Origin of the sequence: Mesorhizobium sp. (genome assembly GCF_017306585.1) — a bacterium.
Classification (GTDB): Bacteria; Pseudomonadota; Alphaproteobacteria; order Rhizobiales; family Rhizobiaceae; genus Mesorhizobium.
This window is the reverse complement of the sequence record NZ_JAFKIC010000116.1, coordinates 1-56,573: the sequence shown is the minus strand read 5'-3', so window position 1 is coordinate 56,573 and position 56,573 is coordinate 1. Positions and strand designations below refer to the sequence as shown.

The 56,573-nt window shown below is 65.0% G+C and carries 53 protein-coding genes (1 of these 53 running past the window's edge); 13 read left to right on the top strand and 40 right to left on the bottom strand.

The window, feature by feature from the left end:
- From J0I79_RS08355 to J0I79_RS08345, 3 genes are all read left to right on the top strand, one after another.
- Positions 1-581: the 3' portion of an ABC transporter substrate-binding protein gene (locus tag J0I79_RS08355; RefSeq protein ID WP_292856360.1), read on the top strand. It extends 268 nt beyond the left edge of the window; the window shows 581 of its 849 coding nt (coding positions 269-849); its start codon lies beyond the left edge, outside the window; the stop codon is at positions 579-581.
- Positions 578-2,584, top strand: a complete 2,007-nt coding sequence (gene fhuB / locus J0I79_RS08350; RefSeq protein ID WP_292856359.1) for a Fe(3+)-hydroxamate ABC transporter permease FhuB — start codon at positions 578-580, stop codon at positions 2,582-2,584. Before J0I79_RS08355 ends, fhuB begins: the two co-directional genes overlap by 4 nt.
- Before the next feature lie 286 nt (positions 2,585-2,870).
- Entirely contained in the window at positions 2,871-3,986 is a 1,116-nt protein-coding gene (locus J0I79_RS08345) for an anhydro-N-acetylmuramic acid kinase (protein WP_292856358.1), read from the top strand.
- Here J0I79_RS08345 and J0I79_RS08340 read toward each other — a convergent pair whose 3' ends face one another.
- The 3 genes from J0I79_RS08340 to J0I79_RS08330 all read right to left on the bottom strand — a co-directional run bounded on the left by J0I79_RS08340 (position 3,987) and on the right by J0I79_RS08330 (position 7,661).
- Positions 3,987-4,415 (bottom strand): GNAT family N-acetyltransferase, encoded by a 429-nt coding sequence (locus J0I79_RS08340; protein WP_292856357.1) that lies wholly within the window; start codon positions 4,413-4,415, stop codon positions 3,987-3,989.
- 61 nt (positions 4,416-4,476) lie between these two features.
- Positions 4,477-5,859: a sigma-54 dependent transcriptional regulator gene (locus tag J0I79_RS08335; RefSeq protein ID WP_292856356.1), complete on the bottom strand. Its 1,383-nt coding sequence runs from the start codon at positions 5,857-5,859 to the stop codon at positions 4,477-4,479.
- The gene (locus tag J0I79_RS08330; protein ID WP_292856390.1) at positions 5,856-7,661 is read right to left on the bottom strand and encodes a sensor histidine kinase; all 1,806 of its coding nucleotides are present in this window, start codon (positions 7,659-7,661) and stop codon (positions 5,856-5,858) included. Before J0I79_RS08330 ends, J0I79_RS08335 begins: the two co-directional genes overlap by 4 nt.
- A gap of 323 nt (positions 7,662-7,984) precedes the next feature.
- Here J0I79_RS08330 and J0I79_RS08325 point away from each other — a divergent pair, with 323 nt between their 5' ends.
- Entirely contained in the window at positions 7,985-9,313 is a 1,329-nt protein-coding gene (locus tag J0I79_RS08325; RefSeq protein WP_292856355.1) for a dicarboxylate/amino acid:cation symporter, read from the top strand.
- Between the two features lie 101 nt (positions 9,314-9,414).
- Here the strand turns inward: J0I79_RS08325 and J0I79_RS08320 are convergent, their stop codons facing one another.
- From J0I79_RS08320 to J0I79_RS08265, 12 genes are all read right to left on the bottom strand, one after another.
- A complete protein-coding gene (locus tag J0I79_RS08320) occupies positions 9,415-10,437 on the bottom strand; it encodes an ROK family protein (protein ID WP_292856354.1) in 1,023 nt (340 codons plus the stop codon).
- On the bottom strand, positions 10,434-11,156 hold the full coding sequence (locus tag J0I79_RS08315) for a ribulose-phosphate 3-epimerase (protein ID WP_292856353.1): 723 nt from the start codon (positions 11,154-11,156) through the stop codon (positions 10,434-10,436). Before J0I79_RS08315 ends, J0I79_RS08320 begins: the two co-directional genes overlap by 4 nt.
- Positions 11,153-11,986, bottom strand: coding sequence for an alpha/beta hydrolase (locus J0I79_RS08310; protein ID WP_292856352.1), 834 nt, complete (start codon positions 11,984-11,986; stop codon positions 11,153-11,155). Before J0I79_RS08310 ends, J0I79_RS08315 begins: the two co-directional genes overlap by 4 nt.
- Positions 11,986-12,804: a sugar phosphate isomerase/epimerase gene (locus tag J0I79_RS08305; protein WP_292856351.1), complete on the bottom strand. Its 819-nt coding sequence runs from the start codon at positions 12,802-12,804 to the stop codon at positions 11,986-11,988. The genes J0I79_RS08310 and J0I79_RS08305 overlap by 1 nt, the downstream gene beginning before the upstream one ends.
- Positions 12,804-13,880: a Gfo/Idh/MocA family oxidoreductase gene (locus J0I79_RS08300; protein WP_292856350.1), complete on the bottom strand. Its 1,077-nt coding sequence runs from the start codon at positions 13,878-13,880 to the stop codon at positions 12,804-12,806. The genes J0I79_RS08305 and J0I79_RS08300 overlap by 1 nt, the downstream gene beginning before the upstream one ends.
- Before the next feature lie 4 nt (positions 13,881-13,884).
- A complete protein-coding gene (locus J0I79_RS08295; protein ID WP_292856349.1) occupies positions 13,885-14,706 on the bottom strand; it encodes a sugar phosphate isomerase/epimerase in 822 nt (273 codons plus the stop codon).
- A gap of 50 nt (positions 14,707-14,756) precedes the next feature.
- Positions 14,757-15,599, bottom strand: a complete 843-nt coding sequence (locus J0I79_RS08290; RefSeq protein ID WP_292856348.1) for a carbohydrate ABC transporter permease — start codon at positions 15,597-15,599, stop codon at positions 14,757-14,759.
- A 6-nt stretch (positions 15,600-15,605) separates the two neighbouring features.
- On the bottom strand, positions 15,606-16,502 hold the full coding sequence (locus tag J0I79_RS08285) for a sugar ABC transporter permease (protein ID WP_292856347.1): 897 nt from the start codon (positions 16,500-16,502) through the stop codon (positions 15,606-15,608).
- 119 nt (positions 16,503-16,621) lie between these two features.
- Positions 16,622-17,869, bottom strand: a complete 1,248-nt coding sequence (locus J0I79_RS08280; protein ID WP_292856346.1) for a sugar ABC transporter substrate-binding protein — start codon at positions 17,867-17,869, stop codon at positions 16,622-16,624.
- 110 nt (positions 17,870-17,979) lie between these two features.
- Positions 17,980-19,125, bottom strand: coding sequence for an ABC transporter ATP-binding protein (locus J0I79_RS08275; RefSeq protein ID WP_292856345.1), 1,146 nt, complete (start codon positions 19,123-19,125; stop codon positions 17,980-17,982).
- A 91-nt stretch (positions 19,126-19,216) separates the two neighbouring features.
- Complete coding sequence (locus J0I79_RS08270; RefSeq protein WP_292856344.1) at positions 19,217-20,167, bottom strand: PfkB family carbohydrate kinase; 951 nt, start codon at positions 20,165-20,167, stop codon at positions 19,217-19,219.
- Between the two features lie 3 nt (positions 20,168-20,170).
- Positions 20,171-20,971 (bottom strand): class I fructose-bisphosphate aldolase, encoded by an 801-nt coding sequence (locus J0I79_RS08265; protein WP_292856343.1) that lies wholly within the window; start codon positions 20,969-20,971, stop codon positions 20,171-20,173.
- 162 nt (positions 20,972-21,133) lie between these two features.
- On the opposite strand from J0I79_RS08265, the gene J0I79_RS08260 reads away from it, so the two are divergent.
- The 3 genes from J0I79_RS08260 to J0I79_RS08250 all read left to right on the top strand — a co-directional run bounded on the left by J0I79_RS08260 (position 21,134) and on the right by J0I79_RS08250 (position 24,280).
- Entirely contained in the window at positions 21,134-21,895 is a 762-nt protein-coding gene (locus J0I79_RS08260) for a DeoR/GlpR family DNA-binding transcription regulator (RefSeq protein ID WP_292856342.1), read from the top strand.
- A 262-nt stretch (positions 21,896-22,157) separates the two neighbouring features.
- Positions 22,158-23,306 (top strand): Gfo/Idh/MocA family oxidoreductase, encoded by a 1,149-nt coding sequence (locus tag J0I79_RS08255; protein ID WP_292856341.1) that lies wholly within the window; start codon positions 22,158-22,160, stop codon positions 23,304-23,306.
- 23 nt (positions 23,307-23,329) lie between these two features.
- On the top strand, positions 23,330-24,280 hold the full coding sequence (locus J0I79_RS08250) for an alpha/beta hydrolase (RefSeq protein WP_292856340.1): 951 nt from the start codon (positions 23,330-23,332) through the stop codon (positions 24,278-24,280).
- A gap of 15 nt (positions 24,281-24,295) precedes the next feature.
- Here J0I79_RS08250 and J0I79_RS08245 read toward each other — a convergent pair whose 3' ends face one another.
- The 12 genes from J0I79_RS08245 to J0I79_RS08190 form a co-directional block, all read right to left on the bottom strand.
- Positions 24,296-25,330, bottom strand: a complete 1,035-nt coding sequence (locus J0I79_RS08245; RefSeq protein ID WP_292856339.1) for a LacI family DNA-binding transcriptional regulator — start codon at positions 25,328-25,330, stop codon at positions 24,296-24,298.
- Positions 25,331-25,640: 310 nt separating this feature from the next.
- The gene (locus tag J0I79_RS08240) at positions 25,641-27,164 is read right to left on the bottom strand and encodes a zinc-binding dehydrogenase (protein WP_292856338.1); all 1,524 of its coding nucleotides are present in this window, start codon (positions 27,162-27,164) and stop codon (positions 25,641-25,643) included.
- 9 nt (positions 27,165-27,173) lie between these two features.
- Positions 27,174-27,611, bottom strand: coding sequence for an SRPBCC family protein (locus J0I79_RS08235; protein ID WP_292856337.1), 438 nt, complete (start codon positions 27,609-27,611; stop codon positions 27,174-27,176).
- Positions 27,612-27,863: 252 nt separating this feature from the next.
- Positions 27,864-30,050: a flotillin domain-containing protein gene (locus J0I79_RS08230; RefSeq protein WP_292856336.1), complete on the bottom strand. Its 2,187-nt coding sequence runs from the start codon at positions 30,048-30,050 to the stop codon at positions 27,864-27,866.
- Between the two features lie 89 nt (positions 30,051-30,139).
- Positions 30,140-32,368 (bottom strand): ABC transporter permease, encoded by a 2,229-nt coding sequence (locus tag J0I79_RS08225; RefSeq protein WP_292856335.1) that lies wholly within the window; start codon positions 32,366-32,368, stop codon positions 30,140-30,142.
- Positions 32,361-33,146 (bottom strand): ABC transporter ATP-binding protein, encoded by a 786-nt coding sequence (locus tag J0I79_RS08220; RefSeq protein ID WP_292856334.1) that lies wholly within the window; start codon positions 33,144-33,146, stop codon positions 32,361-32,363. Before J0I79_RS08220 ends, J0I79_RS08225 begins: the two co-directional genes overlap by 8 nt.
- 23 nt (positions 33,147-33,169) lie before the next feature.
- A complete protein-coding gene (locus tag J0I79_RS08215; protein WP_292856333.1) occupies positions 33,170-34,417 on the bottom strand; it encodes an ABC transporter substrate-binding protein in 1,248 nt (415 codons plus the stop codon).
- 51 nt (positions 34,418-34,468) lie between these two features.
- Positions 34,469-35,497, bottom strand: coding sequence for a branched-chain amino acid ABC transporter permease (locus tag J0I79_RS08210; protein WP_292856332.1), 1,029 nt, complete (start codon positions 35,495-35,497; stop codon positions 34,469-34,471).
- Complete coding sequence (locus tag J0I79_RS08205) at positions 35,494-36,495, bottom strand: branched-chain amino acid ABC transporter permease (RefSeq protein ID WP_292856388.1); 1,002 nt, start codon at positions 36,493-36,495, stop codon at positions 35,494-35,496. The genes J0I79_RS08210 and J0I79_RS08205 overlap by 4 nt, the downstream gene beginning before the upstream one ends.
- Positions 36,496-36,536: 41 nt before the next feature.
- Complete coding sequence (locus tag J0I79_RS08200; protein WP_292856331.1) at positions 36,537-37,865, bottom strand: amidohydrolase family protein; 1,329 nt, start codon at positions 37,863-37,865, stop codon at positions 36,537-36,539.
- Positions 37,866-37,918: 53 nt separating this feature from the next.
- A complete protein-coding gene (locus J0I79_RS08195) occupies positions 37,919-38,698 on the bottom strand; it encodes an alpha/beta fold hydrolase (protein WP_292856330.1) in 780 nt (259 codons plus the stop codon).
- Positions 38,695-39,573 (bottom strand): fumarylacetoacetate hydrolase family protein, encoded by an 879-nt coding sequence (locus J0I79_RS08190; RefSeq protein WP_292856329.1) that lies wholly within the window; start codon positions 39,571-39,573, stop codon positions 38,695-38,697. Before J0I79_RS08190 ends, J0I79_RS08195 begins: the two co-directional genes overlap by 4 nt.
- Positions 39,574-39,797: 224 nt before the next feature.
- Between J0I79_RS08190 and J0I79_RS08185 the strand changes: the two genes are divergently transcribed.
- Positions 39,798-40,469: an FCD domain-containing protein gene (locus J0I79_RS08185; RefSeq protein ID WP_292856328.1), complete on the top strand. Its 672-nt coding sequence runs from the start codon at positions 39,798-39,800 to the stop codon at positions 40,467-40,469.
- A gap of 45 nt (positions 40,470-40,514) precedes the next feature.
- On the opposite strand, the gene J0I79_RS08180 is transcribed toward J0I79_RS08185, so the two are convergent.
- The 7 genes from J0I79_RS08180 to J0I79_RS08150 are packed head-to-tail and all read right to left on the bottom strand — an operon-like array spanning position 40,515 to position 46,801.
- Positions 40,515-41,306, bottom strand: a complete 792-nt coding sequence (locus J0I79_RS08180; protein WP_292856327.1) for an SIS domain-containing protein — start codon at positions 41,304-41,306, stop codon at positions 40,515-40,517.
- A gap of 40 nt (positions 41,307-41,346) precedes the next feature.
- Positions 41,347-42,117, bottom strand: a complete 771-nt coding sequence (locus tag J0I79_RS08175) for a GntR family transcriptional regulator (protein WP_292856326.1) — start codon at positions 42,115-42,117, stop codon at positions 41,347-41,349.
- Positions 42,114-42,989 (bottom strand): ROK family protein, encoded by an 876-nt coding sequence (locus J0I79_RS08170; protein WP_292856325.1) that lies wholly within the window; start codon positions 42,987-42,989, stop codon positions 42,114-42,116. The genes J0I79_RS08175 and J0I79_RS08170 overlap by 4 nt, the downstream gene beginning before the upstream one ends.
- The gene (locus J0I79_RS08165) at positions 42,986-43,726 is read right to left on the bottom strand and encodes a PIG-L family deacetylase (protein WP_292856324.1); all 741 of its coding nucleotides are present in this window, start codon (positions 43,724-43,726) and stop codon (positions 42,986-42,988) included. Before J0I79_RS08165 ends, J0I79_RS08170 begins: the two co-directional genes overlap by 4 nt.
- Complete coding sequence (locus tag J0I79_RS08160) at positions 43,723-44,580, bottom strand: carbohydrate ABC transporter permease (protein WP_292856323.1); 858 nt, start codon at positions 44,578-44,580, stop codon at positions 43,723-43,725. The genes J0I79_RS08165 and J0I79_RS08160 overlap by 4 nt, the downstream gene beginning before the upstream one ends.
- Positions 44,577-45,506, bottom strand: coding sequence for a sugar ABC transporter permease (locus J0I79_RS08155; protein ID WP_292856322.1), 930 nt, complete (start codon positions 45,504-45,506; stop codon positions 44,577-44,579). The genes J0I79_RS08160 and J0I79_RS08155 overlap by 4 nt, the downstream gene beginning before the upstream one ends.
- A gap of 23 nt (positions 45,507-45,529) precedes the next feature.
- Positions 45,530-46,801, bottom strand: a complete 1,272-nt coding sequence (locus J0I79_RS08150; RefSeq protein ID WP_292856321.1) for an extracellular solute-binding protein — start codon at positions 46,799-46,801, stop codon at positions 45,530-45,532.
- Between the two features lie 324 nt (positions 46,802-47,125).
- On the opposite strand from J0I79_RS08150, the gene J0I79_RS08145 reads away from it, so the two are divergent.
- Genes J0I79_RS08145 through J0I79_RS08135 form a run of 3 tightly spaced genes read left to right on the top strand, consistent with a single transcriptional unit; the run spans position 47,126 to position 50,180 of the window.
- Entirely contained in the window at positions 47,126-48,418 is a 1,293-nt protein-coding gene (locus J0I79_RS08145) for a sugar ABC transporter substrate-binding protein (RefSeq protein WP_292856320.1), read from the top strand.
- Entirely contained in the window at positions 48,418-49,308 is an 891-nt protein-coding gene (locus tag J0I79_RS08140; protein ID WP_292856319.1) for a sugar ABC transporter permease, read from the top strand. Before J0I79_RS08145 ends, J0I79_RS08140 begins: the two co-directional genes overlap by 1 nt.
- Positions 49,305-50,180, top strand: coding sequence for a carbohydrate ABC transporter permease (locus J0I79_RS08135; protein ID WP_292856318.1), 876 nt, complete (start codon positions 49,305-49,307; stop codon positions 50,178-50,180). Before J0I79_RS08140 ends, J0I79_RS08135 begins: the two co-directional genes overlap by 4 nt.
- Before the next feature lie 27 nt (positions 50,181-50,207).
- On the opposite strand, the gene pobA is transcribed toward J0I79_RS08135, so the two are convergent.
- The 6 genes from pobA to pcaD are packed head-to-tail and all read right to left on the bottom strand — an operon-like array spanning position 50,208 to position 55,020.
- Complete coding sequence (gene pobA, locus J0I79_RS08130; protein WP_292856317.1) at positions 50,208-51,380, bottom strand: 4-hydroxybenzoate 3-monooxygenase; 1,173 nt, start codon at positions 51,378-51,380, stop codon at positions 50,208-50,210.
- Positions 51,380-52,432: a 3-carboxy-cis,cis-muconate cycloisomerase gene (locus J0I79_RS08125; RefSeq protein WP_292856316.1), complete on the bottom strand. Its 1,053-nt coding sequence runs from the start codon at positions 52,430-52,432 to the stop codon at positions 51,380-51,382. The genes pobA and J0I79_RS08125 overlap by 1 nt, the downstream gene beginning before the upstream one ends.
- A gap of 19 nt (positions 52,433-52,451) precedes the next feature.
- On the bottom strand, positions 52,452-53,066 hold the full coding sequence (gene pcaG / locus J0I79_RS08120) for a protocatechuate 3,4-dioxygenase subunit alpha (RefSeq protein WP_292856315.1): 615 nt from the start codon (positions 53,064-53,066) through the stop codon (positions 52,452-52,454).
- Positions 53,066-53,821 carry a protocatechuate 3,4-dioxygenase subunit beta gene (gene pcaH / locus J0I79_RS08115; RefSeq protein ID WP_292856314.1) on the bottom strand — a complete coding sequence of 252 codons (756 nt, stop codon included), beginning with the start codon at positions 53,819-53,821 and terminating at the stop codon, positions 53,066-53,068. Before pcaH ends, pcaG begins: the two co-directional genes overlap by 1 nt.
- Positions 53,811-54,218: a 4-carboxymuconolactone decarboxylase gene (pcaC, locus tag J0I79_RS08110; protein ID WP_292856313.1), complete on the bottom strand. Its 408-nt coding sequence runs from the start codon at positions 54,216-54,218 to the stop codon at positions 53,811-53,813. The genes pcaH and pcaC overlap by 11 nt, the downstream gene beginning before the upstream one ends.
- The gene (pcaD, locus tag J0I79_RS08105) at positions 54,211-55,020 is read right to left on the bottom strand and encodes a 3-oxoadipate enol-lactonase (RefSeq protein WP_292856312.1); all 810 of its coding nucleotides are present in this window, start codon (positions 55,018-55,020) and stop codon (positions 54,211-54,213) included. The genes pcaC and pcaD overlap by 8 nt, the downstream gene beginning before the upstream one ends.
- Positions 55,021-55,114: 94 nt before the next feature.
- Between pcaD and pcaQ the strand changes: the two genes are divergently transcribed.
- A complete protein-coding gene (gene pcaQ / locus J0I79_RS08100; RefSeq protein WP_292856311.1) occupies positions 55,115-56,032 on the top strand; it encodes a pca operon transcription factor PcaQ in 918 nt (305 codons plus the stop codon).
- Between the two features lie 100 nt (positions 56,033-56,132).
- A partial coding sequence (locus tag J0I79_RS08095) for an ABC transporter substrate-binding protein (protein ID WP_292856310.1) occupies positions 56,133-56,573 on the top strand: 441 nt, incomplete at its 3' end.

Genomic DNA, 56,573 nt, shown 5'->3' with positions numbered 1-56,573 from the left:
ACGAATACCAGCGGCCGATGCTCGAACGCATCGCGCCGGTGTTCGCGCAGCCAGTCTACGAAGCCGGCGTGCCGCCCTATGCGCTCGCCGAGGCCGCGACGGTTGCTTTGGGCGAAAAACTCGGGCGGCAGGCTGAGGCAAGGCGCTATGTCGACGAAACATCCGGCGAGATCTCGCGCCTGCGCGCCAGTCTGCCGCCATCATCGGCGCGGCCGGTCTTCGTCATCAGCCTTGGCGACAGCAGGCACTTCCGCGCCTTCGGCCGCGACGCGATGTTCGGCGACGTGTTGTCGCGCCTCGGCATGGAAAATGCGTGGACCGACGAAACCAGCTACAGCGCGGCAGCACCAGTCGGGCTGGAAGCGCTGGCGCGCGTGCCCGAGGCGTCGATGCTGATCGTCTCGCCGCTGCCGGCCGATGTCGGGCGCTCGCTGCCGACGAACGCCTTGTGGAACGCGCTGCCTGCGGTGCGCGAAAGGCGCCTCGCGGTGCTGGAACCGATCAATCATTTCGGCTGCCTGCCATCGGCACGCCGCTTCGCGCGCCTGGCGGCCGCCGCCCTTGCCGGGCACGCTTCATGACGGACCGCGTTGCAACGGACCACCTCAGGGCGCAGCGTGCCCTGTCTCCCCTCGTCCTGTGGGGCGCCCTGGCAGCGGTGGCGGCTCTGCTGTTCGCGTGGCGCGTGGGCACGCAATGGCCGGCAACGCTTCACAGCAACAACAGCAATCTCGACCATGTCATCCTGTTCTACAGCACGCTGCCGCGCGCCGCCGTGGCGGTTCTGGCGGGCGCCGTGCTCGGCCTGTCCGGTCTTTTGTTGCAACATGTGCTGCGCAACCCGCTGGCAGAGCCGTCGACGCTCGGTATTTCGGCCGGCGCGCAACTGGCCATGACGATCGCGTCGCTGCACGCGCCCTTGCTGATGGAGCGGTCGCAAGGCCTGGTCGCCTTCGCCGGCGGCACGGCGGCGGTGCTGCTGGTACTGGCGCTGACCTGGCGGCGCGGGCTCGAACCGGTGTCCGTCGTCCTTGCCGGCATGATGGTGGCATTGACGGCGAGTTCGGTCAGCGCCGCGCTCATCCTCGCCAATGGCGAATACCTGTTCTCGCTGTTCATCTGGGGCGGCGGATCGCTGGTCCAGCAGGATTGGGGACCGGCCATCGCGCTTGCCGCGCGACTTGCGGCCGGCGCGATGGCGGCGCTGATGCTGCTGCGGCCGCTGACCATCCTTGGCCTCGACGACGCCTCGGCGCGCGGCCTGGGCGTTGCCCGCCACACCAGCCGCTTCCTCGTCATCGCGCTCTCGGTGTGGATGGCGACCACCGTCGCGGCTGAGGTCGGCGTCATCGGCTTCGTCGGCCTCGCCGCGCCGGCGCTCGCCACGCTTTCCGGCGCCCGCACCTTGCGGCAGAAACTGCTGGCCGCACCCCTGGTCGGCGCCATCCTGCTGTGGCTGACGGACGGGCTGGTGCAACTTGCGGCCGGCACCGGGGGCGAGCGCATTCCGACCGGCGCCGGCACCGCACTGCTCGGCGGCCCGCTGCTGTTGTGGCTCCTGCCACGGCTGCGCATGTTCGAGTGGCCGCATCTCGGTTCGGCCGGCACCTCACCGCGCAAGGCCAGCCGGCCGTGGCTTCTCATTCTGCTCCTGCTGGCGCTGATACTCATCGCCGCCGTCCTGGCGCTTTTGGTCGGACGCGGCCCCACGGGCTGGTCATTCGCGAGCGGCGGCCTGCTCGCCGACCTCGCCGCCTGGCGCGCACCGCGCATCGTCGTGGCGGCGGCCGCCGGCGCCATGCTCGCTGCGGCTGGCGTCGTCATCCAAAGGGTCACCGGCAATCCGCTGGCAAGCCCCGAAGTGCTCGGCGTCGGCACCGGCGCCGGAGCCGGCCTGACCGCCGTGCTGACGATCAGCGCCACCGCCGGCCTCGGCTGGCAACTGACCGGATCGGCGCTGGGTTCGCTCGCGGCACTGATCGCCATGCTCGCGATCGCCGCGCGGTCGAAGTTCGGCACCGACCGGCTGCTCCTTGCCGGCATCGCGATGAGCGCGCTGTGCAGCGCCGTCATCACCGCGACCGTCGCGATGGGCAACGCGCAGTCCTACATATTGCTGCGCTGGCTGAGCGGCTCGACCGGCCAGGCCACATCAGGAGATGCCTGGCTTGCAATGGCCTGTCTGCCGCCACTGGTGCTGCCGCTGTTCCTTGCCGCCCGCTGGCTCGACATCCTGCCGCTGGGCACGAACAGCGCCCGTGGCCTGGGCGTGCCGGTCGCCGGCGGGCGGCTGCTGCTGATCGTCGTGGCAGCACTTCTGACGGCGCTGTCGGCCATGGTCGTCGGGCCGCTGAGCTTCGTCGGCCTGATCGCGCCGCACCTTGCCCGCCTCGCCGGCCTTTCCCGTGCGCGCATTCATCTCGCGGGAGCCATGCTTCTCGGCGCCTTGCTGATGATCGTCTCGGACTGGCTGTCGCGCATGGCCGCCTTTCCCTACGAATTGCCCACCGGCCTGTTCGCTTCGCTGCTCGGCGGGCCGTATCTCGTCTATCTCTTAGCCAGGGGCGTGCCGCGCCAGGGCTGACCTCCACGCCACAGGCACGTGCGAACAATCGATCACGCCGAGGCGCGTGCCTTTATCGGCCGTCCGCACCTTCGCTGGGAACGCCGTTGTGAAGACTGGCCCCTCGGCGCTTTACGGCCCTGAAACCATCGGCCATACCGGCACCGGACTGTTGATCGACGTCGACAAGGGTGATTCACAGACCTTGCTCACCGACCGAATTCATCCGACATGTCGTTTCGACAGGGGAATCGTTGCGCCGCGACGAGCGATCGGCGATCCCAACAATGGGAACTAGGAAGCGACCATGGAACCAATCTGGGCCGTCGGCCTGATGACCGGCACCGTGCTCGACGGCAACATCGATGTCGCGCTGATCAAGACCGATGGCGAGCGGGTCGCGGATTTCGGCACATACCGGCTGATGCCTTATCCCTCGTCGATCCGTTCGCTGCTTGAAGAAACCCTGACGGCGGCCAGGGCCTGGAATTTCACCGGTCCCGAACCGGAGATCTTCAGCAAGGCCGAGGAAGCGCTGACGCGCGCGCAGTCGGCGGCGGTCAAGGAACTGGTCGAAGGCTACGGCATGACGATGGCCGATATCGGCGTCGTCGGTTTTCACGGGCAGACCGTGCTGCATCGCGCGCCGCAGGTCGGGCGACTGGGCCAGACCCGGCAGCTCGGCGACGGCGAGCTGATGCATAAAATCCTCGGCACCAAGGTCGCTTATGATTTCCGCTCGGCCGACATGCGCGCGGGCGGGCAAGGGGCGCCGCTCGCGGCTGTTTATCACACGGCGCTGATGCGCAACGCCGGCGCCAGTGGCGAGGTGGCGGTGCTCAATCTCGGCGGCGTCGGCAACATCACCTGGTGGGGCGGCGCCGACAATGTCGTCGCCTTCGACACCGGCCCCGCCAACGCGCCGCTTAACGACTTCATCAAGTCGAAAGGGCTCGGCGACATGGACCGCGACGGCGCGCTGGGACGCGCCGGCAAGGTGGATGAGGCGCGCCTCGCCAAGCTGTTGCAGCACCCCTATCTGACCAAGCCTTATCCGAAATCGCTCGACCGTTTCGATTTCGGTGCGGCAATGGCCGATGGGCTGGGCGCCGAGGATGGCGCGGCGCTGCTGACCGCCTTCACCGCCGGCGCCGTCGGCAAGGCGCTCGACATGCTGCCCAGCCGGCCGAAAAAGCTTGTGGTCAGCGGCGGCGGCCGCCACAATCCGACGATGATGGCGATGCTCGCCCGCCGCGCCGGCGTCGAGGTGGTGCAGGCCGAAAGCCTCGGCTGGAGCGGCGACGCCGTGGAGGCGGAGTGTTTTGCCTTCCTCGCCGTGCGCGTGCTGCGCGGCCTGCCGATCAGCTTTCCAAGCACGACCGGCGCGCCGCAGCCGATGCGCGGCGGGCGGCTCGCCGGCTGATCAGGTCGGCGACAGTTTCTTCTGCAGGAAGACGCGGCTGCGGCCCACCGGGAAATCGGCCAGCGTGCCGAAGGGCTGATAGCCCTGGCGCTGATAGACCTTGGCGGCGTTGGGGTTGAAGGTGTCGATCAACGCGCCGTGGCAGCCGCGCTCAACGGCTTCCTGCTCGGCCGCGTCCAGCATCCGGCCCGCCATGTGCTGGCCGCGCAGCCTTTCATCGACCCACAGCCATTGCACGTAGAGCCAGCCCCAGGCGGTGTAGCCCGAAGTGCCGGCGACGACCGCGCCGTCCTCGTCGCGCACGAAGACGGCGAGCGCCTTCCTTTCGGAAGCGCCGACATCGCCGTCGTTGAACGACGTCAGGCGCTCGCTGAGAAAGGCGAGGTCTTCCGGCGGAGGGTTTGCCGTTGTTTCGAGGGTCGTATTCATGGCTCTTTCCGGAATGCGGCGGGTACAAAGCGTTACGAAGGGCGAAGCGCTTGCGCAACGGCTATATGCGTCCCCGAACGACTTGCTGGTCCTGATCGCCATTGCGGAATTCGGATGCGGCAATGCCGTAGCGCTTCAGCTTGTCGTAGAACGTCTTGCGCGGCACGCCGAGAGCATCGATGGCGCCGCGCACGTCGCCGCCATGATCACGCAATGCCTCGCGGATCAGCTGCGCCTCATAATGCCCGACCCGCTCAGGCAGCGCCGCTGATGATTCCCGTGTGGGCGCCGCATTGGCCTGGTCATCAGGACCGAGGCCGAGTGCCACGCGATCGGCGAAATGCACGAGCTCGCGCACATTGCCAGGCCAGTCATGCGATTGCAGGTGGCTGCTGACGGCAGCATTCATTTCGGCCACGGGACGGTTGAAGCGCTCCGCCGCCTTGGCCAGAAAATGTCCGAACAGCATCGGTATGTCGCCGCGCCGTTCGCGCAACGGCGGGATGCGCAGCGTCACCACATTGAGCCGAAAGTAGAGGTCTTCACGGAAATCGCCGCGCTGGTCGGGGCGGCCGAGATCGACCTTGGTCGCGGCGACAACCCTGAGATCGAGACGCCTGGTCTCGTTGGAGCCGAGCGGGGTGAGGCTGCGTGTCTCCAGCACCCGCAAGAGCTTGACCTGCAGGGCCGGCGGCATGGATTCGATCTCGTCGAGGAACAGCGTGCCGCCGCTGGAGTGTTCGACGCTGCCGATGCGCCGCCGCTGCGCGCCGGTGAACGCGCCGGCCTCGTGGCCGAACAGTTCGCTTTCGATGACGGTCTCCGGAAGGGCGCCGCAGTTCAGAGCCACGAACGGCCTGGCACGCCGCCGGCCCCAACGGTGCAGGAGATCTGCCACCACCTCCTTGCCGGTCCCTGTCTCGCCCTCCACTAGCACGTCGACATCCATGTCGGCGATCTGGCGCAAGGTCTCGCGCAAGCGCCGCATGGCAGGCGCCTCGCCGATCAGGGGCATGCCGTCGGCGGCAAGCGCCGCGGCCTCGCGCAGGCGGCGGTTCTCCATCACCAGCCGCCGCTTCTCAAGGGCTCGCTTCAGAGCCTCGACGAGGCGCTCGCCCGCATAGGGTTTCGGGATGAAATCGTAGACTCCGTCCTTCAGTGCGGCCACCGCCAGATCGACATCGCCATGCCCGGTGACCAGGATCACAGGCAGGTCGGCATCGATGGCCTTGATGCGGTCGAACAGCTGCAGCCCATTCATGCCGGGCATCCTGATGTCGCTGACAACCACGCCCTCGAAACCGGCGTCGACGACGCCAAGCGCCGCCTCGGCGGCCTTGAGCGCGACCACCGAGAAGCCGGCCAGTTCGAGCAATTGCGTGGTGGCGTGAAGCAGGTCCGCGTCGTCCTCGACGAGGGCCACCAGTCCTGATCCCTCAGTCATTCGATCCGCCTCAAGTCGATGGTGAAGGATGCGCCGCCCGCGTAATCAGCGTCGAACCGCAGCGTGCCGCCCAGTTCCTGCGCGATCTCCTGCGAGATCACCAGGCCGAGGCCAAGCCCCTTCTCCTTAGTGGTCTGAAACGGCATAAACAGATTGCCGGCGGCCTCCGGCCCGAGGCCGGGTCCATTATCACGCACCGAAATCAGCACCCTGTCGTCGTGCTCGGCCAGGTCGATCTCTATGCGGGGATCGGGCCGGTCCTTCATGGCGTCCAGCGCATTCTGCAACAGGTTGACCAGGATCTGCTCCAGCCGGATGCGGCTTGCCATCACCAGTGGCGACGTGTCGCCACGCGGCTTGACGATGGTGACGCCGGAATCGCGGATACGGCCGGACAGGAGCGACAGCGCGCCGTCGATCGCCTCGCGCACCGGCAGCGGCGAAGCGGCAAGGCCGGGCCGACGAGCAAAGGTGCGCAAAGTGCCGGTGATGGCGCCGATGCGCTCGGTCATCGAGACGATCGAAGTGAGATTGCCGCTCGCCGGTTCGGTCTTGCCGCTTTCGAGAAAACGGCCGGCATTCTCGGCATAGGTGCGGATGGCGGCGACCGGCTGATTGATCTCATGCGCGACGCCGGCGGCGATCTGGCCAAGGATGGAAAGCCGGTTGGCCTGGGCGAGATCGTCGCGCAGCCGGCGCACCTTGGCTTCGGCATTTTCGCGCTCGGTGATTTCGCCTGCCAGCGCGGTGTTGGAGCGCGTCAGCTCCGCCGTTCGCGTGCTGACCCGGCTTTCCAGTTCGGCATTCATGCGCGCCAGCGCCTCCTGGCGTAGCCGGCGCGCGCGCTGCCGCCTGGTGAGCGCATAGGTCAGCAGTCCGGTCAACAGCAGGCCCAACAGCGTGGTCAGGCGTGCTGTGTTGGCCGCGGACGAAAGTGCTGTGTCGGCGGGCGTCAGCAGCCACAGGCGCCAGCCGGGAACAGCACCGGGAAGGTCCTGCACCACCTCGACGAACTGGCGCGGCTTTCGCGAGTCCTCGATCGTCGCCAGGCCATCGCCGGCGCCGCGCCTCATCGGCAGCGGTTCGAAGGCGGCGTCGGTCAGCTGGAGCCGCTCGTGTGCCACCGCGGTATCCTCGGCCGAGAGCGGCGCCAGGGCGCGGAATCGCCAGTCGGGCTGGCTGGTGGCCAGCACCACGCCGCGTTCGTCGGTGACGAAGACGAGGAAGCCGCTGGCTCTCCAACTGGCCTCCACGCCGCCGAGTTCAACTTTCAGAACGACGACGCCAAGCGGTTTGCCGCCATCGTCGACGCGACTGGCGAGGTAGAGGCCCGGCCGGCCGCTGATGGTGCCGAGGCCGTACTGGCTGGCGGCTCCATTGGCCATCGCTTCCTGGAAATAGTGCCGGAAATTGTAATCGATGCCGACAAAGCTGTCCGGCTGGCCGGCATTGCTGGCCGATATGGCGATGCCCGCCGTGTCGATGACATAGATGGCCGACGCCGAGGCATCGCTGGCTATGGCCCGGAGCTTGGCATCGAGGGCGGGCTCCTCCACCTTTCCGGCGCGACGCAGCGCTGCGCGCACCGCATCGTCGCGCGCCAGCACCAGCGGCACGAGGCGCTGCTTTTCGATCTCGCCGGTCAGGGTTCCAGCAGCCAGCGGCAAGGCGGCCATCGCTCCGTCGCGCAGGTCGCCGGCGGCCTGGTCCCGCGCGATGCTGCCGGCAACGGCGACCGCGCCGGCCAGGAGCGCCAGCACCATGGCCAGGATCAGCCAGCGGCCGTCGCGCAGGAAGGCCATCGCTTCGCGCGGCAGGTCGCGTCCGGCAAACCCGGCGGTTTCACTGTCGGTGCGTGCTTGCGGCGTCGGCTCTCTCCCTTTGCCCGGCGGCTTTGCCGGCAGTGTAATGCGAAATTCCGCCCTCGCAAACAAGGCCTGTGCGGAAATCCGCACAGGCCTTGCAGCCGGGAGAACCGAAACGGCCGCAAATCCAGGGATTCCGGCCTTTCCTTGATCTGGCACGGCGCTTGCAAACCCGTTCGCAGCGGCGGGCGACCGGAACGCCGCGATGGGAGAAGCCTTGCAGGGCGCGCTAGCCGCCCCATCCGGCCAGGGAGAGTTCGATGCATATCGCAGACCAATCCGCCGTGCCCGGCGCGCAGCGCAAACCCCTCTATGCCCAGCTCTATGTGCAGGTGCTGGTGGCGATCACCGTCGGCATCCTGCTCGGCCATTACTATCCATCGATCGGCGAGAGCATGAAGCCGCTGGGCGACGCCTTCATCAAGCTGGTCAAGATGATCATCGCGCCGGTCATCTTCCTGACGGTGGCGACCGGCATCGCCGGCATGAGCGACCTGCAGAAGGTCGGCCGCGTCGCCGGCAAGGCGATGCTCTATTTCCTCACCTTCTCGACGCTCGCCCTGATCGTCGGCCTTGTCGTCGCCAATGTCGTGCAGCCGGGCGCCGGCTTCAACATCGACCCGGCGACGCTCGACGCCTCGACCGTCAACACCTATGCGGCCAAGGCGCATGACCAGTCGGTGACCGGCTTCCTGATGAACATCATCCCCGGAACGATCGTCGGCGCCTTCGCCGATGGCGACATCCTGCAGGTGCTGTTCTTCTCGGTGCTGTTCGGCGTCGCGCTGGCGCTGGTCGGCGACAAGGGCGAACCGGTGCTCAACTTCCTGCAGGCGCTGATGGCGCCGATGTTCAAGCTGGTCGGCGTGCTGATGAAGGCCGCCCCGATCGGCGCCTTCGGCGCCATGGCCTTCACCATCGGCAAATACGGCATCGGTTCGGTGATCAACCTCGCCATGCTGGTCGGCACTTTCTACGTCACCGCCTTCCTGTTCGTGTTCGTCGTGCTGGGCGCGGTCTGCCGCTACAACGGCTTCTCCATCCTGTCGCTGATCCGCTATATCAAGGAAGAGCTGCTGCTGGTGCTGGGCACCTCCTCGTCGGAAGCCGCCCTTCCCTCGCTGATGGAAAAGATGGAAAAGGCCGGCGCCAAGCGCTCGGTGGTCGGCCTGGTCATCCCGACCGGCTATTCCTTCAACCTCGACGGCACCAACATCTACATGACGCTGGCGGCACTGTTCATCGCGCAGGCCACCAACATCCCTCTTTCGCTCGGCGACCAGATCCTGCTGCTTCTGGTGGCGATGCTGTCCTCGAAGGGTGCGGCCGGCATCACGGGGGCAGGCTTCATCACGCTCGCGGCAACGCTTTCGGTGGTTCCCTCGGTGCCTGTCGCCGGCATGGCGCTGATTCTTGGCGTCGACCGCTTCATGTCGGAATGCCGGGCTCTGACCAACTTCGTCGGCAACGCGGTGGCGACGCTGGTGGTGGCCCGCTGGGAAGGCGAACTCGACGAGGCCAAGCTGGCGAAGGCGCTGGCCGGGACAGCCGACGACAGCCTGCCGGCCAACGTCGTTCCCGCCGAGTAGCAGCCGCATGGCAATGCAAATGGCCGGGGGCATCGCTGCCTCCGGCCATTTTCATGTGGTGGGGATGTCAGGCGGATTTGCGCAAGCCGCGCGGCTTGAGTTCAGCCGTTGAAGTCCCTTCTCTTGTCCGGATAAGTGCTTGGGCCGACGGGCATGGGAGCCGCCAACGTGCCGCCTTCGTCGAACAGCACCAGGCTGGCCGCGCCAACCAGGCCGGCATGGCGGCCGAGCTGGGCCTGGACGACCGGCACGTCGCGATAGGCGCGCATGGCGCGCTCGCGGATGGTCGCCTCGATGACCGGCGCCATAAGGTCGAGGCCATTGGCGATGCCGCCGCCGACGACCAGCACATCGGGCGAATAGAGATGCAGGAGGTTGGTGAAGCCGACGCCCAGCCAGCGCGCCTCCTCCTCGAGCAGGGCGAGCGCAAGATCGTCTTCCAGCCGGGCCGCCTCGACGACATGGCGGCCAGTCACCTCGCCATTCGCGGACAGGCGGCGCAGCGTCGAGCCGTCCAGGGGCGACGTCGCGGCGTTGGCGCGGCGGCCAAGCGCGGTGCCTGAGGCAACCGCCTCGAAGCAGCCGACGACGCCGCACATGCAGCGTTCGCCCTCATTGGTGATGGTCATGTGGCCGATCTCGGCCGCCAGGCCGCGTCGCCCGTGCAGGATGCGCCCGTCGGCGACGACGCCGCCGCCGATGCCGGTCGACACCGTGACGAAGACCAGCGAGCGAGCGCCATGACCGGCGCCGAAGCGCCATTCGCCGAGTGCTGCCGCATTGGCATCGTTCTCCAGCCGCACCGTCAGGCCGAGCCGCCGCTCCAGGATATCGGCCAGCGGCACGTCCTGCCAGCCGGCAAGCGTCGGCGGTCCGACCGCGATGCCAGCCAGCGGATCGAGCGGTCCCGGCGCGCCGACGCCGACGCCGACAATGGCGAGCTCCGGGACTTGCGCATGAACGGTCGCCGCCAGCGCCTCGATCTGGCCGATCACCACTTCGGGGCCGGCCTGCGCCTGCGTCGGCACGGCCGCGAAGGCCAGTATCTTGCCGTCGCGGTCGACCAGGGCGGCACGAAGCTCGGTGCCACCAAGATCGATTGCGAGGGCGGCCTGGGTTGTCATGCCGCGACCTTCAGCCCATGCAGCCAGGCGATGCGCCCGGCGAGGTCCTTGTCGCCAAAGGCGAGCGAACCGAGCACCACCGTCTCGGCTCCGGCCGCGCGAAGCTGCGGCACGGTCTCGTGGCGGATGCCGCCGTCGGCGGCAAGAACCACGGCCGCCTCGCGGCCTGCCTTTCGCAGGATGGCGCGGGCTTCGCCCAGCCTGTCGCAGGCTTTTTCCGACAGGCCCTGGCCCTTGACGCCGATCGCGGTGCCGAGAAGCGTGACGAAGGCGACCTCGGAGACAAAGGGGGTGACCGTCTCGACCGGTGTCTCCAGCCTGAGCACGACGCCGGCTTCGACGCCGAGCTCACGCGCCAGCCGCACGGCGCGCAATCCGGCCTCGCCGTTCTCGGCATGGACGCTGATCATATCGGCGCCCGCCTCGATGAACTGGCGCGTCTGCGCCTCGACGATGGAAGCATCGACCATCAGATGGACGTGGATGGGTTTGGCCGTCAGCCTGGCGATGCGGGCGACAAGGTCGGGGAAGAACAGGAAGGACGGCGCGAAATGGCCGTCGGCGACATCGATGTGATGGAGATCGACATAAGGCTCGATGCGTTGCAGGTCGCTCTCGAAATTGGCGAGATTGGCCGACCACGAAGAGAATTCGGCGATCAGACGATCGCGCGGCAAGGCGGCGATGGCGGCCGGGCCTGACAGGGGTTTGGAAGTCATGACTGGTCCTGGTTGTTGAAATGTCTGTCGAGGAAGCCACCGATGGCGGCGCGGATTTCGGCGAAGTGGCGGTCCTTGTGGGTGGCCTTCGGCGTGACCTCGGCGAAGGTGGCGTTGGGCATGACATTCGCCAGATCGCGGGCAGTCGCCAGCGGATGAACGAGATCGGCGCCGCAGCCGATGACGAGCGCCGGGACGGCAAGCGCGCTGGCCTCAGCCCGCGTGATGCCAGGCCCGTCATTGGCGATCGCCTGCATCACCTCGGCGAAGACGGTTGCGTTCTCGCGGGCGAAGAAGCCCAGCAGGGAAGCGAGATTGTCGGGCGCTTCGCTACGGAAGCGGGATGATGTGGCGGAAGAGGCGAAGGTGTCGCGCGCCTCATCCAGCGGGAGCCGGCGGATGAGGTCCGCCGCCTCCACGTAAGGCCGCATGTTTTGTGGCGCCGCATCGAACACCCAAGCCGGTCGAACCAGCACAAGACCGGAAACGCGTTGCGGATGCCGGGCCGCCAGATGCAACGCGATCGCCGCGCCCATCGAGATGCCGCCGGCGACAAAGCGATCGACACCGGCCGTGTCGGCGGCGGCCAAGACATCGTCGGCAAACATGGCGATCGAGAACGGCCGCTTGCTTCCGGCGGCTGAACCGCCTTGTGCACGGCATTCGACTGTGAGCCGCCGGCGGGACGGATTGTCGGGGAAATTCTGCGCCACCTGAGCGGCATCGCCGCCGAGACCGTGCTGGAAGACGACGGGAAGCCCGCCCTGCCCCGTGTCGAAGATACGAAGGGCAGCGTCATCGCGAAGCATGGTCGTCGGCATGGCGGCCATCAGACGAGCCCTCGCAGGAAGTCGGCGACGCCAGGCGCCTCATCAGCCGACAGCCCATGGGTCACCAGCGCGCCGTAAAACCCCACGGCCCTTAATCGGGCGACAAAATCGGGGAAGTCGACAATGCCTTGCCCCGCCGTGGCGAAGCGGCCGTCATCATGGCGGTCCTTTGCGTGCGCCATGGCGATGTGGCCGGCGGCCTCGTCGATCGCGGCGGCGACGATGGCGCGCGCCTCGTCCGGCGTCGCATGCTCGAAGAGATTGGCAGGGTCGAGCACGATCTTGAGATGCCTCGAGCCCATATCGGCGATCAGGCGCGTCGCGTCTCCGGCCGAGGTGACGATGTTGGCCTGTTCGGGCTCGATGCCGAGGTCGACACCCGCCTTCTCGGCCAGCGCCAGCGCCTTTTCCATCTCGGCGGCCATGTCGGACCATGCGGCCGGCGAGGCGTTGTCGGGATGATGGGCCCATTGGTCCGACGCGTTGCGCGAGCCGGTGCAGAGCGTGACCAGCGGAATGCCCAGCGCGGCCGCGGCATCGATGACCACCGCCAGGCGCTTCAAGCCGTCATCGCGCACCGTCCTGTCGGGATGCGCCATATTGTAGGTGCCCGAAAGTGCGGCCAGCGAAACGCCTGACGACCGCGCAGCAGTACTGATGGTCGTAATGGTATCGGCCGGCACGAAATCGGGCATGGACGGCAGGCCGGCGCAGGCGAGATTGAACTGCGTCGTCTCGTAGCCGGCCTGTTTCACCGCAGCCAGCACGACGGCGGGGTCAGTGCCAGGAAAGGTCTTGGCGAAGATGCCGAGGCGCATCAGACGGCACCTGAGACCGAGGCGAGTTCGACGCGTTCGCCGCTCTCCACCGAACGGGCGATCGCCACCATGGCGCGGATCGAGGCTATGCCGTCCTCGACATCAGCGCCGCGCATCGGCGCGCCGGTAAGCACGGCATCGGCGAGGCCTTCGAGCTGGCGGCGGAAGAAATGGCCGTCGGCGCCGAGCGGCTTGCGCGAGGTCGCGTCCTTCTCGTGAAAGATATCGACCTCGCTGGCGCGGAAGTACCATGGGTTGAAGGTCCTGGCGATGATGGAGCCGTTCTGGCCATAGAGCTGGAAGCCCTCGTGCCAGTCCATGCGTACCGCGACGGTGAGGTCGAGATGGCCGAGCGCGCCGCTGGCGAACTCGGTCTCGACGAACCAGCAATAGGCGCCGAAGCGCTCGTTGAGACGGGCGCGCACGGCGGTGATCTCGCCGCACAGGAAACGCGCCGTGTCGACCAGATGCGAGCCGTGCGCCAGCATGAAATATTGCCTGAGATCGGCCTTTGGATTGCCGCCCGGCTTCCGCGCCAGCTTGCTGGTGACAGGCAACGGCTGCACGGCATCGGTGTTGGTGTAGCGATGGGTGGAATCGCAATACCAGGCCTTCAGCGCCAACACCTCGCCCATCTCGTCGCGGACGAAGTCGCGTGCCCCCTCGAGCGCCGGGTCGAAGCGCTTCATATGGCCGACCTGCAGCACCTTGCCGGAGCGCTTCACCGCTTCGGCAAGCGCCTCGCCTTCCTCGACCGACACGCCGATCGGCTTTTCGCACAGCACATGCTTGCCGGCGTCGAGCGCCTTGATCGACATCGGCACGTGATAGGCATCCGACGTCGCGACGATCACCGCCTCCAGTTCGGGGTCGGCGAGCATGGCGTCATAGTCGGCATACATTTTTTGCGGCTCGTAGGTGGCGCCCATGCGGGCGAGCAGGTCTGGCGCGGCGTCGCAGATGGCATAGAGATCGGCATTGGCTGCCTTCACGCAAGATTCCAGATGTGCGAACTGCGCGATCGGTCCGCAGCCGAGCACACCGACCCTGAGGCGCCTGTCCTGTTTCTTGATCATCGTCTCAGGCCCCGTAGCCGCGCATCGTCTGGCGGTTGGTCTTGACCGCGCCGGCCGGATCGGCGGCCGCTGTGTCCGACTCCTCTTCCAGCACCAGCCAGCCGTTGAAATTCGGCGCGGTACCGGCGATCTCGATGACCCGAGGCGTGTCGCAGACGCCTTTGCCGAGCATCGCCCAGGTGCCCTGGGCGTCGACGTCCTTGAGGTGGATGTAGCGGATGCGGTCTCGATAGGTGGTCAGCGTGTCGGCCATGTCCTTGTGGCCGCGCAATATGTGGCCGGTATCAGGCACCCAGCCGACAAGATCGGGATCGAGCAGGGCAAAGATCGCGTCATAATCGGCGCGGTCGAACAGCAGCGTGTTGTGGTGCGAGCTCGGATGCACCGCGACCTGCACGCCGGCCTTGCGACCAAGCTCGCCGGCCTGGTTGTAGACATCAGCCGCGATGGCGAATTTACCGTCGCGCGGCCCCTCGGAGACGACGGTCGCCGAACCCATCGACACCAGCGCGCCCGGAAAGGCGGCGACGAAATCGATCCAGCGCTTCGCCGTTTCGACATCCTTGCCGATTGCCTCCTTCAGCGTGAAGCCGCTGCTCGAGCCGAAGGCGAAGGAGACGAGCGTCAGGCCGGAAGCCTTCAGCGCGGCGGCGAATTCTGTCGGCTTGCCGGCATAGCGGCCGATCATGGTGTCGGTGATCTCGATGCCGGCATAGCCGCCATCGGCGATCGCCTTCAGCAGATCGTCCGGGCCGCCGGTGAAGCGGTCCCCCAGCATTTCCCAGGTGAAGGTCTGGCAGCCGACCTTGAGGTCTTTCACGGTCATTCTTTCATTCCTTGATACCGATCTGTTCCATCAGTTCCTCTTGGGACATCCTACTTGACCGAGCCCGCGGTCATCCCGGCGAGGAAGAACCTCTGGGCAATGAGATAGATGAGCAAGAGCGGCAGTGAGCCGAGCACACTCATCGCCATCATCTGGTTCCATTCGAACGCATGCTGCCCCATCAGCAACTGGATGCCGATCGGGACGGTGCGCATGGACGTCGACTTCGTCAGCGTCAGCGCAAACAGGAATTCATTCCAGCAGAGCAGGAATGTGTAGACCGACGTCGCCACGATACCGGGCAGCGAGATCGGGACGATCACCCGCCAAAGCGCTGTCCAGCTGGTGCCGCCGTCGACAGCCACCGCTTCGTCGAGATCGCGCGGCAAGGTGTTCAGATATCCCGTCATCAAGAGGATCGCATAAGGCAGGGTGAACACCAGATAGGTCACGATCAGGGCGATATAGGTGTCGAAGATGCGATACGAGACGACGAGCCCGAAGAACGGGATCAGAAGCGTGATGGGCGGTATGGTCTGCGTGCTGATGATGAGCGTGTTCAAGCTGCCCTTGCCGCGGAAATTGAAGCGGCTGAAGCCGTAGGCGGCCAGCAAGGCGATCAGCACCGTCAGCAGGGTCACCGCTCCCGCCACGAAGTAGCTGTTGAAGAAGAAGCGCAGCTTCACCGGGTCGCTCAGGATCGCCGTATAGGCTTCCAGCGTGAAGGCCTTCGGCAGGATGGTTGGCGGCAGCGCGAAGATCTCGGTATTCGACTTGAACGAGCTGCTCAGCATCCAGTAGATCGGGAAGGCTGCGAAGAACAGCCCTGCCGCAAGGGCAACATGCAGCGCGACGGTGATCAGTTTGTCTTTGCCGGAGTTCCGTTTTCTCATGGCGTCCTACCTAGCCCGCTGATAGCGAATATAGAACAGCGTCAAGCCGAGGGAGATCAGCAGGATGACCACGGCACTCGCCGACGCCTGAGACAGGTTGTAGCTCGAAAACGCCAGCTTGTAGGTGTAGGTGCTGAGAACCTCGGTCGCATAGATCGGCCCCCCGCCCGTCGTTATCCAGATCAGCGGGAAGACCTGCATTGTCCAGATGAAGTCGAGCAGCGAGATGCTGATGATGATCGGCATCAGCTGCGGGATGGTGATGAAGATCAGCTTCTGGTAGGCCTTCGCCCCGTCGATATCGGCGGCTTCGTAGAAGTCCTTGGGAATGCCTTGCAGACCCGCGAGCAGGCTGACCATGAACAGCGGGTAGCCCGCCCAGATATTGGCAAAGGTGACGGCATGCAGCGCCGTCTCGGGCGACGAAAACCACTCGACCTTGGAACCGATGATGCCCAGCTGCATGAGGATGCTGTTGACGACGCCGTTCGGTTCGAGCAGCAGGCGCCAGATCACCGCGATGATCACGGCGGTGAACAGCCAGGGCAGTATGTAGAGCACGCGCAGGATGTTGCGCAGCGTGGGATTGATGCGGTCGCTGTTCAGCATGAGCGCGAAGACCATGCCGATGGTCATATGGAAAATGACACTCATGCATGTGAAGTAGAGCGTGTGCCACAGCGAGGCCCAGAACACAGGGTCGGCGAAGATCGCCTGGTAGTGCTTCAGTCCGGCAAAGGATGGGTCACGACGCAGCACCGCGCTGTTCTGGAACGAGTAGGCAATCACCGTCGCCATGGGCAACAGCATCAGAAGCCCGATGATGACGAGCGAGGGCGATAAATAGAGATAGGGCGCCACAGCTCGTCTGAGCTTGTGATGGGACCGCTTCTGTCGGGTCATGGTGCCAACCTCGCGACGAGAGAAAGGGCTTCAAATAGCATTCGGATTCGTGATTTTCCGGTTGACCCGCCTGATGGCGGACCAACCGGTAGAAGCGCTGCAAGAGCGGAATAGGGCGATCAGAATTTCGCCATCCAGCCTTTCTGGGCAGCAGCCGCCGCCTGTTCCGGCGTCTGCTCGCCGGCGAGCATCTTCTGGGTCTGCACGTCGAACTGGGTCATCAGGTCTTCAGCCACCGGCAGGCCCGTGAACTCGTTGGCGAGATAACCGGTCTTGAAGATTTCGAAAGCCTTGCCGAAAGCCTTGTCCGATGTCACGAAGTCGGGCTTGGCGTTGACGTTGCCCGGGAAGGCGTTTGCAAGCGACACGAGCTTGGCGTTCACCTTCTCACTCATCAGATACTGGACGAGTTTCCAGGCCTCCTCCTGATGCTTCGAGGCCGCGGAGATGCCGATGCCCCAGGAAGCATAGGGAAGGCCGCGCTTTCCGGTATAGTTGTCCACGACCGGGACCGGGATGAGGTCGAAGTTCAGGTTGGGATTGCGCTTGCGGATGAGGTTAACATGCGCGAGCGAGTCGATCATCATGCCGACGCGGTCGTTGACGAATTCCTCGACCTTTTCCTGTTCGGTCTTGGTGGCGATGCCGGGCGAGATGGTGCCGGCGTCGTTGAGCGATTTGACGAAGGTGAGCATGTCCACCACGGGCTTGCCCTCGAGGTCGGGCTTGCCGTTCGCCATCATCGATTGGCCCGAGGCCCACACCCACGACATCAGGTCGTTCTGAACTCCGGCGGGAGACTGCAGCGACAGGGGCAGCACCCAGCCATACTGGTTCTTGTCGGCATGGGTCATCTTTTTGGCGGCGTCGAGAAACTCAGCGCGGGTCGATGGGAGCTTGGTCACGCCCGCCTTGGCGGCGATGTCCAGATTCACGAAGACCGGATAGACGAACGAAGCGACGGGAAACATCACCGCCTTGCCGTCCACCTTGATAATATCGGCGACCTGGGTTTTGTCGAACTTGCTCGCATCCATCATCGGGTTCATGTCGGCGAGCGCGTTCTGCGCGTTCAGATTGTTCACCCATGCGCCATCGAGACCGACGACGTCGCTGAGTGTTCCGGTCGCGGCGCCAACCGAGATCTGGTCTCGCGTGCTCGCATAGGGGCCGCTGACCAGCGTCACCTTGATGCCGGGGTTCGCGGCCTCGAAGTCATCCATGATCGCCCGGAGCGAGCCGGCCGGCAGCTCGGGCTCCCACCATTGGGTGAATTCCAGCGTCGTGTCGGCCATGGCGCCGGTCGCGCCAAGCAGCCATGCGGCCGCCGCCATTTTCAGCATCGCGGATTTTATACGAAACGTCATTCTCTCCTCCTTCTTTTGAGATCGACCGCACAATGCCGCCGATCGTCTGGTTATTCAGAAGTCTTCTACGCAGGCGCCTCGCCCTCGCCTGCGGGCCTTGCCGCGGTTCTTCAGATCGCCAGATGTGTCTCGGGATCGAAGAAATGGAGCTTGCTGTCGTCCAGCGCCAACCGGATTTCCGAGCCGGAGCGGGCTGTGCTGACCGGTTCGAATTTCGCCACCGCATTCGACGCCCGGCCGAAATCGTCCACCGCGTCCGGGTCGCCGGAGTCCACACGGACCGCGTCGATGCTGAGATGGACGATGTGTTCGGACCCGAGCTCCTCGATCGAGGTCACCCTCGCCGGTATCGTCTGATATTTGCGGCCGGATTCGAGGCTGCTGTCATAGAGATCCTCGGGCCGGATCCCGAACACGACCTTGCGCCCCGCATAGGACCTCAGGCCCGGCCTGCGCGCGAAGGCTGCATCCTGCAGCCGGATGGCGAAGGTACCGGCCGTCAGCTCGTCGCCCTTCAGCGTCGCCTCGAAAAGGTTCATCGAGGGAGAACCGATGAAGCCGGCGACGAAGGCGTTCACCGGCGACTCATAGAGCCGCTTCGGCGTGTCGACCTGCTGCAGCACGCCGCCCTTCAACACCGCGACCCTGTCGCCCATCGTCATCGCTTCGGTCTGGTCGTGGGTGACGTATATGGTCGTGACGCCGAGCTGCTTTTGCAGGCTTGTGATCTCAGCGCGCATCTGAACACGCAGTTTCGCGTCCAGATTGGAAAGCGGTTCGTCCATGAGAAAGGCGGCGGGCTCGCGCACCATGGCGCGGCCCATGGCAACCCTTTGACGCTGCCCGCCTGAAAGGTTCGCTGGCTTGCTGTCGAGCAGCGACGTCAGTTGAAGGGTCTTGGCGATTTCGTCCACGCGCTTCTTGCGCTCGGCCTTCGGCTTGCCCGCCAGCCGCATCGAAAAGGCGATGTTCTCGAACACAGTCATATGCGGGTAGAGCGCGTAGCTCTGGAAGACCATCGCGATGTCGCGGTCCTTCGGCGGCATATCGACGACGTCGACGCCGCCAATCCGAAGGCTGCCGCTGGTGACGTCCTCCAATCCCGCGATCATTCGCAACGCGGTGGATTTGCCGCAACCGGACGGCCCGACGAGAATCAGGAACTCGCCGTCCTTGACCGACAGGTTCAATTGGTCGATTGCACGAAAATTGTTCCCGTAGGTCTTGCAGATATTCTCAAGAACGACTTCTGCCATATTCCTCCCTCCACAAGTCTAAGCCACTGATCTTTATAATTATTCGTGGCCCGTTTTCGCTTGCGAGAATGTTTCTTCGGATCGTTTCAGCCTATGTTCCAGTGTCGGGCTGCGCGTATTTCAGGTCGACTGGCGACGGAGCGTTCGCCGATGCCAGGAGTCGCTCGACCTGGTCGCCGGTCGGAAGCGCCTCGCGACCGCCACGCCCCGTTATCGACAGGGCCGCGGCCGCCGCCGCGTATGCGACCCGGCCAGCGGTGTCGGCTCCGCGCGTCAATGCATACGCATAGGCGCCATGAAAGCAGTCACCCGCACCGGTCGAGTCGACGACTTCAACCTGGTGCGGAGGCAGGTGCCAGAGCCCTGTCTCGTCGCCTCCGCGGTAGTAGACCCCCCTGCCGCCATCCGTCAGAACCACAGCGGACCGCGACGGCGACCACAATGCGTCGAGCACCTCGGCGGGCGATCGACGACCCGTGGCGGTCCGCGCAAAGCCCAGGGGCAGAATGAGATGGTCGCAGAGCGCCATCAACGTCTCTGTGGCCGGACCGCCGCTCCATTCGATATCGCCGAGCACCCCAAGGCCGAGATCGCGGGCCCGAGCCACGACCTCGATCGACCCGATCGCGTAACTGTCGACGATCAGGACGCTCGCTTGGCTGAGGACCTCGTCTGGAAAGTCCGGCGCGGTGCCCAGCATCGCTTCGTCGTCATAGGCGATGAACCGATCGCCATCCGAGCCGACAGTGATGCGTGAGTGTACCGGGCGTGCGCGCGGGTGGCGCGGCGCGAATGCGGTTTCAACGCCGCTCGCGTTGAGGTCGCACAGCACGGCGTCGTCCTCGGCACTTGCCAGCCATCCGACGAACCCGGCGCTTCCGCCGAGCCGCGCGACGGCGGCAAGGGCCGTCGCGACATTCCCGCCGAAAGCCTGGGCGCTTTGCAGCACCTTTCCCTTGCCCGCCGACAACGGCTGATCGACATAGACGATGTCGTCTATCGCGATGGCGCCGAAGCCGAGGATTGAAGGGACAGCGGGCATCGTTCAGGCACCCGCTTTGGTCAGGGCGTCTTGCGCCGACAGGCCGTCATGGATGACGCCCCGGAAAGCGAGCGCCGCCTTCTGAGGATCGCCATGGCCCCAGAGATTGCGGCCGACTACGGCACCGCGCGCGCCGGCACGGATGGCGTCCGCCGTCTGCTGCAGGGCGCCGAGCAGCGTATCGGTCTTCGGACCACCGGCGATCACAACCGGCACCGGACAGGTCCGGACGGTCTCTCGGAACGATTCGAAATCTCCGGTGTAACCGATCTTGATCACGTCGACGCCGGACTCGTAGCCGATGCGCGCAGCATAGGCGATCTCGTCGGGGGTGAAGACGATCTTTGCTCCGTCGGTGAAATCGCGAGGGTAGATATGCGCCACGACGGGCATGCCGTAGCGGGCCGCCGCGTTCACCGAATCGGTCAGCCAGCGTATGTATTTGCCCTCGGTCGCGCCGCGCACCGGAATGGCCACGGCCAACGCATCGGCCCCCGCGCGGACAGCATCCTCGGGCGTTGCGATCAACTCACTGATGCGATCATCCGGGGTGAAGCAGCCGGCCTGGATCACCAGGGAGGCCTTGCCCGCATATTGCGGCCACAGATGCCGCGCGGTGCCGGGCTGGATGCTGACATAGTCCGGCTTGCCCGCCATCACCCGCGCAAGCGCCCCCGGCAGGTCGGCAAGACCGCCTTTGCGGACATCGCCATAGCCGACGAAGTGGTCGACCGCGCCGCCAAAGAGGTTCCCCGATGGATCCGAGAAGAGGCGCGCCAGGCGCACTTTGGTTCCTAGGCTCATGATTGCAGAATTCTCCAATGGTTTAGTTTCGAAACCCTGGAGCTAGTTTTTGCGAAAGAGATTGGAAAAGCAATCTTTCGAAAGCTTTCGAATCTGCGTATATTTGGCAAGGCAGACTGAAGCCAGACCGGTTGTCGGGCGCATGAAGGCAAGGACAGGGCAATGTTGTCAGAGCAGAGACGCCAAGCGATCCTGGGCGAGGTGCAACGTAGCGGACAGGTCCGCACGAAGGACCTGTCCGACGATTTTGGCGTGTCGGAAGTCACGGTGCGTTCCGACCTCGAGATCATGGACCGCAAGGGACTGCTGACCAAGACCCGTGGCGGCGCGGTGACCCGGACCACCGATTCGACGACGGCCGCGTTCGCCCGGCGGATGCAAACGAACCTCGATGCAAAGAAGCGCATCGCGCGGGCAGCGGTCGAGCTGTTTGAGGACAACCAATCCGTCATCTTCGACGGCGGCTCGACATTGATGCAGGTTGCCATGCAGTTACCGCCGCTCAGCAATGTCGTGGTCGCGGCCACGGCGATGAATATCGTGCAGCATCTGATGCATCGACCCGGGCTCGACGTTCACATGATCGGCGGCCGGGTTTATCCCGACACGGTGAGCACGCTGATCACCGATGCCGACACGGCTCTCGGCGGCCTGGTGGCGCATCAGGTTTTTGTTGGAGCGCATGCGATCGACTCGTCGCTGGATGTGGTCGACGTGAACGAGGATATGGCGCGAACGAAGCGAAACCTCGTCCGCATGGGGCGACGCGTTGTCCTCCTCGCCGATTCGAGCAAGTGGGGCGTCAGCGGCACCTCCAAGGCATTCCCGCTGTCGGGCGTCGATGTGGTGATCACCGACGACGGCCTGCCCGGTCCAATTCGTACCCAGCTCGAGAGAATCGAAGCGAAGGTGATCTATGCCTGAACCGGCGGCGGTCGCCGACCCGGCGGAAAGATCCGCTGCAGGCATGGCCAACGGGTTTGATAGCGGCGCCCGGCCGTTTTTCACGTCTGGCATTTCTCCTCCCAGGGCGGCAGCCTCCCGATGCCACCATCATGTTCGCATGTTCTATAAAAATTTTACGCGCGTCAATATTTAAAATGTTGTATAGCGCTTTCCGAAAGCGATCCGTTGCCGCCGCTTCGGATCGGGCAGATCGTGACCGCATTGGGAGGAACAACAGGAAATGCAGGCGAAATCACAAGCCAGGCTTGGCATCGGCGTCATCGGGTGCGGCAACATCTCGATGACCTATCTGCGCAACGCCGCCCTCTTCGGAGGGGTCGAGTTGCGCGCCTGCGCCGACATCTCGGCCGACATGGCGGCGTTGCGGGCGAAGGAGTATGGCATCCGGGCGCTCGGCGTCGATGCGCTGCTTGCCGACCCCGAGATCGATCTCGTGCTCAACCTGACCATCCCGGCGGCGCATTTCGACATTTCGGTCTCGGCGCTTTCAGCGGGAAAGCACGTCTTCACCGAAAAGCCTCTCGCGACCTCGGCCAGCGATGGTCGCCGCCTGGTGGCGGAAGCGGCCAAACGCGGCGTTTTGCTTGGCTCGGCGCCTGATACCTTCCTGGGTGCCGCCGGACGGCGGGCGCGCCGCCTGATGAATGAGGGCGCCATCGGCCGGCCGGTCGCCGGTACAGCCTTCATGATGGGCCGCGGCATGGAGCACTGGCACCCCAATCCGCAATTCTACTACCAGCCGGGCGGCGGTCCGGTGTTCGACATGGGTCCCTATTATCTCACCATGCTGGTCAACCTGCTCGGGCCGGTCGCCCGCGTCATGGCAATGGCAACGAAGGGTCAGGAGGAGCGGCTGATCACGGCCGAGGGTCCGTTCAAGAACACGACGTTCAAGGTCGGCACGCCGACCAACGTGCTGTCGCTGCTCGAATTCCGCTCCGGCGCCACCGTCACCTTCGGCGCTTCTTGGGATGTCTTCAAGCATTCCAACCACCCGATTGAGTTGCACGGCACCGAGGGCTCACTGCGCCTGCCCGATCCCGACACGTTCGGCGGCACTGTCTCGCTCTCTGAACGCGGCGCACAGTGGCGGGATTTCGAGAGTGAAGGCGAACTCTACGGCGCCCGCAACTGGCCCTACGCCGCGCCCGACCGCGCCAACTACCGCATGCTCGGCGTCGCCGATCTGGTGCGCTCGCTGCAGACAGGCGCGGCACCGCGCGCATCCGGCAATCTGGCGCTGCATGTGCTGGAGATCATGGAGGCGATCCTGCGCTCGGGCGAGACGAAAAGCTCGGTCGCCATATCCGGCGATGTCACCCAGCCGGCGCTGCTGACCGAAGACGAAGCGCGCGGGCTGCTGGCCTAGGCGTTGCCATGATGGAGACGCCCATGACGCTGGACCCGGATGCCTTGCGCGCGCTCGAAATCGGCCGCGCGGCCGGCGGCGAGCCGTTCGAGAACGGCAGCGTGGAGGCGGCGCGGGCCGCCTATAGCGCTTCGTTCCCGACACAGCAGGGCGAGCATGAACCGGTCGCCTCGACCGCGCATCGGCAGATCGACGGAGCGAACAGCCCGATCACGATCCGCATCCATCGCGGCATCGGCGCGCCGCGAACAGGCGCGCGCGCCGTGCTCTATCTGCATGGCGGCGGCTGGGTCATCGGCAATCTGTCCTCGCATGACGAGATCTGCCGCTGGCTGGCCAATCTGGCCAACGCCGTCGTCATCTGCCCTGACTATCGCCTGGCGCCGGAGCACAAATTTCCCGCCGGGCTCGAGGACTGCGCTGCGGCGCTGCGTTTCATGGCGGACAATGCCGGCGAACTCGGCATCGATCCGGCCCGCATCGCCGTTGCCGGCGACAGTGCCGGCGGCAACCTTGCCGCCGTGCTGGCGCTGCTTGCCCGCGACGGGATGGCGCCGCCACTCGCCGCCCAGATCCTGATCTATCCCAACACCGATGCCCGACAGGGCGCGGCCAGCTACCGCCGTTTCGGCGACGGCTTCGGGCTCACCGCCGCCACCATGGCCTGGTTCCGCGACCATTATGTGCGCACGCCTGACGACATCGAGGACTGGCGCGTATCGCCGCTGCTCGCTCCCGGGCTTGCCAGGGTGGCTCCCGCCTTCGTCGCTGTCGCCGGTCACGACATCCTCGCAGACGAAGGCATGGCCTATGCCGAGCGTCTGCGGGCCGAAGGGGTGCCGCTGGTGCTGCGGCATTGGCCGGGCCAGATCCATGGCTTCGTCTCCATGGGCCGGCATATTCTGGCGGCGCGGCAAGCGGTGAGCGAGGCGGCTGCCTGGCTGTACCAGCAGACGCGAACTCAAGCCGACTAACTCAGGCCGACTAACTCAGGCCGATTGGCGCATCACCAGTGTGGCGCCAAGCTTGACGTTGCGCGCCAGATCTTGCCGGGGGGACTCGTCCTCATCCAGCAAGGCCAGCAGGATTTCAACGCTGCGGCCGGCCATGGCGGCGAAATCCTGCGCCATCGTGGTCAGCGCCGGACAGGTGTAGCGGCTCAGCGGATGATCGTCATGGGCGGCGACTCGGAAGTCGCAGTCTGACCGGCGGCCGATCTTCAACCCGCGCGAGAACGCCGCCGACATGACGCCGAAGGCGAGACGGTCGTTGGCACATAACAGCGTGCGGGCCGGCAGGCCGCCCTTCTCCAGCGTCCTGTCCATCCATTCATGGCCGATGCGCTCGAAGTCCCAGCGATAGTCGCTGGCCGCGTTGATCACGACCGGTTGCAGGCCGGCGGCCCGCATCGTTTCGATGTAGCTCTGCAGGCGCTCGCCGGAATTGTGATTGACGTGCGGAATATCGACATAAATCGGCGGTTCCCCGGACCGGCAGAGGTAGTCGACGATGGTCGACGTGCTCTGCAGGTTGTCGTTGCCTACGAAAGGCGTATCGCCCTCGATATAGGTGTCGAAATAGACGATCGGAATGTCCTCGCTCATCCGCTCGAAGACGCCTGGTTCGGAAACCTTTCCAAGCGGCGCAACGATGGCGCCGGCAACTTTCAGCGACATCAGCGTTCTGACCGATTCCGCTTCCAGTTTCGGCGAACCGTGCGAGGAGATCACGATCGGCCAGAACCCTTCGTCGCGGCAGCGCAATTCGATGCGGCTGACCATTTCGGCATAGAAAGGGTCGGTGATGGCCGGCACGACGATGCCGACATTGCGGGTGCGCTTGCGGTTGAGATTGCGCGCGAAAACATTGGGCTGATAGTCGGAGGAGCGAAGCGCTGCCTCGATGCGGGCCCGCGTCGCCGGCTTCACGCTGGCGGGATCGTCGAAATATTTCGACAGGGTCGGCCGCGACACGCCGGACGCCCTGGCGAAATCGTCCATCGTGCGGTGCGTCTTCTCCGCCATCGATATCCGGAGCCCCTTTACCTTGCTCACCGACCTTCGCGGATCGGCCAGAATCAGTCTTGCGGCGGCGGCCGCAGGGTCGCAATGCTTGACCGAACTTATTCAGTCAAATTTTCGCGTTTCCAGTACAACGCAAAAGCATTGCGCGCGTCAAATTATTTATTGACGCTCTCAAATCACAAACTTGAGTTCTGGCTCGCACGAACAACGACAGTCGGCGACGTGCCGCAGGCCATCCAGCGCTTGCGAAGGCGTGAAGAAACGCGCCTGCGTAACCGACATCCACGCCAGTGCGACGGCTAAGCCTGGGTTACGGTTTCGGGACCAGCACCAGGGCACCGGTGGTACGCCGGGCCTCCAGATCGCGGTGCGCGTCGGCCGCATCGGCGAGGTCGTAGCGCGTCGGCGCCTCGACCCTGACGGCGCCCTGCCGCAGCGCCTGAAAAAACCTGACGACATGGGTGCCGAGCTTTTCCGGCGTGTCGGTATAGTGGGCGTAGTTCGGCCGCGAGACAGTGATCGATTTCGAAGCGAAGCGGCCGATATCCCAATTGCCGACCGGACCCGAGGCCTGGCCGAAACTGACGAGGTGACCGCGCACGGCAAGACAGGCGAGCGAGCCGGCGAATGTGTCGTTGCCGACCGCGTCGTAGACGACGCCAGCGCCCCTGCCGCCGGTCACCCGCATGACGACGTCGGCGAAATTCTCCCGGGAATAGACAATCACGTGATGCGCGCCGAGCCGCTCGACGATGCGCGCCTTGTCGTCGCTCGACACGGTGGCGATCACGGTGGCGCCGACATGGCGGGCCCATTGCACCAGCAATTGGCCAATGCCGCCGGCAGCCGCATGGATCAGCACGATGTCGCCCGGCTTAACGGCGTGGACATCGTGCAGCAGGAAGCTGGCCGTGACGCCCTTGAGCAAGCCGGCGGCGGCGATCTCGTCCGAGATGTCGTCGGATAGTCGGACCAGCAGATCAGGCGCCATGTTGCGCGCCTCGCTGTAAGCGCCGACCGGCGGGCAGGCATAGGCGACACGGTCGCCGGCGGCAAAACCCGACACCGCCGACCCGACCGCCTCGATGACCCCGGCCGCCTCCATGCCGGGCACGCCCGGCGGCCGCAGCAGGTCGAAGAAGCCGGTGCGGCAGTAGACGTCGATGAAATTGACGCCGATCACCGTGTGTCTAATCCGCACTTCGTTCGGAGCCGGCGGCGGCAGCGCGATGTCTCTCAGCCGCAATTCCTCCGGTCCGCCATAGCGCTCGACGACGATGGCCCGGGTCGTCGCGGCCTGGTTCGGCGCAACCGCCAAGGCGACGGGCGGCGACCCTGCCGATGGGATCGTCGCGGCAACCACCGGGGACCGCCTCGTCTCGAGCCGCGTATTTCCATTTCGCCGCAGCAGATCGCGCACGGCCGTGAAGCCGGCCTGATAAATGCCTTCGGCGACCAGCCTGACCAGTTCCTCGCGACGATGTGCCGGCGGATGGAATTCGGATCGCCATTCCCAGAAAGTGGCATTGCCGTCGGTGACCGGTTTCAGCCGCAGCGAGGCGACATAACCCATCAGCGGCAGTGGCGCTTCGAGCAGGCAATAGCTCAGCCGCAGGTCCCTGTCGGACAGCGCCAGCAACTGCTCGCGCAGTTCGCCGCCGTCGTTCAGCCTGAAATGCCTGACCGAGCCCACCGCATCGACGGGCTCGCCGCCCTCGATCTCGCTGAAGGCGATCGCCGGGTGCCAGCGGTCATGGCCGTTGAAATCGCGCAGGATCGCCCAGACCTCGTCGACCGGCGCATCGATGATGGTGCTCTGGCAAACCTTGACCATCGGACGGCGTCAGCGCCCGAACTGGTGTTTCAGCGCGGTCAGCGCGGTCTGGAACACGCCGTTGCCGATCTGCTGCATCAGGGACGCCTCGCGATCCGGCGCGCAGTCGAACTCCGCCTGCCACTCGGCAAGCGTCAGATTGCCGTCGGTGATCGGCGTCAGCGACAGGGTGGCGACATAGTTTTCCACCGCCATCGGGCTTTCGAGAATGGCGTAGCTGCAGGACAGGTCGTAGTCCGACAGCGCCAACAGCCTTTCGCGAATGCGGCCGCCATCCCTGAGCACGAAATTCCTGATGCAGCCGATCTGGTCAGGCTGCGCGTTCTGCTCGATGCGGCTTTCGGCGACGAACGGCGCCCAGCTTGGCAGACCGTTGAAATTGCGGATGAGCTTCCAGACCTCGGCAGCAGGCGCGGGGATGACCGAGGAGACGTAGACTTTGGTCATGCGTGCTGGCCGAGGACAATGCGATGGAGGTTGCGTTGAGGGATATTCCTGTCGCCGTCAGCGCCGCCCCTCATTGTCCTGCCGGACATTTCTCCCCGTATAGTGACGGGGAAAAAGCGGCTGGCCGCGACCTCGGCGCCAACCTTGCAACGCTGGTGACTTGCGAAACCATCAATGACCGCGCCCCTCTCCCCGTCCCTATACGGGGAGAGGATGCCGGCAGGCAGGTGAGGGGCGGCGCAGACGCTCACCTCAATGGTCGCGGTCGTCATCGTCGTCCTTGGCCGTCTTGCCCTTGCCCTTCTTGTCGCGGATGAGGCTGGAGATGTCCTTGGCGTCGCGCAGCACGTCGGTCATGCGGCCGAGCGAGCCGCCCTCGATGCCGATCTCCTTCATCAGATTGTCGATCATCGGCGCCTGCACGCGGTAGCGCAGCGCCGAGTCGATCACCTCGTCGGTGACGTTGCGATTTGTCCCCTGCCCGCCATTGATGCCGTCGACATGCAAGATCTTGATGCCGTCGATCTTCTCCATCGGCTTGACGCTTTCGCGGATGATGCCTTCCATATGGTCGAGCAGTTTTCCGCGCAGACGACCTGCCCGCGCAGCCTCGGAAAGGATGTTCTCGGCTTCGTTGAGCTGGCGGTGACCGGATGCGTCGACCTCGTAGCGCTGGGCGGCGGCAAGCGCATGAATCTTCTCCGCTTCGGCTGATGCCAGTGCGGCGATCTTCTGCGCTTCGGCAAGGCTTTTCGCCGCCTTCATTTCGGCCTCGGCGGCGGCGGTGACGCGCAGCGCCTCGCGTTCGGCCTCCCGGCTGGCGCCGATCAGGTCGGTCAGCTTGCGGCGCTCGGCGATCTCGCGCTCGCGCGCGGTCAGCGCCTGTTCCTCGGCCTGGATCGCCTTGGCGCGGACGGCCTCGGCTGCGGCGATTGCGGAAGAGCGTTCCTGAGTCTTTTTGGCGACGTCGATCGCCTTCTGGATCTCGGCGATCTCCACCTTCTGGTCGCGGTCCACGCCGAGCTGGCGGATTTCACGCTCCTTGATCAGGCGCGCTTCCTCGATGCCGCGTTCGGTGGTGATGCGGGCGCGCTCGACCTCTTCGCTGGCCGAAATCTCGGCCTCCTCGAAGGCCTGGCGCTTGGCGATCTGCAAGGCTTCGAGATGGCGCTCGCGTTCGATGCGCACCTCGTCGACGACGCGATCCTGCGCGATGCGCGCCGTCTCGGTCGCCTGGTTCTCGATAATTTCGGCACGCCGCTTTTCCGCCTCGGCCCGGGTCACTTCCAGCGCCTTTTCGGCCAGCGCGATCTGGCGTTCGAGTTCGGCGACCTCAAGCAGTTTCTTGCGCTCGATCTCCAGCTTGCTCTGCGCGCCCTCGCGCTCGATACGGGCTTTTTCCAGCGACAGTTCGAGGGCGATCTGTTCGCGCTCGGTCAGTTCGCGCATCTTCATCTCGGTCTCGTCGAGCGAGCGGCGGCGCGCGATCTCGCGGCGCTGCGTCTCTTCCTCGCTCTTGATGCGTTCCTGGGTGATGTTGCGCTCCTGGTTGAGCCGCGATTTCTCGACCGCTTCGCGTGAGGAAAGCTGCGCCTGTTCCGATTCCTGATCACGCAGGGCGCGCTCGATGGCGAGTTCGGACCGCTGCGCGGCGCGCCGAACCTCGACCTCGCGCTCCTGTTCGAGACGGGCATATTCGGTGTCGCGGTCGATCTCCAGCACCTTGCGCTGCGTATCGAGGTTCTGGTTGCGGATGTCGACCAGCGTGCGCTGCTCGATTTCGTTGCGCATGCGGCGACGGGTCTCGATGGACTCCGTCAATTGCGTCAGGCCCTCGGCGTCGAAGGCGTTGGACGGATCGAAATATTCAAGGCTGGTCTGGTCGAGGTCGACGATGGCAACGCTCTCCAGCTCGAGGCCATTGGCGGCGAGCGACTCCTCGGCCAGCCGGCGCACCTTGGCGGCATAGTCGCCGCGCAATTCATGCATCTCTTCCAACGTCATCTGCGCGGCAACCGTGCGCAGCGCGCCGGCGAACTTGCCTTCCAGCAGTTCGCGCAGGCTCTCGGGCTGCAGCGTGCGCCGACCGAGCGTCTGCGCGGCGGCGGCGACCAGTTCGCGGTGTGCGCCGACACGGACGAAGAATTCCGCGATCAGGTCGACACGCATGCGGTTCCTGGTGATCAGCGCCAGCGCATCCTCGCGGCGCACCTCGATGCGCAACACGTTCATGTTGACCGGGGTGATCTCATGCAGCACGGGGATGACGAAGGCCCCGCCATTGACCACCACCTTCTCACCCATGAAGCCGGTGCGCACGAACGCCGTCTCCTTGGTCGAGCGGCGATAGAGCCAGCGCAAGATGTAGACGGCGATCACCACGACGACCGCGGCAACGATCAGCCACAACAGGAATGCGCCAAAGGTCTGCGCGTCCATGATCTATCCTCCCCAAGACAATGCGGTCGGCACGAGGCGACCGGCGGCAAATTCAAACATCCACCCATGAGGTGGTGAAGTCCAATTCTTCATGCCCGCCTCTGCAACTTCGGACCAATCGCGTGAAACGCGGAGATCACGGCATCGACAAAGACCGTGTCATTGATGTTCGCCCGGACCCGCTCGACCTGGCGCAGCGGTGTGCGGCGGACGGTCCTTTCGATCGCCTCGAACAGGGCGTTGTCGGCCTCGGGGTCATGGAAAGGCTGGCCGGGCGCATCGAGCATCGACACCCCGCCCTCGGGCAGCAGGAACCGCACCGGCCCGTTCATGGCGTTGAGCCGCGCGCCGATCCATTCACCGAAGGCGCGGTTCTCGTCGCGCGTGGTGCGCATCAGCGTGACGTTGGGATTGTGGATGACGAATTTGCGGCTGCGGAATTTCTCCGGAACGCTGTCGCGCGAACCGAAATTGACCATGTCGAGCGCGCCAACCGAGCCGACATAAGGCAATCCGGTGCGGATCGCGGCGCCAAAGCGATCCTGTGTTGCCGGGAAGACGCCGCCGACGATCATGTCGGCCACTTCGGTGGTGGTGAGATCGAGAAAAGCCTGGAGCAGCCGGGAATCGCCGAGGTTCTCCATGGCGCGCCCGCCAATGCCCGTGGCATGGAAGACGAGGCAGTCATAATCGGCTTCGAGCCGTTTCGTGACCGCCTGAACCGCGGGCGTGGTGACGCCGAACATGGTGATGCCGACGGCCGGCCGCGCCAGCTTGCGTCTTGCCTCCCAGGCCTCAGCATTGGGCAATTGCGCAACCATGCCGGCCATGGCGTGGGCGGCGTTGGACAACACCTGCTCGGTGATCGAATTCAGGCCCTGCACATCGGCGACCGAATGGAACATCATGATGTCGGCGCCGCCGACATATTTGGCAACATCGCCGGCGGCTACCGTGGACACCATCAGCTTGGGGATGCCGACTGGCAGCACCCGCATGCCCGCCGTCGCCAGCGTCGTGCCGCCGGAGCCGCCGGCAGAAATCACACCACCGATGCGCGGCTCGCGTTCGATCCAGCGCGCGAAGGCTTCCGCCATGGCGCTGACCGAGCCGCCGCGATCGTTGGTGAACACGGCGGACGAGCCGCGCGCATGCATGCCGGCCACCTGCATGGCCGGCACATCGGCGCTGGTCGGTTTTCCCGAGGTCGACAGATCGACGGTGCGGACCGACAGGCCGAGCGCCTTCAGCCGGTCGGCGACGAAACGCAATTCCTTGCCCTTGGTGTCGAACGTGCCGGCGACAAGCACGGTCCTGCCGATGCGCTCGGCAAAGGGAATGGCGAAAACCTTCTTCGCTTCGTCTTGCGGCGCCACCTTGTCGACGGCGGCCTGGCGCAATTCGGTTACCGGCACGTTCCAGCGGTTGGGCAGTTCGGTGACCGGGCGATAAACGCCGTTCTGAGGCATCGGCTCAGCCGAGCCGCCGCCATTGCGATCGACGCGATAGACCTCCGCCAGTTGGTCCCTCGCCTGCGCGGCGTCCGCCGGCGTGACCGGCGCCTCCTCCGCATGACGGCCAACGCCGAGCAGCCTTTGCTGCAGCTCCCGGTCGGCGGCAAGCGCCCTGGCATCCATCAGCCGGTTGATGCGGCCATTGACCATGATGGCGACCTGGTTCGAAACCGCGGTCGCCACGCCGATATTCTGCTCGATGACCAGCACCGCCATCTCGCCCTCGGCGGCGAGATCGACCAACATCCGTTCGACCTGGTCGACGATGACCGGCGCCAGGCCCTCGGTCGGCTCATCCATGACCAGCAGCTTGGGATCGCTGAGCAGCGCACGCGAAATCGCCAGCATCTGCTGTTCGCCGCCCGACAGCTGCGAGCCGCCATTGCCGCGGCGTTCGGCAAGCCGCGGAAAGGTCTGGTAGACGCGCTCGACCGTCCAGGAGGCATCGCGCCTGTTGCCGGCGGCAAGACGCAGATGCTCGTCGACGCTCAGGCTCGGCCAGACGCGGCGTCCTTGCGGGACGTAGCCGACGCCGAGGCGATGAATTTCATGCGGCTCGAGCGCCGATATCTCGCGGCCATCGACGCGGATCGAGCCGGACTTCGCCCGCTTCAGGCCGACAATGGTGTTGCACAGCGTCGACTTGCCCATGCCATTGCGGCCGACCACCGACAGCACGCCGCTTTCCAGCGTCAGCGAAACGCCCTGCAGGGCATGGCTTTCACCATAGAAGACCTGCAGGTCATCTATGCGCAGCATCGCCTTGGCGATCTTCGATGTCTGGCGGGAGGGGCGCTCAGCCATGCTTGCCCCCGAGATAGATTTCCTGAACTTCCGGGTCGGCCTCGATCTCCTGCGGCGTACCTTCCTTGAACAGGTGGCCATTGTGCATCATCGAGACATATTCGGAGACGCGCAGCGCCACGTCGAGATCGTGCTCGATGATGATGTAGCCAATATGTTTGGGCAGCGCGTTGAGGATGGCGACGAGGTCGCGGCGCTCGGTCGGCGACAGGCCGGCCGCCGGCTCGTCGAACAGGATGAAGCGCGGCGCGCCGGCTAGCGCCAGCGCGATCTCCAGCTGGCGCTGCTGGCCGTGGCTCAGCGTGGCCACCAGCGTGTCGCGGTAGGCTTCCAGATGCACGGCGTTGAGGATCGATTCCGCCTGCACCATGTTGACATCAGACGCCGCCGGCCGCAGCAGCGAGAAACGCCGGCGCGAGACGCCACGGCAGGCGAGGAAGATTGAATCGAGGACTGACAGGCCCTTGAACAATTGCGAAATCTGATAGGTGCGGCGCAGGCCGCGCCGGATGCGCTCGTGCGGAGGCAGGTCGGTGATGTCCTCGCCGAAGAAACGGATGCGGCCGGCCGTCGGCATGAAGTCGCCGGTCACGGCATTGAACAGCGTCGTCTTGCCGGCGCCATTGGAACCGAGGACCGCGCGCCGTTCACCGGCCGCGATCCTCATATTGATGCCCGAGAGCGCCACCAGCGCCCCGAAATGCCGCGCCACGCCGTCGAGCTCCAGCGCGTAGGCGCCGGTGCTCTGGAGACGGTTTGCTGCGAGGCTTTCGGTCACTGGCGGCTGCACTTCAGTTCAGCTTACGGGCAGCTCGGATTGTCGCGGTTGACCGCGCCGAGCTTCATGAACTCGTCTTCGGGAATGCCGAGCGTCTGGTTGACCTGCGGCACGACCTTGACCAGCTTGTTCAGGAGATTGCCGTCCGACCCTTCGGTGACCTCGGTCAGGAAGATGTCGGCGATGGCGTTGCGGTTCTTGTCCAGCGACACCTTGCCCGTCGGCGTGTCGAAGGAGAGGCTGGACAGCGCCTCGCGAAGCTTCTTGCCGCCGTCGGAGACATCGCCGCCGACCTTATCGAGACCGAGCAGCGTCGCCTTCATGTCGACATAGTAGCCATGGGCGAAGAGCGAGGGCGACGGAAACGCGCCCGGCTGCTTCTTGTAGGCCTCGACGAAGGCTTTCCAGGCCGGTGCGTCATTGGTGTCGGCGGTCGGACCGGCCGACGGCGTGCCCTTCAGCACTTCCTTGAGCTTGCCCTTTGAGGTCAGCACGGTCTGGTCGACGGTGATCGAGCCGCCGATCAGCGGCGCGGTGCCGCCGCTCTGCTGATACTGGGTCAGGAAGTTGACGGCATCGGCGCCGCCGAGCGCGACATAGATGGCGTCGACGCCTTCGGGAATGGCCGCGATGACCGAGGAGAAATCCTTGTTGCCGATCGGCACCCACGACTTCGACGGCACATGGCCGCCGGCCTTGCAGAACTCGGCCATGAAGCCGAAGACCTGCGTGTAGGGGAAGGAATAATCTTCGGCGACGGTCGCCACCTTCTTGTAGCCCTTGTCCTTGAAGGCATAGGTGCCGAGACCGGCCATCCACTGCGCGCCATCGGTCGAGAAGCGGAAGAAATTCTCCGCCGGGTTGCGCAGCGTGGTGTCCTGCGCGGCCGAGGTGCCGTTGATAAAGGTCACGTTGGGCTGCGTCTTGGCGTAGTCCTTGACGGCGATGCCTTCGTCGCCCGAAAGCGGCCCGACCAGCACCTTGACGCCGTCCTGTTCGACCAGTTTTCGCGCCGCGCGCACGGCGCTGTCGGGCGACGCGTCGGACGAACCCTTGACGATCTCGATCTTCTTGCCGGCGACGGTGCCGTTCATCTCGGCGACAGCGGTCATGGCGCCGCGCTCACCGTCTTCGCCGAGCACCGTAAATGGCCCTTCGAACGTGGCGAGCAGGCCGATCTTGATGGTGTCGTCGGCGGCCAGCGCCATCGACGGGGCGGTCAGCCCGGTGAACACCGCCAGGGCCAGCAATGTACGTCTATGCATCCTCATGGTTTTTCCTCCCGTTGATTTTCGTTTGCAATGGTTCATCTGTCCCGGTCGCTACGGGCCGGGACGCAACGACTCCTGGGCAAGATGCGGTTTGATCCTCCCCCACAACCCAAGAATTCCATCCGGTGAGACGAAGACGATCACCAGGAACACGAGGCCGATCAGCGTGTTGAAACGCTCGGCGCCGACGATGTCGATGGCGAAGGTCTGCATCAGGACGACGACGAGCGCGCCGAGGAACGGTCCGATCGGGTGGCGCAGCCCGCCGATGACGGCGATGATCAGCACATCGATCGCGGCATCGACGCCGATGGTGCCGGGCGAGACACGGCCGTTGAACCAGACCAGCAGCACGCCGGCCAGCCCCGCGATGACGCCGGCGAGCAGCCAGGCAAAGACCTTGTGCGCGGTGACGTGATAGCCGAGCGCGCGCATGCGGCGCGGATTGTCCCTGATCGCCTGCAACGTCATGCCGAAGGTCGAGCGCGAGCCGTAGAGCACCCCGGCATAGGACAGAACGGACAGCCCAAGGCAGAGGTAATAGAACGGCCTGGCGTCGCGCCAGTTGACGCCCCAAAACACCGGCGCGCGGATGCCGGCATAGCCGGAATGGCCGTTGAAGATGGCGTAGTTCTGCTGCGCGAAATAGTAGGTCGCGGTGGCGATCGCCAGCGTGATCATGATGGTGTAGATGCCCTCGGTGCGCACCGAGATCCAGCCGATCAGCGCCGATGCCAATGCCGCCGCGACAACAGCGAACGGCACGGCAAGCCACCACGGCCAACCGAAGCCCAGCACGTTCGAATTGTTGTTGCCGAGGATGGCGATAGCATAGGCCGATATGCCGGCAACCGTGATCTGTGCAAGGCTGACCATGCCGCCATAGCCCGCGAGCAGCATCAGCGACAGGCCGAGCATGCCGAAGATAAGCGAATAGCCGCCGATCTGGGTCAGGAAGAAATCCGACGCCACCAGGGGGTAGAGCACCAGCGCCGTGCCGAGAATGATGTGGCCCGGGCCGAGCTTCTCCAGCCAGTTGCGCTGCGTCGCAGCGTTGTTAGTGGCGATGGCCAGGCTCATCGGGCCTTCCCCATGATGCCTTGCGGCCTGATCGCCAGCGTCACGACCATGATGACGAAGGTCAGCACGATGCCGTAGGTCGGGAAATAGACGAGGCCGATCTGCTCGGCGAGGCCAATCAGCAGCGCGCCGATGGCCGCGCCCGTGATCGAGCCCATGCCGCCGACGATGACCACGACCAGCGAGGCCAGGAGGTAGCGGACATCCTCGCCGGGCGCGACCGACAGCGCCGACCCGCCGACGACGCCGGCAAAGCCGGCGAGGCCCGCGCCGACCGCGAAGACGATCGCGAACACCGCATGCACGTTGACGCCGGAAGCCTGCAGCATGGCGCGGTCGTCGACGCCGGCGCGGATCATCATGCCGACGCGGGTCTTGTGCAGCATCAGCCAGAGGCCGACACCGATGACGATCGCCGCCGCCAGCACGACGACGCGGTAGAGCGGATAGGTGAGGAAGACCGACACGCCGTTGGAGCGTACGGCGGTGATCACAGGCAAAGTCAGCGCGCCGTCGAGCCATTCCGGCGTCGTGATCTGATAGGTGCCGCCGGCCCACACCGCCAGCATCAGGTCCGCGGCGACAATGGAGATGCCGATCGAGACCAGGGTCTGGCGCAGGTCGTCACCTTCCAGGCGGCGGAAGACGAAAACCTGCATGACGACACCGACGATGGCCAGGACGGCGAAGCCGGCGGCAACGCCCAGCAGCCAGTAACCGGTGCGGTTGGTGACCTCGTAGCCGATATAGGCGCCGAGCAGATAGAGCGAGCCATGCGCCAGATTGACGTTGCGCATCAGGCCGAAGATCAGCGTGAAGCCAGAGGCGACGAGGAAATAGAGACCGGCCAGCGTGATGCCGTTGAGGATGGCGCTGACGAAGGCCTTCTTCGAAATCAGGATCGCGTTCAGCCATTCCGGCCACACGGCGAAGACCAGCCATGTCAAGACAGCGGCGGCGAGCAGGCCGGCGACGCCCCAGGCCTGCCGCAGTGTCATGCCGCCGCTTGAGAGCGTCTGGGATGGCCGGTCGAGCAGGCTCATGCAGTCAGCCGCCGGCGCTGCTCGTTCATGCGCGGCGCCTTGTGGAACTTGCCGTCCTTCATGATGGCGAGGATGCGGTTCTTGTCCTGCAGGATGCGCACATCCGAGATCGGGTCGCCGTCGATGAGCAGGATGTCGGCGAGATAGCCTTCCTTGATCAGACCGAGCTCGTCGCCCATGCCCATGATCTGGCCGCCATATTTGGTGCCGGCCTGGATCGCCTCCATCGGCGAGAAGCCGAGCATCTCGACGAAGGTCTGGATGTCCTTGGCGTTGGTGCCCTGCGGCGTCCAGGCAAAGCCATAGTCGCCGCCGATCAGGACGCGGATGCCGCGCCGGTGCATCTTCTTCATCGTGTCGATGCACATTTCGAGTTCGCGCTCATATTCGAGCGACAGCGGCGAGCCCGGCTTGATGCCCCACTGCTCGGCGTGGCGCGCGGTGTTGATCAGCCAGGCGATGCCGGGTGCGACGAAGTGCTTGTCCTTGACCGCCTCGAGCATGTCGAGCGCTTCCTCGTCGGCGAAGGAGGCATGGTAGATGTTCTGGATGCCGTGCCGGACGCACTGCTTGACCGAGCCGGACGAGCGCGCATGCGCCGACAATACCTTGTTGCGGCAGCGCGCCTCGGAGGCAGCCATGGCGACCTCTTCCTCCGACATCGGCGTTTCCTCGGCGCCCATGCCGGTGATGCTTTCGCCCGACAGGTTCAGCTTGATGGAATCGACGCCGTATTTGATCAGCTGGCGCACCGTGCGGCGGATTTCTTCCGGGCCGGAGACAACGAGGCCGAGATTGAGGCCTTCATGCGGGATGTGTGACGGCGAGGAATCGCCGAGGCCGCCGACGGTGGTGATTTCAGGCCCGGCCGCGAGATAACGCGGCCCGGGGAAACGGCCCTGGTTGATGAATTTCTTGGCCACGACATCGAGGCGCGGCTTGGCGGCGGCGGCACCCCGGCCGGCGGTGAAGCCGGCGTCGAGCACCAGCTTGGCCATCTCCATGGTGACCAGCATATGCTCCTCGACCTCCATCATCTGGATGGGGTCGATACCGGGCGCGTTGTTCCAGGACAGATGCAGATGCGCGTCGATCATGCCGGGCATCAGCGTGGCGCCCATGCCGTCGATCACGGTCGCACCGCCACTGTACGAGGACGACGACGACGAACCGTAACGCGACGAGCCCTTGGTGATCTGCTTGATGCGGTTGCCCTGCACCAGCACCTCGCCGGTATAGGGATATTCACCCGTGGCATCGAGCACCCGTACATTGGTGAACAGCGTGCTGCTTGACCCGTTTCCGTTCCAGCTGTCGTCTGCCATCACAAGCCTCCCAACTTGCCGAGCGCATGAGTTCTACGCTCGATCAGAATTCCTCACCTATCAACCCGTCTCAAAAAGTCGGCCAGCTTCTGGCTGCTTTCGCGGGGGCTCTCCACCGTCGCCCAATGTCCGCACCGATCGAGCGAGGAGAATACGGCTCCCTTGATCCGGTCGGCAAGCGCCTGGGCGACGCCAGGCGGATTGACGGTGTCGGCGTCGCCGGTGACCAGCAGCGTCGGCGCCGAAATTCTCCTGGCATCGACCGCGGTCGCCTTGGCGAGCGCCTCGCAGGTGCGGGCATAGGATTCGGGATCCTGTCGGGTGATCGATTCCCGCACGAAGGCGATGGCCGCCGGCGAGGTCTCCCTCGTGTGCGCGGAGATCGCGTTGGCGACGATCTGGTCGGCTATGTCGGCGATGCCGCCCGAACGCGCCAGCCGGGCTCGGTTGCCAAGACCTTGCCGTGTTGCCTCGGCAGGCTCGGCCAGAGCGCCGAACAGCACGAGCGACTTGGCCAGGGCAGGCTGCGTCGCGGCGATCTGCTGACAGACGATGGTGCCCATGGAATGGCCAACGAGATGCGCCGAGGAAACACCCATGCCGGCCAACGCGCGGACCACCGCCTCGCTCATGTCTTCGATGGTCAGCGGCTCGATTGGACGCGGCGAACGGCCGGAACCCGGCAAATCGAGCCGGACGACGCGATAGCCCGACAGCGCGGCCATCTGCGGCTGGAACATGTTCGACGTGCCGCCGAGGCCATGGATCATCACCACGGCCACACCCTCGCCCGTGGTTTCGGCGACGACGTTGCCAACCGTCACGGACGTCATCGTGCGTGCTCCGCGAAGCGGTTTTCCAGCGTGCCGATGCCGTCGATCTCGATGCGCACGACATCGCCGGCCTTGAGGTATTTCGGCGGATCGAAGCCAATCCCGACGCCAACCGGCGTGCCGGTGGCGATGATGTCGCCGGGCTTCAGCGTAATGCCTTGCGACAGCGTCGCGATGATGGTCGGGATGTCGAAGATCAGCAACGCGATGCGCGAATCCTGGCGCAGGTCCTCATTGACGAAACACCTGATGCCGGCCGTCGCCAGATCGAGTTCATCCCTGGTCACCGCCCATGGCCCCATCGGACAGAACGTGTCCTGCGACTTGCCGATCAGCCACTGGCTGTATCTGCCCTGCAGGTCGCGCGCGGTGACGTCGTTGACGATGGTGTAGCCCCAGACATGATCGAGCGCTTCCTCCCTCGATATGCCGCGCCCGCCTTTGCCAATGATGACGGCGAGTTCCGCCTCGTAGTCTATGGATGTTGAGACGGAGGGATCGATCAGCACGCTGGCATGATTGGCGACGACCGATTCCGGAACCTTGGAAAAGATGATCGGGTGCTTGGGGATCGCGCCAGCGCCGGCGCTGGAATCGAAGCCCGAGCGGGCGAACTCATGCGCGTGCTCGTGATAGTTCTTGCCGACGCAGAAGATGTTGCGGCGCGGCTGCGGGATCGGCGCTTCGATTTCGACCTCGGCCAGCGGGACCGGCGACAGGGTGCGCGGCATGCCCGCGCCATTGCGCTCGATCAGCGCCAGGATGCCGGACCGTGCCTGCTCGACGGAAAAATCGAAAGGCGCGATGGTCTGGGCATCGAGATCGACGAGACCCACGCGACGTTCGCCCGCGATCGAGAAAGTCGCGACCCGCATCCAGTTCCTCCCTGAACCAATAGTGAGCCAATTTCTTGCTCTTTTGTTACACGCTATCGCCGATTGGTTTAGGCCGCAAGAGGGAATCTGAACTGGCCCTACCAAAAAGAAATCTGCAACTGGGCGACTTATGCAGAGCTGGCATACAAAAGCCCGGTGATGGACGACAGCCCGGGAAGCTGCTACTAATGGCTCAATATTGGATCAGATAAAAGCGGCCAAATATGCCGAAACTCGTCGCCAGCGACATCGCCACCGCGCTGAAGAAGCGGATATCTTCCGGCGAATGGATCGAGAATGGCCGCATCCCGCCGGAGCGCGATCTGGCAAGCGAATTCGGCGTGGCGCGCAACACGATGCGGCGCGCCGTCTCCTTCCTGGAGGATGACGGAACTGTGGTGCGCCATGTCGGGCGAGGTACCTTCCTGACCGCAACCAACCCGGCCTCGATGGCCGCGGTCGTCGGCCGGATGGAGGGCACCAGCCCGGCCGACATGATGGAAATCCGGCAATTGCTGGAGCCGGCCGCAGCGTCCTTTGCCGCAACCAATGCCAGCGCCATGGAGCTCAACGCGGTGCGTGAGGCGCATCGGATCGCCTCGGAGTCGCAGGACATGCCGACCTTCGAGCATTGGGACGCGGAGTTTCACCACCGCATCTTCGCCTGTTCGCGCAACGAGTTCCTGAAGGAGATCCACAATCTGATGCGCATTCTGCGCAACCAGGCGCCGTGGTTCGAAATGAAGAAGCGCTCCTTCTCCGAGGAGCGCCGCTCCATCTATTGCAGCGAGCACCAGGCAGTCCTCGACGCGCTGCTGCGCCGCGACCCGGAGAGCGCCAGCCAGGCCATGCTGGCGCATCTCAAAACCGTCCAGCGTAATCTCTTGGGACGGTAGGACCGGAAAGGCGCGGGACCGCGCCTCCCCGATACCCGTCCGTTGTCACTCGCCGCGCATCGTCGCCTGGAAGGTCGGCAGGTGCTTCTTCTGCGCCTCCAGCATGCGCTCGCGGTGGACGCCGTAGATGACGTCGGTGTCGTGCAGCGTCACGCCAGCGATGGTCGGCGAGGCGAAGACCGGCAGCTCGATGCCGCGCTTGGCGAGCTGTTCGGCCGTGCGCGCGATCAGCTCGTGCGCCAGGATCATGGCGAGCACCGTGGAGGAACCGGAGACCGGCCGGCTCCAGCCTTCGACCGGCACGATGGCATCCTCGATCGGCGAGCAGGTGTCGATGACGAGATCCGCCGCGTCGGCCAGCCGCTTGCCGGAAGAGTGCGTGGCCGGCTTGTCGAGATTGTTCTTGCTGGTGACAGCGACGACGAAGATGCCGCGCTTCTGGGCAGAGAGCGCGGTGTCGATGCCGGATGAGTTGCGGGCGTTATTGCTGAAGATGATGAGGGAATCGCCCTTGTTGAGCGGCTGATGGTCGAGGAATTTCTCGGCGTATTTCTCGGTCCGCTCCAGCCACAGCAATTCGCGCACGCCGCCGGCGCCGAGCACGTTGTGCCACATCACGCGCGGGTCGGTCAGCGGGTTGAAGCCGACATAGCTGCCATAGCGCGGGAACACTTCCTGCACCGGCAGCACCGAATGGCCGGAACCGTATAGATGGACCAGGCCGCCGCCCTGCAGCGAGTCGGCGAAGCGGCTGGCCGCCTGGCCGAAGGCCTCTTCGTTGGTTTTCGCGGCCTGGTCGATGAGGGCCGCGAGACGGTGGATGTAGAGATCGGACACGTAGGTACTCCTGTTTCAAGTGTCTGCTTGGGAGGGTGGATCAGCTTCGCGGGTTCGACGGCACGCGCCCGGCGCGCAGCGTCGAGCGGATTTCGTAGCGGTCGCCGCGCATGATGGAGACAGTGAATTCGAACGGGCCGCGCTCGTCGGTGGTGATGCGTTCGACGATGAAGGCGGGACTGCCTGCCGGCAGGTCGAGCAGTTCGGCATCCGCCGCGCCGACCGCGCCGACGCGGTAGTTCTCCCGCGCGGCAACCGGCACGATGCCGTAATGGCGCTCCAGCGCCTCGTAGAGCGAGCCCTGCAGCAGGCCTGCATCGAGGAAGCCCGGGACGCGCGCGGCGGACAATTGCGCCGTCTGGATACCGATCGGTTCGCTGTTGCCAAGCCGCAGGCGCCGGATGCGCACGACCGGGTCGCCCTCCTCGATCTCCAGCGCGCCGGCCGCGGCCGCATTGGCCGTGGTCAGGCTGCAGTCGAGCAGGCGCGAGCCGGCGAACACGCCCATATTGCCCATTTCCTGGGTGAAGCTGGTCAGTTCGCGCGTGCCGGCAACGAGCGTGGTGGAGCGCACGAAGGTGCCACGGCCATGCTCGCGGCGCAGCAGCCCGCCTTCCTCCAGATTGCGCAAGGCGTGGCGCAGCGTGATGCGGCTGACGCCGAACAGGGCGCACAGCCGGTCCTCGGCCGGAATCTGGTCGCCGGTCGCCCACTCGCCGCTCTTGACGATGGCGCGGATCGCCTCCTCGACCTGATACCAGAGCGGCTCCGGTCGTCTGCGATCCGGTTGCTGAAAGCTCGCCTGGCTCATCGCACCTGTCTCCACTCTTTTCCCGCGCGGCCAGCAAATGCTGCGCCGGCAAGCCCCGCCCCCGCCCCGAAACGCCCGGACTGGATTTCGATGCCGCGCAGATGCGACGGCAACTGGCGCCGCAGCGCCGCGAGCAGCGGCGGCCTCATCACGTCGAGCGCTTCGGCCAGCCCTCCTGAAATCAGAACCGCCTGCGGATCGAGCAGCGCCACGGCGCCGGCCAGCGCGGTGCCGAGCTGGCGCGCCGGCACCTCCAGCAAGGTCAATGCCGCAAGCTCGCCGGCCTGCGCCGCCGCGATCAGCTGGCGGCCGTCGGCAAGCCCGATCTGGCCGGCGAGCGCATCGAGCGCGCGACCAGAGGCGACGCGCTCCAGCCAGCCGCTGCGCTCCTCGCCATGGTCCTTGATGTCGGCGCAGGCCCAGCCGAACGAGCAGGCGCCGCCATGCGCGCCGGCAACGATGCGGCCATTGGCCAGCACCGCCGAGCCGATGCCGGTGCCGATCGCCAGCAGAATGGCGTCGGACATTCCTCTCGCGTTGCCCTCGACCGCCTCCGCCAGCAATGCGATCTGTGCGTCATTGCCGAGCGCTATTCGCAAGTCCGGGAACAGTGCCTGGAGGTCGACACCGTCGAGAAAAGGCAGGTTGGGAATCCAGCGGCAGACAGTCGCCTCGACCAGGCCCGGCACCGCGATGCCGAGCGCCTCGACTGCTCCGGCTTCGGCCAGCAGCGCCCGGATGCGGGCGACGAAGGCATCGAGGCTTGCCGGCGCCGGCTCGCGGCTCAGCATATCAAGCGCATCGACGTCACCGGTGAAGATCGCGGCGCGCAGATTGGTACCGCCGAGATCGATCGCGAGCACACGCGTCATCGGCCGCGCCCTCCACCGGGCGGCGGCGCGAACAGGCCGCTGCCGGCGTTCCAGGAGTGCGAGGCGGCGGCAAATGCCTGCGCATGGCGCGTGCCGCGCAGGCAGCCGCGCAGCCGGTAGAGCGCGCTGTAATAGTCGACATAGGGAAAGCTGCTCAGCCCGCGCGCCAGCTCATACTCATGCACCGCCTCGCTCCAAGCGTCGAAACCATCACTGACATCGACGAGATGCTCGGGTTTGAAACCGTCATCGTCTTCCCAGTTTTCGCCGAACAGGAGCAGGCCCGGCGTGTGCGCGGTATGGTCGCGCGCGATGGTCGGCAGCGCGGCGTAGAAGATGCCGGTCTGCGTCAGATGGGCGGCGGCGCGATGGTCCTTGTGCCAGCTACCGTGCCAGTGGGTGATCACCACCTCCGGCTTCAGCTCGCGGATGACGTCGCAGACTTTCAGCGCTGTCCCGTCATCGGCAGGCAGGAAGGCATCGTGCAGGCCAAGGTTGCGCACCGTCACCCCAAGGCGCTCGGCCGCCCTGCCCGCTTCCTCTTCCTTCTGCGCGCAATAATGCGCGGGGATGAGGCAGGGGTGACCCTGCTCGCCCATGGTCAGGTGCAGGAAGGTGACCGATGCGCCGCGCTTGACGGCGGCAGCCGCCAGCGGCCCGGCGATCACTTCGGCGTCAAAGGCATGCGCCCCGACAACCAGGATGGAGCGCGCGGCATAGACCTTGTCCTCGATCATTTCATGCCTCCCTGGGCGCCGACGCCCTCGCGAATCTGGCGCGCAAGCAGACAATACATGATCAAGATCGGCGCCATGGAGATCGCCAGCGAGGCGAAGACCAGGCCCCAATCGGTACGGAACTGGCCGACGAAGACGCTGATGGCCAGCGGCACGGTCTTGTAGCGGTCGTCGAAGATGAAGATCAGCGGGAAGAAGAAGTCGTTCCATACCGCAATGGCGGTGAAGATGGCGACGATCGACACCGCCGGCTTCACCATCGGCAGGATGATCTGGAACAGGATACGCACCTCGCCGGCGCCGTCCATGCGCGCAGCTTCATCGAGTTCGGAGGGCAGCACGCGCATGAAATTGGCAAAGATGAAGACGGCGAAAGGAATGCGGATCGCCGCATAAACGAGGATCAGCCCGGTGAGCGAATCGAGCAGGCCGAGATTGCGCATCAGCGTGAACAGTTCGACCGAGGCCAGCCGGATCGGCAGCATGATGCCGGACAGGAACAGGCCGAGCATGATGGCATTCCAGCCGAGCCGGTAGCGGCTGAGCGGATAGGCGGCCATGGCCGAGACGACGATGGTCAGAGTGACCGCGCCGCCGGTGACGATCAGGCTGTTGATGAAATTGTGGCCGAGATCGGCGCGCGTCCAGGCGCGCACGAAATTGTCGAAAGCCCAGCTCGCCGGCAGGCCGAGCCGGTTGTCGTAGATCTCGGCGGTGGTCTTGAAGCAGGAAACGACGAGGATGTAGAGCGGCAAAAGCACCGCCGCGGTCCACAGGACCAGCACAATCCAGCCTGGCAGCCGCGCCAGTTGCCGCGAGATGATGGGCCTGCCGGGAATGGCCATCGCGCTCATAGCTGCACCGTGCGGCGGTCGAAGAAGCGCAGCATCAGGAGCGTGCCAATGCTCAGGATAAGAAACAGCATGGTGCCCAGAGCCAGCGCCAGGCCGATATCGGTGATGCCGACGGCCCCTTCCGCGCCGAAGGCCAGCCGGTAGAAATAGGTCACCAGCGTGTCGGTGGCATAGCTCGGATTGCCCTGCACGCCCTGCATGACATAGACGATGTCGAACTGGTTGAAGGTGTTGATGAAGGACAGCGTCGTCAACGTACCGAGGGCCGGCATCAGTAACGGCAATGCGATCGAGAACAACATGCGCGCATTGCCGGCGCCGTCGAGCCTGGCCGCCTCGAAGATCTGGCCTGATATCTGGCGGAGGCCAGCCGTGTAGATCAGCACCGGCAGGCCCATCCAGTTCCACGCGTCGACGGCGATCAGCACGCCGAGCGCGGTGTGGCTGTTGCCGAGCACGGTCAGGCTGCCATGGTGCAGGCCGAGCCCGTTCAGCGCCCATTCCACGACGCCACCCGGCGCGAGCAGCAGCCGCCAGAGCGCGCCGACGATGACCGGGCTCAGCACCGCCGGGAAGAAGAACACCGACTGGAAGAAGGCGGCACCCCTGTCGCGCAGGAACAGCAGCCAGGCGAACAACAGCCCGATGCCGTTCTGAAAAACCATGATGCCGAAGAACCAGGCGGTGTTGTGCCAGAGCGCGCCATAGAGCCGCGCATCGCTCGGAAAGACGAACAGCCGCGCAAAATTCGACAGGCCGGCGAACTCGGTCATGCGCAGCCCCTTCCACAGGAAGAAGCTGCCCCACAGCGACATCGCCAGGGGATAGAGGACGAACAGCGCATAGACCGCCAACGCCGGCAGGATGAACAGCACGGCCATGCGCTGCTGCGTGCGCTTCAGGCTGCTGATGCGGCTGATGGCCATGCGTGTCCTGTCCGGCCCGGCCATTACTGCTTGGGCTTGAACCAGGTGGCGACAGCGGCCTGCATGTCGGCTGCCAGCTTCTCCGGCGCGATGTTGCCTTCGACCATGTCGATGATCTCCGACTGCAGCACCGAGGAGGCCGTGGGCGACTGCCAGCGGAAGCCGACAAGCGTCAGGTAGGGCGTCGAGTTCTTCGACATCTCCATCATCTCGGCCAGCACGGGATCCTTCACCGTCACGTCGGTGCGGGCCGGCGGCCAGCCGAGTTCGTCGGCGAACATCTGCGCGAACTCCGCCGAGGCCATGAAGTTCAGCACCTTGGTCGCGGCTTCCTTGTTGGCGCTTTCCGAGACGAGACCATAGGAGCCGTCGGAGAAGGCCGAAGTGTAGAGCTTTGCGCCGGCGTCATCGGCGGGGAACGGGAAGATCGAGAATTTCAGCTTCGGGTTCTGCGCCTTGAAGCTGCCGTTCTCGAACGATCCTCCGAGGAACATCGCCGCCTTGCCGCCGATGAATTGCTGGGTCGCCGTGGTGTAGTCGATGCCGGCGAAACCTTCGGGGAAATAGGGCTTCAGTTCGGCGAAGCGCTTGAGCGCCGCGACATAGCGCGGATCCTCGAACGTCGCCTTGCCGGTCATCATCTCGTCGTAGAAGCCCGGGCCATAGACGGTCGGGCCGATGACACCGACGCCGATCTCAAGTTCCCAGGCCGAGCCGTTGGCGCCGCCGGTGGCGATCGGGGTGATGCCGGCCGCCTTCAGCTTGTCGCAGGCGGCGACGAAATCCTTGTAGGTTTTGGGAATCTCGATGCCCCGCGCGGCGAAGATATCCTGGTTGTAGAACACGCCCATCATCGGCACCGAATAGGGCACGCCGTAGAGCTTGCCGTCGGTGCGGCCGCGCGCGCCACCGAGAGCTGCATCCGGCATGTTCTTCAGTTCCGGCACGCTGTCGTCGAGCACGTCGAGATAGCCGGCATCGACGAAAGGCTGCAATTCGCCATAGGCCTTGAGCTGGGCGATGTCAGGCCCGCGACCGCCACGCAGCGCCGTGCTCAACCGGTTCTGGTAGTCGGCGTCCGGTGTGAACTGGATATTGACCTTGATGCCCGGATTCTTGGCTTCGAAGGCATCGAAGATATGGCGCATCGCGGCCTCGTCCTCGGTGCGCCAACTCCACAGCGTCACCGTGCTGTCGGCTCTTGCCGGCAGGATCGTGAAGATGCCGGCACAAGCGGCGGCAAGGCCGCCGATCAGGCCAAGCGCCGCGCGGCGGTGAATGGAAAGCATGCTCATTGCCAGTTCTCCCGTTCTTCTCTGTTCTTGGCGTCCCAAGGCATTTCCAATGCCATGAGAGAGTCATTTGCTCGGCAAAGTCATTATAATGACATAGCTCCATCCGCAAGAGGCATAGCATACCGACGAGGCGAGACCAGAATGGCCTCGCGACATGTGGCGCCAGCATAATAGCCTGTTTTATCTGCATAAATTTATGATATGAGATGCGGTCGAGAAATTTCGCACGGGCTCGCATGCAGCTTTTTCGCAAACGGGCCCTTGCGCCTTCGCTTCATGTTGTCATAACGTCATCGTGATCGCTATGCTCAAGGGAGGATGAGGATGTCGTTTGCCTGGACTTCGAAACTGGCGCTGGTCGCGAGCCTTGCCCTCTTGCCCGCCACCGGCTGGGCGCAATCGGTCAACATCTACTACCTGACCCACTGGTCGCCCGAGACGGTTGCGCTGCTGGAAGCCGCGGCGAAGGACTATGCCAAGGCCAATCCCGACGTTAGCGTCACCGTGCGCGCAGTCCCCTTCGGCGATCTCCTGACAACGCTTCGCTCCCAGGGCGGCGGCTCGGACGGTCCGACGATTGGCGGCATCTACGATCTCTGGCTGCCGGAACTTGCCCGCGACAAGCTGGTGGCTCCCGCACCGGATACAGTGGCCGAGGAGGTCAAGGGCGCCTGGCCGGCGGGTGTCGTCAGCGCCGCTTCGGTCGGCGGCAAGCTCTACGGTATCCCGAACGAGATCGACGTCTACGCGCTGAACTACAACAAGGCCCTGTTCAAGCAGGCCGGCATCGCGGCGGCGCCCAAGACATGGGACGAGTTCAGGGAAGCGGCGAAGAAACTGACCAACAAGGATGCCGGCCAGCAGGGCTTCGGCATGATCAACTCCTGGGCGGCGGGCGTCGTCCACCCCTTCGCCTCGCTGCTGGTTTCCAATGGCGGCGAACTGGTCAAGGACGGCAAGCCGGCGTTGGACAGCAAACAGGCCGCCGAGACCTTCCAGCTCTACGAAGACCTGATCAAATCCGGCGCCAGCGTGCCGGCCATGGCCACGGCCGATGCCAACACCACCGGCCCCTTCCTCGACAATTTCGTCTCCGGCAAAACCGGCATGATCATCATGGCCAACTGGTGGGAAAGCGCGCTGAAGGCCGGCATGGGCGACAAGTTCGCCGACATCGCCACGGCGCCGATTCCGATCGGCCCGAGCGGCGACAAACCGCATTCGATCTCCTATTCCTGGATGACAGTGGTCAACGCCAATGCCGGACAGGCCGAGCAGAAGGCCGCCTGGGATTTCCTGGCCTGGCTCAACAATCCGAAGTCCGGCAAGAACGGCGCTTCCGCCATGTCCGACATCCTGATGTCGATGGGCATCCTGCCCTCGCGCAGCTCGGACATCGAAGCGCACAAGGACAAGCTCGGCTCCGAATTCCTGTCCGGCTATGTCAGCGTGCTCGCCGACGCAAAACCCTTCCCGGTCGTGCCGGGCGGACAGGAATTCTCTGAATCGCTGCAGCAGACGCTCGAGGCGTTGCAGTATGGCCAGGTCTCGGCCAAGGATGCGCAGGCGACGGCGCAGGCCGACGCCACGTCTATCCTGGAGCGCGCCGCCAAATAATGATCGAGAGGTACCGTGCCTCGGCGGGCATCATGCTGGCGCCCGCCGTGACGCTCATCGGCATCTTCATCCTGTTGCCGATGCTGCTCACCGTCTGGCTGTCCTTCCAGGACTGGTCGACGCAGACGCCGTTTGCCAGCGCCTCGTTCATCGGCCTCGACAATTTCCGCGAGATCTTCGGGCCGACATCGATCGGGCGCGACTTCAAGGGCGCGCTCGCCAACACCGCCATCTACACAGCACTTTCCGTCATCCTGATCCTGCCGCTGTCGGTGGCCTTCGGGCTGATGGTCTACCAGCACGACGTGGCCGGCGGCACGGCGCTGCGCACCGTGCTCTTCTCCACCTACATGGTGCCGATGATCGCCGTGGCGCTGGTCTGGTCGAAACTCTACGCACCCGGTGAAGGGCCGCTCAACCAGATGCTCGGCCTGCTCGGCATCGGCCCGCAGCCCTTTCTGTCGTCGCCGCGATCGGCGCTGATCTCGATTGTCTTCCTCAATGTCTGGCAGCAGGTCGGTTATTTCACCGTGCTGGCGATCGCCGGGCTGACGCAGATCCCCGGCAGCCTCTACGAGGCGGCCAAACTCGACGGTGCCAACCGCTTCGAGCAGTTCCGCTTCATCACCCTGCCGCTGATGCGGCGCACGCTTTTGTTCAGCGCCGTCATCGCCATCATCAATGCGGTTCAGGTGTTCGAACCGGTGGCGCTGATCACGCAAGGCGGTCCGGTCGGTTCGACCAATGTGCTCACCTATCACATCCGCCGCGTCGGCATCGAGCGCGCGCAAGGCGGGCTGGGCTCGGCCATGGCGGTCATGCTGATGCTGTCCTTGATCGTGGTCGTCTGCGCGCTGTTCGCGCTCGCCAACCGGAAGGACCGGGAATGAGCGCCCGCAAGCTTTCAGGATCGTCGGGCCTGTTACCGCGCAGGCGTCCATCCGGGCGCAAGGCGCTGCTCGCCACGCTGATGCTGGTCGTGGCCGTCGCCTCGGCCTTCCCTCTGGTGTGGATGGTGCTGTCCAGTCTCAAGACGCCGGCCGAAAGCATGCAGGTGCCGCCGGTCTGGATACCCGGCACACCCAGCCTCGACGCTTATGAGAAGGTTTCGGGCGTGGTCAATGTCGGCCGCTCGATGTGGAATTCGCTGGTCATCGCCTCGATCACCACCGCCGGCATCCTCGTCACCAGCATGATGGCCGGCTACGCCTTCGCCAAATATCACTTTCGGGGCCGCTCGCTTCTGTTTTCGGTGCTGATCGCCACCATGTTCCTGCCGCCGATCGTGACGCTGATCCCGCTCTACCGGCTGGTCGGCTCGATCGGGCTGAACGCCAGCCTCGCCGGCATCATCGTGCCCAACCTCGCCAATGCCTTCGGCATCTTCCTGATGCGGCAGTTCATATCCGGAGTGCCCGACGACCTGATCGACGCCGCCCGCATGGATGGCGCGTCGGAACTCTTGATCCTCTACAAGATCGTAGCGCCCAGCGTCGCGCCGGCCATCGCGGCGCTGGCGCTGTTCGCCTTCGTCTATCACTGGAACAGCTATCTGTGGCCGCTCACCGTGCTGCAGGGCAATGCCGACGCCTATCCGATCGTGATCAGCCTCAGCCGGCTCTTGAGCTACAACAGGGGCGCCATGAACACCGGCCTCGTCATGGCCGGCGCCACGCTCGCCGTGCTGCCGCCGCTCATCCTGTTCGTCCTGCTGCAGCGCTTCTTCGTCGATTCCATCGTCGGCTCGGCGATCAAGGGATAGAGCAATTCCGGGAAAGGAAGGGCGCCCTCACCAGGGCAGGCCAACATAATTCTCGGCGAGTGCTGTCGATGCGGCGCGCGACTGGACGAGGTAGTCGAGTTCGGCTTCCTGGATGCGCTGTCCAAATTCGCCAGTATCAGGGAAGCGGTGCAGCATGGTCGTCATCCACCAGGAGAAGCGCACCGCCTTCCACACCCGCGCCAGCGCCTTGCCGGAATAGGCGTCGATCCCCGCCTGCGATTTCCCGGCGTAGAAATCGCGCAAGCCGGTGAAGAGATAGCGGACGTCGCTGGCGGCGAGGTTGAGGCCCTTGGCGCCGGTCGGCGGCACGATGTGGGCGGCATCACCGACCAGGAACAGCCGGCCGAAGCGCATCGGTTCGGCAACGAAGGAGCGCAGCGGCGCGATCGATTTTTCGAAGGACGGCCCGGTGGTGACGCTTGCCGCGATCCGCTCCGGTAGGCGGCGGCGCAGTTCGTCCCAGAAGCGGTCGTCGGACCATGCCTCGACGCGGTCATCCTGAGGGCACTGGACATAGTACCGGCTTCGATGCGTCGAACGCATCGAGCACAGCGCGAAGCCCCGCTCATGGTTGGCGTAGACCAGTTCGTGATCGGCCGGCGGCACCTCGGCCAGGACACCCAGCCAACCGAACGGATATTGCCGCTCGAAGGTCTTCAGCGCCCCATCCGGCACGGATTTTCGGCTGACACCGTGATAGCCGTCGCAGCCGGCAATGAAGTCGCAATCAACCCGGTGAGTGATGCCGTCTTTCCCGTATGTGACGAAGGGTGCGGCGCCGTCGAAATCGTGCAGCGCCACATCAGCCGCCTCGTAAATCGTCGTCAGCCCGGCCGCCGCGCGCTTGTCCATCAGATCATGCGTCACCTCGGTCTGGCCATAGACGGTGACGTGCCTGCCGCCGGTGAGCGCATCGAGATCGATGCGGTGCAGCCGATCCTTGAAGGCCAGCGAAAAGCCTGCGTGCGGCAGGCCCTCGGCATGCAGCCTCGCCGCCGCCCCGACTTCACCCAGCAGTTCGACCGTGCCTTGCTCCAGCACCCCTGCCCGCACGCGAGCCAGCACGTGCTCACGGCTCGACCGTTCGAGAATGATTGTCTCGATGCCGATGCCGGCCAGCAGCTGCCCGAGCAGCAGGCCGGAGGGACCGGACCCGATGATGGCGACCTGCGTGCGCATCAGTGGCCCAGGCTCTCGATCTGGCCTGCGAGTTCGGCCGCGAGCCGCAACGACGCGGCTGTCGCCACGGCCATTTGCGGCAACAGCAGCCATTCCAGCATCCAGGCGGCGCCGGAACGCTCCTGCTCATGCACAAGTGCCTGATGCATGCCGGAGAGTTGCGTGGCGTTGAAACGGGCCAGCGCCACCAGCGCCTCGGCCTTCACCGGGTTCTGCTTGTGCGGCATGGCCGACGAACCGCCGCCGCCGGACAGCACGATGTCCCTGCCCGCCATCGCCATGAGCGCGACGTCCTGGCCGAACTTGCCGAGGCTGCCCGTAACAAGCGACAGCCAGCCGGCGAAGTCGGCGAGCGCATCACGCTGGCTGTGCCATTGCGGCGCGTCGGCAAGACCGAGTTTGGCGGCCAGCGCCGCGCGCACCGCCTGACCCTTGTCGCCAAGCTTTTCAAGCGTGCCGGCGGCGCCGCCGAATTGCAGCGTCAGCAGACGCGTCGATTGTTCGGACAGCCGTTCCTGATGCCGATGCAGCGGCGCGCGCCAAGCATTGACGCGATCCGCCACCTTGATCGGGATCGCCTCCTGCATGCGCGTCATGCCGGCAAGCGTCCGGCCCCCGAAACGCTCCTCAAGCGAGGCGAGCCGCAGGATAGTCTCGGTCAGCAACAGCCCGAGATGCTCGACGACGGCTTTCAGCCGCAGCACCAGGCCGGTGTCGATGACATCCTGGCTGGTCGCCCCGAAATGCACCTTGTCGCCATGCGGTTCGCCAACGGCTGTCCTGATCTGGCGTACCAGTTCCGGCACCACGACGCCGTCCCGGGCAACGCCTGTCCGCAGGCTCGCGGTATCCGGCCGGAACGAGGCGAGCGCCGTGACGATCGCCGCGCCGGCATCCCTCGGGATGATGCCGCATTCAGCCTCGGCTTCGGCAAGCGCGCGCTCGAAGGCAAGCATCGCTGCGATCTCGGCTTCCACGGAAAAATGCCGAGCCGCCTCCTCGTCGCCGAGCAGGCCCGACAGCAGCGGATGGTCGAAGGGCGATACAGTCATGCCTGAAATCTCCAGACCATCAGCTGTCGAAGAAGACCGTTTCCTTCTCCCCCTGGAGATGGACGTCGAACACATAGGTGTCGCCCTGGCGTTCGGCGATCAGGGTAGGCACGCGGACACGATGCTCTATGCGCGCCAGGATAGGGTCCTCGGCATTGGCCTTCTCCTCGTCGGAGAAATAGAGCCTGGTGTGCAGGCCGAGATTGATGCCGCGCGCCACGATCCAGAGCGTGATGTGCGGCGCCATCGGGCGCCCATCCCTGAACGGCACGCGGCCGGGCTTGACCGTCTCGAACGTGCAGAGCCCCGTATCCATGTCGGTCGGGCAACGGCCCCAGCCCTGGAAATTGGGATCGGCGGCGCCGCGCAATTCGGCCGGCGAATTGTAGAGCCCGTCCGCATCGGCCTGCCAGATTTCGACCAGCGCATCCCTGAGCGGCGTGCCGGTGCCGTCGAGAACCCGGATGTGAAGCTTGATGCGCTCGCCCTTGGTCTTGTCGTTGACCATGGTTGCACCGAGGTCAGTGGCATAGACGCCGCCGATGCCGCAGAAATTCGGCGTCAGCCCGATATGCACATAAGGCCCGGCGGTCTGCGACGGGCTCTCCTTCAGACGGTCGAGCGACTGGGCCATCAATTGCCCTCCAGCCTGTTTTCGAACAGCGAGGAACGGCGACCGCGCAGCACGATGTCGAACTTGTAGGCAAGCGCATCCATCGGGATCGTCGCCTGCGTGTCGAGCAATGCCGTCAGCGCTTCGATCGCCGCTTTGTCGGCGATGCCGCGCACGATCGGGCATTTCCAGATCAGCGGATCTCCCTCGAAATACATCTGCGTGATCAGCCGCTGGGCAAAGCCGTGGCCGAAGACCGAGAAATGGATATGCGCCGGGCGCCAGTCATTGGGACCGTTCGGCCAGGGATAAGGCCCTGGCTTGACTGTTCGGAAGGTATAGCCACCATCCTCGCCCGTGATGGTGCGGCCGCAGCCGCCGAAATTCGGGTCGAGCGGGGCGAGATAGCCGTCCTTCTTGTGACGGTAGCGGCCGCCGGCATTGGCCTGCCAGAATTCGATCAGCACGCCGGGCACGCCGACGCCACGCTCGTCTAGCACCCGCCCGTGGACGATGATGCGCTCGCCGATGGCGCTTTCGCCCGGCTTGGCGAAATTGTGGATCAGGTCGTTGTCGAGTTCGCCCAGAATGGCATGACCAAAGACCGGGCCCGATATTTCCGACAGCGTGTTGTCGAATGACAGCAGCGCCTTTTGTGGCGAGCGCAGCACCGAACTCTTGTAGCCCGGCGTCAGCGCCGGCGGATGCCATGTCCGGTCGCGCTGGAAGAAGGCGCCGGTTTCGGGCTTCCGGTTGGAACCGGGATCAGAGGACATCCTTTGCTCCGTCCATTTCCGAAAACACCTCCTTGGCAACCCTGAAGGCGCTGTTGGCCGCCGGCACGCCGGCATAGATGGCGACATGCAGGAACGCTTCGCGGATATCCTCGCGGGAGGCACCGGTGTTGACCGTGGCGCGCAAATGCAGAGCCAGTTCTTCATCATGGCCAAGTGCTGCCAGCAGCGCCAGCGTGATCATCGAGCGCTCGCGCTTGCTGATGCCGGGGCGAGCCCAAACGGTTCCCCAGGCGGCCTCCGTGATCATTTCCTGGAACGGCTGATCGAAATCGGTCGCGGAAACCTCGGCACGATCGACATGCGGGTCGCCGAGCACGGAGCGCCGAACCGCGACGCCGGTGCGGTATCTGGTTGCGTTGCCGGGGACTTCATCCATGGGTTTCTCCGGGGGAAAGCGATGCGACAAAATCGCGGATCAGGCCGACGAGCGCCTCGGGCTGCTCGATGCAGGGAATGTGCCCGGCACCGCTGATGATCTCGAAACGGGCGCCGGGAATGAGGTCTGCCAGCGAACGCACGAGATCGGGAGGCGTCGAGCCGTCCTGGTCGCCTACGACGCAGAGCGTCGGCACGGCGATGTGGGTTGCGCTTTGGGTGAAATCGGCATCGCGGACCGCCATGCAACTGCCGATATAGCCTGACAGCTCCTGCCTGATGAGCATGGTGCGGCAGCCGGCAAGGTCGGCCGGGCGCCTGGCATGAAAATCCGGTGTGAACCACACCTTCATCACGCCATCGGCGATTGCCCCGATGCCATGCCGCTCGACGGCCGTGATGCGGGTGTTCCAGCTCTCGGCGGTACCGATCTTGTGGGCCGTGTCGCTCAGGATGAGCGCTTCGACGAGTTCGGGCCGGCGCGCATAAAGCCGCTGCGCGACCATGCCGCCGATCGACAGGCCGACCAGGACGACCCTGTCGAAACCGAAATGGTCGATCAGGGCGCTGAGATCGTCGGCGTGATCGTCGATGGAGCGCACGCCGCTGCCCGTACCGGACAGGCCATGACCACGCTTGTCATAGAGGAGGAGAGGCCTCTCGCCCGCCAGCCGGGCGACTACATCGTCCCAGATGCGAAAGTCGGTGCCGAGAGAATTGATGAAGACGAGCGGGGCCGCGCTGCCGTTCGCATCGACATATCGGTGGTGCAGCGTGATGCCGCCAAGGGTGACGAATGGCACGATTATCGGTCCTCCATCTCCACATTGCACAAGGCATTTGGTTCGGTAAAATGATATTTTGCGCCGTTTCATTAACTTCGGGGTTATCGAATACATGTCCGAGAGCCGCATCCGCTTCCGCCACCTACAAGCCTTCCTCGAAGTCGCACGGCAGGGAAGCGTGGCTCGCGCCGCCAATTTTCTCCATGTCAGCGCGCCGGCGGTGACCAAGACGCTGCGTGAATTGGAAGAGGCGCTCGGTGTGGCGGTTGTCGAACGCGACGGGCGCGGCATCCGCGTCACCAGGCTTGGCGAAATCTTTCTTGACCATGCCGGTTCGGCGATCACGGCGCTGAAGCGCGGCGTCGATTCCGTGCGCCAGGACGGCGCCGTCAACCGCCATCCGATCCGCATCGGCGCGCTGCCGACGGTGTCGGCAAAGGTCATGCCGAAGGCCATGAGCCTGTTCCTGCGGGAAAGCACCGGTGCGGCGATCAAGATCGTCACCGGCGAGAACGCCGTGTTGCTCGAGCAGTTGCGCACCGGCGCGCTCGACCTTGTCGTCGGGCGGCTGGCGGCGCCCGAAAACATGACAGGCTTCTTCTTCGAGCATCTCTATTCCGAACAGGTGCTGTTCGTGGTGCGGGCCGGACATCCCCTGCTGGAACCGGGCGCCGACATCTTCGCCCGGCTCGACGAATTCCCGGTGCTGATGCCGACGCGGGAATCCGTCATCCGCCCCTTCGTCGACCGCCTGTTCATAACCAACGGCATGACCGCGCCGGCAACCGAGATCGAGACCGTCTCGGATTCCTTCGGCCGTTCTTTCATGCGCCAGAGCAACGCGGTGTGGATCATCTCGGCCGGCGTGGTCGCCAACGAGATCGCGAGCGGCGCCTTCGTCGCCTTGCCGGTCGATACGGACGAAACCAAGGGGCCAGTCGGCCTGACGATGCGCACCGATACCGCCCCCTCGCCGGCCTTCTCCATCCTGTTGCAGACGGTCCGAGAGGCGGCACGGCAAGGCGGCTAATCCACTAACCCAGGAGTTAATAAAACACCGCAAAATATCATTTTACCGAACCAAATCGCTGGTGCACTCTAGTCGTTGAGGAGATTGGAGGGAGGAACGCATGACCCATTCTATTGGCAACAAATCCAGCATTTCGCGACGCCAGTTCATCGCTACCTCGATCGCCGGCGGCACGGCGCTCGCGCTTGGCGGCCGTAAGGCCTTCGCGGCCGGCGACACGCTCAAGGTCGGCTTCGTCAGCCCGCGCACCGGCCCGCTGGCCGGTTTCGGCCAGACCGACGGCTATGTGCTCGATCTCGCCCGCAAGGCGCTGGCCAACGGCATCCAGCTCGGCGGCAAGACATACAGCGTCGAGATCCTCGACCAGGACACACAGTCCGATCCGTCACGCGCCGGCCAGCTCGCCAAGGACCTGATCAACAACCAGGCCATCGACCTGATGCTCGCCGTCTCCACGCCGGAGGTGATCAATCCGGTGGCCGACGCCTGCGAAGCCGCCGGCGTGCCTTTCCTCTCCACCGTGATGCCCTGGGAAGCCTGG

Excerpts from the sequence above, each read along its gene's own strand:
- fhuB (WP_292856359.1), top strand. The coding sequence starts at position 578 with ATGACGGACCGCGTTGCAACGGACCACCTCAGGGCGCAGCGTGCCCTG.
- J0I79_RS08345 (WP_292856358.1), top strand. The coding sequence starts at position 2,871 with ATGGAACCAATCTGGGCCGTCGGCCTGATGACCGGCACCGTGCTCGAC.
- J0I79_RS08340 (WP_292856357.1), bottom strand. The coding sequence starts at position 4,415 with ATGAATACGACCCTCGAAACAACGGCAAACCCTCCGCCGGAAGACCTC.
- J0I79_RS08335 (WP_292856356.1), bottom strand. The coding sequence starts at position 5,859 with ATGACTGAGGGATCAGGACTGGTGGCCCTCGTCGAGGACGACGCGGAC.
- J0I79_RS08330 (WP_292856390.1), bottom strand. The coding sequence starts at position 7,661 with ATGGCCTTCCTGCGCGACGGCCGCTGGCTGATCCTGGCCATGGTGCTG.
- J0I79_RS08325 (WP_292856355.1), top strand. The coding sequence starts at position 7,985 with ATGCATATCGCAGACCAATCCGCCGTGCCCGGCGCGCAGCGCAAACCC.
- J0I79_RS08320 (WP_292856354.1), bottom strand. The coding sequence starts at position 10,437 with ATGACAACCCAGGCCGCCCTCGCAATCGATCTTGGTGGCACCGAGCTT.
- J0I79_RS08315 (WP_292856353.1), bottom strand. The coding sequence starts at position 11,156 with ATGACTTCCAAACCCCTGTCAGGCCCGGCCGCCATCGCCGCCTTGCCG.
- J0I79_RS08310 (WP_292856352.1), bottom strand. The coding sequence starts at position 11,986 with ATGGCCGCCATGCCGACGACCATGCTTCGCGATGACGCTGCCCTTCGT.
- J0I79_RS08305 (WP_292856351.1), bottom strand. The coding sequence starts at position 12,804 with ATGCGCCTCGGCATCTTCGCCAAGACCTTTCCTGGCACTGACCCCGCC.
- J0I79_RS08300 (WP_292856350.1), bottom strand. The coding sequence starts at position 13,880 with ATGATCAAGAAACAGGACAGGCGCCTCAGGGTCGGTGTGCTCGGCTGC.
- J0I79_RS08295 (WP_292856349.1), bottom strand. The coding sequence starts at position 14,706 with ATGACCGTGAAAGACCTCAAGGTCGGCTGCCAGACCTTCACCTGGGAA.
- J0I79_RS08290 (WP_292856348.1), bottom strand. The coding sequence starts at position 15,599 with ATGAGAAAACGGAACTCCGGCAAAGACAAACTGATCACCGTCGCGCTG.
- J0I79_RS08285 (WP_292856347.1), bottom strand. The coding sequence starts at position 16,502 with ATGACCCGACAGAAGCGGTCCCATCACAAGCTCAGACGAGCTGTGGCG.
- J0I79_RS08280 (WP_292856346.1), bottom strand. The coding sequence starts at position 17,869 with ATGACGTTTCGTATAAAATCCGCGATGCTGAAAATGGCGGCGGCCGCA.
- J0I79_RS08275 (WP_292856345.1), bottom strand. The coding sequence starts at position 19,125 with ATGGCAGAAGTCGTTCTTGAGAATATCTGCAAGACCTACGGGAACAAT.
- J0I79_RS08270 (WP_292856344.1), bottom strand. The coding sequence starts at position 20,167 with ATGCCCGCTGTCCCTTCAATCCTCGGCTTCGGCGCCATCGCGATAGAC.
- J0I79_RS08265 (WP_292856343.1), bottom strand. The coding sequence starts at position 20,971 with ATGAGCCTAGGAACCAAAGTGCGCCTGGCGCGCCTCTTCTCGGATCCA.
- J0I79_RS08260 (WP_292856342.1), top strand. The coding sequence starts at position 21,134 with ATGTTGTCAGAGCAGAGACGCCAAGCGATCCTGGGCGAGGTGCAACGT.
- J0I79_RS08255 (WP_292856341.1), top strand. The coding sequence starts at position 22,158 with ATGCAGGCGAAATCACAAGCCAGGCTTGGCATCGGCGTCATCGGGTGC.
- J0I79_RS08250 (WP_292856340.1), top strand. The coding sequence starts at position 23,330 with ATGACGCTGGACCCGGATGCCTTGCGCGCGCTCGAAATCGGCCGCGCG.
- J0I79_RS08245 (WP_292856339.1), bottom strand. The coding sequence starts at position 25,330 with ATGGCGGAGAAGACGCACCGCACGATGGACGATTTCGCCAGGGCGTCC.
- J0I79_RS08240 (WP_292856338.1), bottom strand. The coding sequence starts at position 27,164 with ATGGTCAAGGTTTGCCAGAGCACCATCATCGATGCGCCGGTCGACGAG.
- J0I79_RS08235 (WP_292856337.1), bottom strand. The coding sequence starts at position 27,611 with ATGACCAAAGTCTACGTCTCCTCGGTCATCCCCGCGCCTGCTGCCGAG.
- J0I79_RS08230 (WP_292856336.1), bottom strand. The coding sequence starts at position 30,050 with ATGGACGCGCAGACCTTTGGCGCATTCCTGTTGTGGCTGATCGTTGCC.
- J0I79_RS08225 (WP_292856335.1), bottom strand. The coding sequence starts at position 32,368 with ATGGCTGAGCGCCCCTCCCGCCAGACATCGAAGATCGCCAAGGCGATG.
- J0I79_RS08215 (WP_292856333.1), bottom strand. The coding sequence starts at position 34,417 with ATGAGGATGCATAGACGTACATTGCTGGCCCTGGCGGTGTTCACCGGG.
- J0I79_RS08210 (WP_292856332.1), bottom strand. The coding sequence starts at position 35,497 with ATGAGCCTGGCCATCGCCACTAACAACGCTGCGACGCAGCGCAACTGG.
- J0I79_RS08205 (WP_292856388.1), bottom strand. The coding sequence starts at position 36,495 with ATGACACTGCGGCAGGCCTGGGGCGTCGCCGGCCTGCTCGCCGCCGCT.
- J0I79_RS08200 (WP_292856331.1), bottom strand. The coding sequence starts at position 37,865 with ATGGCAGACGACAGCTGGAACGGAAACGGGTCAAGCAGCACGCTGTTC.
- J0I79_RS08195 (WP_292856330.1), bottom strand. The coding sequence starts at position 38,698 with ATGACGTCCGTGACGGTTGGCAACGTCGTCGCCGAAACCACGGGCGAG.
- J0I79_RS08190 (WP_292856329.1), bottom strand. The coding sequence starts at position 39,573 with ATGCGGGTCGCGACTTTCTCGATCGCGGGCGAACGTCGCGTGGGTCTC.
- J0I79_RS08185 (WP_292856328.1), top strand. The coding sequence starts at position 39,798 with ATGCCGAAACTCGTCGCCAGCGACATCGCCACCGCGCTGAAGAAGCGG.
- J0I79_RS08175 (WP_292856326.1), bottom strand. The coding sequence starts at position 42,117 with ATGAGCCAGGCGAGCTTTCAGCAACCGGATCGCAGACGACCGGAGCCG.
- J0I79_RS08170 (WP_292856325.1), bottom strand. The coding sequence starts at position 42,989 with ATGACGCGTGTGCTCGCGATCGATCTCGGCGGTACCAATCTGCGCGCC.
- J0I79_RS08165 (WP_292856324.1), bottom strand. The coding sequence starts at position 43,726 with ATGATCGAGGACAAGGTCTATGCCGCGCGCTCCATCCTGGTTGTCGGG.
- J0I79_RS08160 (WP_292856323.1), bottom strand. The coding sequence starts at position 44,580 with ATGAGCGCGATGGCCATTCCCGGCAGGCCCATCATCTCGCGGCAACTG.
- J0I79_RS08155 (WP_292856322.1), bottom strand. The coding sequence starts at position 45,506 with ATGGCCATCAGCCGCATCAGCAGCCTGAAGCGCACGCAGCAGCGCATG.
- J0I79_RS08150 (WP_292856321.1), bottom strand. The coding sequence starts at position 46,801 with ATGAGCATGCTTTCCATTCACCGCCGCGCGGCGCTTGGCCTGATCGGC.
- J0I79_RS08145 (WP_292856320.1), top strand. The coding sequence starts at position 47,126 with ATGTCGTTTGCCTGGACTTCGAAACTGGCGCTGGTCGCGAGCCTTGCC.
- J0I79_RS08140 (WP_292856319.1), top strand. The coding sequence starts at position 48,418 with ATGATCGAGAGGTACCGTGCCTCGGCGGGCATCATGCTGGCGCCCGCC.
- J0I79_RS08135 (WP_292856318.1), top strand. The coding sequence starts at position 49,305 with ATGAGCGCCCGCAAGCTTTCAGGATCGTCGGGCCTGTTACCGCGCAGG.
- pobA (WP_292856317.1), bottom strand. The coding sequence starts at position 51,380 with ATGCGCACGCAGGTCGCCATCATCGGGTCCGGTCCCTCCGGCCTGCTG.
- J0I79_RS08125 (WP_292856316.1), bottom strand. The coding sequence starts at position 52,432 with ATGACTGTATCGCCCTTCGACCATCCGCTGCTGTCGGGCCTGCTCGGC.
- pcaG (WP_292856315.1), bottom strand. The coding sequence starts at position 53,066 with ATGGCCCAGTCGCTCGACCGTCTGAAGGAGAGCCCGTCGCAGACCGCC.
- pcaH (WP_292856314.1), bottom strand. The coding sequence starts at position 53,821 with ATGTCCTCTGATCCCGGTTCCAACCGGAAGCCCGAAACCGGCGCCTTC.
- pcaC (WP_292856313.1), bottom strand. The coding sequence starts at position 54,218 with ATGGATGAAGTCCCCGGCAACGCAACCAGATACCGCACCGGCGTCGCG.
- pcaQ (WP_292856311.1), top strand. The coding sequence starts at position 55,115 with ATGTCCGAGAGCCGCATCCGCTTCCGCCACCTACAAGCCTTCCTCGAA.